This is a genomic window from Hugonella massiliensis (assembly GCA_001486445.1).
Classification (GTDB): domain Bacteria; phylum Actinomycetota; class Coriobacteriia; order Coriobacteriales; family Eggerthellaceae; genus Hugonella; species Hugonella massiliensis.
Map to the genome: position 1 here is coordinate 1 of LN908984.1, position 56,153 is coordinate 56,153.

Annotated in this window: 51 protein-coding genes and 3 rRNA genes (1 of these 54 running past the window's edge); 25 read left to right on the forward strand and 29 right to left on the reverse strand. The window is 63.4% G+C overall.

Features of this window, described 5'->3' with window-relative positions:
• Positions 1-174 precede the first annotated feature (174 nt).
• From BN3270_RS01075 to rrf, 3 genes are all read left to right on the forward strand, one after another.
• Positions 175-1,685, forward strand: a 16S ribosomal RNA gene (locus tag BN3270_RS01075).
• Between the two features lie 394 nt (positions 1,686-2,079).
• Positions 2,080-5,050 (forward strand): 23S ribosomal RNA (locus BN3270_RS01080).
• Between the two features lie 129 nt (positions 5,051-5,179).
• Positions 5,180-5,294, forward strand: a 5S ribosomal RNA gene (gene rrf / locus BN3270_RS01085).
• The 16S, 23S and 5S rRNA genes sit together here, the layout of an rRNA operon.
• An 83-nt stretch (positions 5,295-5,377) precedes the next feature.
• Here the strand turns inward: rrf and BN3270_RS01090 are convergent.
• Both BN3270_RS01090 and BN3270_RS01095 read right to left on the reverse strand, forming a co-directional pair.
• Positions 5,378-6,667 (reverse strand): amidohydrolase family protein, encoded by a 1,290-nt coding sequence (locus BN3270_RS01090; protein ID WP_058985327.1) that lies wholly within the window; start codon positions 6,665-6,667, stop codon positions 5,378-5,380.
• A 241-nt stretch (positions 6,668-6,908) separates the two neighbouring features.
• Complete coding sequence (locus BN3270_RS01095; RefSeq protein ID WP_058985329.1) at positions 6,909-7,646, reverse strand: ZIP family metal transporter; 738 nt, start codon at positions 7,644-7,646, stop codon at positions 6,909-6,911.
• A gap of 175 nt (positions 7,647-7,821) precedes the next feature.
• On the opposite strand from BN3270_RS01095, the gene BN3270_RS01100 reads away from it, so the two are divergent.
• Complete coding sequence (locus BN3270_RS01100) at positions 7,822-8,247, forward strand: Fur family transcriptional regulator (protein WP_058985331.1); 426 nt, start codon at positions 7,822-7,824, stop codon at positions 8,245-8,247.
• 86 nt (positions 8,248-8,333) lie between these two features.
• Here the strand turns inward: BN3270_RS01100 and larC are convergent, their stop codons facing one another.
• The 4 genes from larC to BN3270_RS01120 all read right to left on the reverse strand — a co-directional run bounded on the left by larC (position 8,334) and on the right by BN3270_RS01120 (position 12,605).
• Complete coding sequence (gene larC, locus BN3270_RS01105) at positions 8,334-9,572, reverse strand: nickel pincer cofactor biosynthesis protein LarC (RefSeq protein WP_058985333.1); 1,239 nt, start codon at positions 9,570-9,572, stop codon at positions 8,334-8,336.
• Positions 9,569-10,324 (reverse strand): nickel pincer cofactor biosynthesis protein LarB, encoded by a 756-nt coding sequence (gene larB, locus BN3270_RS01110; protein WP_058985335.1) that lies wholly within the window; start codon positions 10,322-10,324, stop codon positions 9,569-9,571. Before larB ends, larC begins: the two co-directional genes overlap by 4 nt.
• Complete coding sequence (gene larE, locus BN3270_RS01115; protein ID WP_058985337.1) at positions 10,314-11,066, reverse strand: ATP-dependent sacrificial sulfur transferase LarE; 753 nt, start codon at positions 11,064-11,066, stop codon at positions 10,314-10,316. Before larE ends, larB begins: the two co-directional genes overlap by 11 nt.
• Positions 11,067-11,165: 99 nt before the next feature.
• The gene (locus BN3270_RS01120; RefSeq protein WP_271711860.1) at positions 11,166-12,605 is read right to left on the reverse strand and encodes a replication-associated recombination protein A; all 1,440 of its coding nucleotides are present in this window, start codon (positions 12,603-12,605) and stop codon (positions 11,166-11,168) included.
• A gap of 223 nt (positions 12,606-12,828) precedes the next feature.
• On the opposite strand from BN3270_RS01120, the gene BN3270_RS01125 reads away from it, so the two are divergent.
• Positions 12,829-13,686 (forward strand): SDR family oxidoreductase, encoded by an 858-nt coding sequence (locus tag BN3270_RS01125; RefSeq protein ID WP_058985339.1) that lies wholly within the window; start codon positions 12,829-12,831, stop codon positions 13,684-13,686.
• 1 nt (position 13,687) lies between these two features.
• A complete protein-coding gene (locus tag BN3270_RS01130) occupies positions 13,688-15,058 on the forward strand; it encodes a dicarboxylate/amino acid:cation symporter (protein ID WP_058985341.1) in 1,371 nt (456 codons plus the stop codon).
• A gap of 146 nt (positions 15,059-15,204) precedes the next feature.
• On the opposite strand, the gene BN3270_RS01135 is transcribed toward BN3270_RS01130, so the two are convergent.
• The gene (locus tag BN3270_RS01135) at positions 15,205-16,137 is read right to left on the reverse strand and encodes a DMT family transporter (RefSeq protein ID WP_058985343.1); all 933 of its coding nucleotides are present in this window, start codon (positions 16,135-16,137) and stop codon (positions 15,205-15,207) included.
• A gap of 259 nt (positions 16,138-16,396) precedes the next feature.
• Between BN3270_RS01135 and BN3270_RS01140 the strand changes: the two genes are divergently transcribed.
• The 3 genes from BN3270_RS01140 to BN3270_RS01150 all read left to right on the forward strand — a co-directional run bounded on the left by BN3270_RS01140 (position 16,397) and on the right by BN3270_RS01150 (position 18,384).
• On the forward strand, positions 16,397-16,939 hold the full coding sequence (locus BN3270_RS01140; RefSeq protein ID WP_058985345.1) for a glutathione peroxidase: 543 nt from the start codon (positions 16,397-16,399) through the stop codon (positions 16,937-16,939).
• Between the two features lie 268 nt (positions 16,940-17,207).
• Positions 17,208-17,771 (forward strand): alkyl hydroperoxide reductase subunit C, encoded by a 564-nt coding sequence (gene ahpC, locus BN3270_RS01145; protein WP_058985347.1) that lies wholly within the window; start codon positions 17,208-17,210, stop codon positions 17,769-17,771.
• 121 nt (positions 17,772-17,892) lie between these two features.
• Complete coding sequence (locus tag BN3270_RS01150; RefSeq protein ID WP_058985349.1) at positions 17,893-18,384, forward strand: pyridoxamine 5'-phosphate oxidase family protein; 492 nt, start codon at positions 17,893-17,895, stop codon at positions 18,382-18,384.
• 27 nt (positions 18,385-18,411) lie between these two features.
• Here BN3270_RS01150 and BN3270_RS01155 read toward each other — a convergent pair whose 3' ends face one another.
• From BN3270_RS01155 to BN3270_RS01165, 3 genes are all read right to left on the reverse strand, one after another.
• Positions 18,412-19,797, reverse strand: coding sequence for an MFS transporter (locus BN3270_RS01155; protein ID WP_058985351.1), 1,386 nt, complete (start codon positions 19,795-19,797; stop codon positions 18,412-18,414).
• Between the two features lie 154 nt (positions 19,798-19,951).
• Positions 19,952-20,812: an SIR2 family NAD-dependent protein deacylase gene (locus tag BN3270_RS01160; RefSeq protein WP_058985353.1), complete on the reverse strand. Its 861-nt coding sequence runs from the start codon at positions 20,810-20,812 to the stop codon at positions 19,952-19,954.
• A 68-nt stretch (positions 20,813-20,880) separates the two neighbouring features.
• On the reverse strand, positions 20,881-21,510 hold the full coding sequence (locus BN3270_RS01165) for an NAD(P)-dependent oxidoreductase (protein ID WP_058985355.1): 630 nt from the start codon (positions 21,508-21,510) through the stop codon (positions 20,881-20,883).
• A gap of 156 nt (positions 21,511-21,666) precedes the next feature.
• Between BN3270_RS01165 and BN3270_RS01170 the strand changes: the two genes are divergently transcribed.
• Entirely contained in the window at positions 21,667-22,014 is a 348-nt protein-coding gene (locus BN3270_RS01170; RefSeq protein ID WP_058985357.1) for a winged helix-turn-helix transcriptional regulator, read from the forward strand.
• Between the two features lie 26 nt (positions 22,015-22,040).
• On the opposite strand, the gene BN3270_RS01175 is transcribed toward BN3270_RS01170, so the two are convergent.
• The 4 genes from BN3270_RS01175 to BN3270_RS01190 all read right to left on the reverse strand — a co-directional run bounded on the left by BN3270_RS01175 (position 22,041) and on the right by BN3270_RS01190 (position 24,652).
• Positions 22,041-22,877 (reverse strand): putative ABC transporter permease, encoded by an 837-nt coding sequence (locus tag BN3270_RS01175; RefSeq protein ID WP_058985359.1) that lies wholly within the window; start codon positions 22,875-22,877, stop codon positions 22,041-22,043.
• Complete coding sequence (locus tag BN3270_RS01180; RefSeq protein WP_082673252.1) at positions 22,874-23,443, reverse strand: HD domain-containing protein; 570 nt, start codon at positions 23,441-23,443, stop codon at positions 22,874-22,876. Before BN3270_RS01180 ends, BN3270_RS01175 begins: the two co-directional genes overlap by 4 nt.
• 67 nt (positions 23,444-23,510) lie before the next feature.
• Entirely contained in the window at positions 23,511-24,209 is a 699-nt protein-coding gene (locus BN3270_RS01185; protein WP_058985363.1) for an HAD family hydrolase, read from the reverse strand.
• Between the two features lie 74 nt (positions 24,210-24,283).
• Positions 24,284-24,652, reverse strand: coding sequence for a VOC family protein (locus BN3270_RS01190; protein WP_058985364.1), 369 nt, complete (start codon positions 24,650-24,652; stop codon positions 24,284-24,286).
• A gap of 191 nt (positions 24,653-24,843) precedes the next feature.
• Here BN3270_RS01190 and BN3270_RS01195 point away from each other — a divergent pair, with 191 nt between their 5' ends.
• Complete coding sequence (locus tag BN3270_RS01195) at positions 24,844-25,629, forward strand: ZIP family metal transporter (RefSeq protein WP_058985365.1); 786 nt, start codon at positions 24,844-24,846, stop codon at positions 25,627-25,629.
• A 119-nt stretch (positions 25,630-25,748) separates the two neighbouring features.
• Here the strand turns inward: BN3270_RS01195 and BN3270_RS01200 are convergent, their stop codons facing one another.
• The gene (locus BN3270_RS01200) at positions 25,749-26,675 is read right to left on the reverse strand and encodes a DUF1848 domain-containing protein (RefSeq protein WP_058985367.1); all 927 of its coding nucleotides are present in this window, start codon (positions 26,673-26,675) and stop codon (positions 25,749-25,751) included.
• 357 nt (positions 26,676-27,032) lie between these two features.
• Entirely contained in the window at positions 27,033-27,401 is a 369-nt protein-coding gene (locus tag BN3270_RS09570; RefSeq protein ID WP_058985369.1) for a SurA N-terminal domain-containing protein, read from the reverse strand.
• Between the two features lie 172 nt (positions 27,402-27,573).
• On the opposite strand from BN3270_RS09570, the gene BN3270_RS01210 reads away from it, so the two are divergent.
• Complete coding sequence (locus tag BN3270_RS01210) at positions 27,574-28,689, forward strand: CapA family protein (protein WP_058985372.1); 1,116 nt, start codon at positions 27,574-27,576, stop codon at positions 28,687-28,689.
• 97 nt (positions 28,690-28,786) lie between these two features.
• Here BN3270_RS01210 and BN3270_RS01215 read toward each other — a convergent pair whose 3' ends face one another.
• The 4 genes from BN3270_RS01215 to BN3270_RS01230 form a co-directional block, all read right to left on the reverse strand.
• Positions 28,787-29,632, reverse strand: coding sequence for an energy-coupling factor ABC transporter ATP-binding protein (locus tag BN3270_RS01215; RefSeq protein ID WP_271711861.1), 846 nt, complete (start codon positions 29,630-29,632; stop codon positions 28,787-28,789).
• A complete protein-coding gene (locus BN3270_RS01220; RefSeq protein WP_058985374.1) occupies positions 29,629-30,474 on the reverse strand; it encodes an energy-coupling factor transporter transmembrane component T in 846 nt (281 codons plus the stop codon). Before BN3270_RS01220 ends, BN3270_RS01215 begins: the two co-directional genes overlap by 4 nt.
• Positions 30,475-30,487: 13 nt before the next feature.
• Entirely contained in the window at positions 30,488-31,486 is a 999-nt protein-coding gene (cbiM, locus tag BN3270_RS01225) for a cobalt transporter CbiM (protein WP_058985376.1), read from the reverse strand.
• 138 nt (positions 31,487-31,624) lie between these two features.
• The gene (locus BN3270_RS01230) at positions 31,625-32,740 is read right to left on the reverse strand and encodes an aldo/keto reductase (protein ID WP_058985378.1); all 1,116 of its coding nucleotides are present in this window, start codon (positions 32,738-32,740) and stop codon (positions 31,625-31,627) included.
• A 165-nt stretch (positions 32,741-32,905) separates the two neighbouring features.
• On the opposite strand from BN3270_RS01230, the gene BN3270_RS01235 reads away from it, so the two are divergent.
• Positions 32,906-34,210, forward strand: a complete 1,305-nt coding sequence (locus BN3270_RS01235) for a class I SAM-dependent rRNA methyltransferase (protein ID WP_058985380.1) — start codon at positions 32,906-32,908, stop codon at positions 34,208-34,210.
• Positions 34,211-34,295: 85 nt separating this feature from the next.
• Here the strand turns inward: BN3270_RS01235 and BN3270_RS01240 are convergent, their stop codons facing one another.
• The 4 genes from BN3270_RS01240 to BN3270_RS01255 form a co-directional block, all read right to left on the reverse strand.
• Complete coding sequence (locus tag BN3270_RS01240) at positions 34,296-35,411, reverse strand: aldo/keto reductase (RefSeq protein WP_058985383.1); 1,116 nt, start codon at positions 35,409-35,411, stop codon at positions 34,296-34,298.
• 55 nt (positions 35,412-35,466) lie between these two features.
• Entirely contained in the window at positions 35,467-36,777 is a 1,311-nt protein-coding gene (locus BN3270_RS01245) for an ABC transporter substrate-binding protein (protein WP_058985385.1), read from the reverse strand.
• The gene (locus BN3270_RS01250; protein ID WP_058985389.1) at positions 36,768-38,249 is read right to left on the reverse strand and encodes a GGDEF domain-containing protein; all 1,482 of its coding nucleotides are present in this window, start codon (positions 38,247-38,249) and stop codon (positions 36,768-36,770) included. Before BN3270_RS01250 ends, BN3270_RS01245 begins: the two co-directional genes overlap by 10 nt.
• Before the next feature lie 90 nt (positions 38,250-38,339).
• Positions 38,340-39,104, reverse strand: coding sequence for an alpha/beta hydrolase family protein (locus BN3270_RS01255; protein WP_058985391.1), 765 nt, complete (start codon positions 39,102-39,104; stop codon positions 38,340-38,342).
• A gap of 157 nt (positions 39,105-39,261) precedes the next feature.
• Here BN3270_RS01255 and BN3270_RS01260 point away from each other — a divergent pair, with 157 nt between their 5' ends.
• Positions 39,262-40,173, forward strand: a complete 912-nt coding sequence (locus BN3270_RS01260) for a hypothetical protein (RefSeq protein WP_058985392.1) — start codon at positions 39,262-39,264, stop codon at positions 40,171-40,173.
• Here the strand turns inward: BN3270_RS01260 and BN3270_RS01265 are convergent.
• On the reverse strand, positions 40,163-41,311 hold the full coding sequence (locus BN3270_RS01265; protein WP_271711862.1) for a toxic anion resistance protein: 1,149 nt from the start codon (positions 41,309-41,311) through the stop codon (positions 40,163-40,165). The genes BN3270_RS01260 and BN3270_RS01265 overlap by 11 nt on opposite strands.
• Positions 41,312-41,659: 348 nt before the next feature.
• On the opposite strand from BN3270_RS01265, the gene BN3270_RS01270 reads away from it, so the two are divergent.
• Positions 41,660-42,598 (forward strand): EamA family transporter, encoded by a 939-nt coding sequence (locus BN3270_RS01270; protein ID WP_058985394.1) that lies wholly within the window; start codon positions 41,660-41,662, stop codon positions 42,596-42,598.
• 141 nt (positions 42,599-42,739) lie between these two features.
• Here BN3270_RS01270 and BN3270_RS01275 read toward each other — a convergent pair whose 3' ends face one another.
• Positions 42,740-44,227, reverse strand: a complete 1,488-nt coding sequence (locus tag BN3270_RS01275) for a DUF1846 domain-containing protein (protein ID WP_058985396.1) — start codon at positions 44,225-44,227, stop codon at positions 42,740-42,742.
• A 305-nt stretch (positions 44,228-44,532) separates the two neighbouring features.
• Between BN3270_RS01275 and BN3270_RS01280 the strand changes: the two genes are divergently transcribed.
• Together BN3270_RS01280 and BN3270_RS01285 are read left to right on the forward strand one after the other, a co-directional pair.
• A complete protein-coding gene (locus BN3270_RS01280; protein ID WP_058985398.1) occupies positions 44,533-45,111 on the forward strand; it encodes a hypothetical protein in 579 nt (192 codons plus the stop codon).
• Positions 45,112-45,307: 196 nt separating this feature from the next.
• The gene (locus tag BN3270_RS01285) at positions 45,308-46,132 is read left to right on the forward strand and encodes an exodeoxyribonuclease III (RefSeq protein WP_058985400.1); all 825 of its coding nucleotides are present in this window, start codon (positions 45,308-45,310) and stop codon (positions 46,130-46,132) included.
• A gap of 104 nt (positions 46,133-46,236) precedes the next feature.
• Here the strand turns inward: BN3270_RS01285 and BN3270_RS01290 are convergent, their stop codons facing one another.
• Both BN3270_RS01290 and BN3270_RS01295 read right to left on the reverse strand, forming a co-directional pair.
• The gene (locus BN3270_RS01290) at positions 46,237-46,530 is read right to left on the reverse strand and encodes a chorismate mutase (protein WP_058985402.1); all 294 of its coding nucleotides are present in this window, start codon (positions 46,528-46,530) and stop codon (positions 46,237-46,239) included.
• Positions 46,531-47,099: 569 nt separating this feature from the next.
• Complete coding sequence (locus BN3270_RS01295; protein ID WP_058985403.1) at positions 47,100-48,008, reverse strand: undecaprenyl-diphosphate phosphatase; 909 nt, start codon at positions 48,006-48,008, stop codon at positions 47,100-47,102.
• Between the two features lie 313 nt (positions 48,009-48,321).
• On the opposite strand from BN3270_RS01295, the gene guaA reads away from it, so the two are divergent.
• Positions 48,322-49,911: a glutamine-hydrolyzing GMP synthase gene (guaA, locus tag BN3270_RS01300; RefSeq protein WP_058985404.1), complete on the forward strand. Its 1,590-nt coding sequence runs from the start codon at positions 48,322-48,324 to the stop codon at positions 49,909-49,911.
• 505 nt (positions 49,912-50,416) lie between these two features.
• Here the strand turns inward: guaA and BN3270_RS01305 are convergent.
• Complete coding sequence (locus BN3270_RS01305; RefSeq protein ID WP_058985405.1) at positions 50,417-50,830, reverse strand: helix-turn-helix domain-containing protein; 414 nt, start codon at positions 50,828-50,830, stop codon at positions 50,417-50,419.
• A gap of 135 nt (positions 50,831-50,965) precedes the next feature.
• On the opposite strand from BN3270_RS01305, the gene BN3270_RS01310 reads away from it, so the two are divergent.
• From BN3270_RS01310 to BN3270_RS09175, 7 genes are all read left to right on the forward strand, one after another.
• Positions 50,966-51,172 (forward strand): hypothetical protein, encoded by a 207-nt coding sequence (locus BN3270_RS01310; protein WP_024963414.1) that lies wholly within the window; start codon positions 50,966-50,968, stop codon positions 51,170-51,172.
• Positions 51,159-52,232 (forward strand): site-specific integrase, encoded by a 1,074-nt coding sequence (locus BN3270_RS01315; protein ID WP_058985495.1) that lies wholly within the window; start codon positions 51,159-51,161, stop codon positions 52,230-52,232. Before BN3270_RS01310 ends, BN3270_RS01315 begins: the two co-directional genes overlap by 14 nt.
• A gap of 2 nt (positions 52,233-52,234) precedes the next feature.
• Positions 52,235-52,606: a plasmid mobilization protein gene (locus tag BN3270_RS01320; RefSeq protein ID WP_058985406.1), complete on the forward strand. Its 372-nt coding sequence runs from the start codon at positions 52,235-52,237 to the stop codon at positions 52,604-52,606.
• A gap of 84 nt (positions 52,607-52,690) precedes the next feature.
• Complete coding sequence (locus BN3270_RS09385) at positions 52,691-53,200, forward strand: hypothetical protein (protein WP_148335440.1); 510 nt, start codon at positions 52,691-52,693, stop codon at positions 53,198-53,200.
• 412 nt (positions 53,201-53,612) lie between these two features.
• Entirely contained in the window at positions 53,613-54,518 is a 906-nt protein-coding gene (locus BN3270_RS01325; RefSeq protein ID WP_039688992.1) for a putative RNA methyltransferase, read from the forward strand.
• Positions 54,519-54,749: 231 nt separating this feature from the next.
• Complete coding sequence (locus BN3270_RS01330; protein WP_058985407.1) at positions 54,750-56,123, forward strand: ISL3 family transposase; 1,374 nt, start codon at positions 54,750-54,752, stop codon at positions 56,121-56,123.
• Between the two features lie 9 nt (positions 56,124-56,132).
• Positions 56,133-56,153: the start of a cysteine-rich KTR domain-containing protein gene (locus BN3270_RS09175; protein WP_082673255.1), read on the forward strand. Its footprint extends 183 nt past the window's final position; 21 of the gene's 204 nt are visible here — the first part of the coding sequence; it begins with the start codon at positions 56,133-56,135; its stop codon lies beyond the right edge, outside the window.

Consider the following 56,153-nt stretch of genomic DNA (forward strand, 5'->3'; position numbering starts at 1 on the left):
CGGGGGCGCGGGAGGACCTTGAGAACCGGATACTGCGAACGAGAGAATTCAAGCTAGACGAACCCCGTCGTTCCGCGGCAGCCTCCAACGAGGCCGCGGGAAGACGGAAAACGAAACAGAGATCTCACAGATCCGTTGGAAGAGAGACTGTCGGCCCCCTCGGGGGCCGCGCTTTAAACGGAGAGTTTGATCCTGGCTCAGGATGAACGCTGGCGGCGTGCCTAACACATGCAAGTCGAACGATTAACCCGCCTTCGGGCGGTCATAGAGTGGCGAACGGGTGAGTAACACGTGACCAACCTGCCCCCTGCTCCGGGATAGCCCCGCGAAAGCGGGATTAACACCGGGTACTCCCGCGGGACCGCATGGCCCCGCGGGGAAAACGATTCAGCGGCAGGGGATGGGGTCGCGTCCCATTAGGTAGTAGGCGGGGCAACGGCCCACCTAGCCCGCGATGGGTAGCCGGGTTGAGAGACCGATCGGCCACATTGGGACTGAGATACGGCCCAGACTCCTACGGGAGGCAGCAGTGGGGAATTTTGCGCAATGGGGGCAACCCTGACGCAGCAACGCCGCGTGCGGGACGGAGGCCTTCGGGTCGTAAACCGCTTTCAGCAGGGAAGAACCATGACGGTACCTGCAGAAGAAGCTCCGGCTAACTACGTGCCAGCAGCCGCGGTAATACGTAGGGAGCGAGCGTTATCCGGATTCATTGGGCGTAAAGCGCGCGTAGGCGGCTCGCCAAGCGGGGTCTCAAACCCGGGGGCTCAACCTCCGGCCCGACCCCGAACCGGCGGGCTCGAGTTCGGTAGAGGAAGACGGAATTCCCGGTGTAGCGGTGAAATGCGCAGATATCGGGAAGAACACCGATGGCGAAGGCAGTCTTCTGGGCCGACACTGACGCGGAGGTGCGAAAGCTAGGGGAGCGAACAGGATTAGATACCCTGGTAGTCCTAGCCGTAAACGATGGGCACTAGGTGTGGGGGAGCCCTTCCCCCGTGCCGCAGCTAACGCATTAAGTGCCCCGCCTGGGGAGTACGGCCGCAAGGCTAAAACTCAAAGGAATTGACGGGGGCCCGCACAAGCAGCGGAGCATGTGGCTTAATTCGAAGCAACGCGAAGAACCTTACCAGGGCTCGACATCCGGGTGAAGCGGCGGAGACGCCGTGGCCGAGAGGAGCCCGGACAGGTGGTGCATGGCTGTCGTCAGCTCGTGTCGTGAGATGTTGGGTTAAGTCCCGCAACGAGCGCAACCCCTGCCCCATGTTGCCAGCATTGAGTTGGGGACTCATGGGGGACTGCCGGCGTCAAGCCGGAGGAAGGTGGGGACGACGTCAAGTCATCATGCCCCTTATGCCCTGGGCTGCACACGTGCTACACTGGCCGGCACAGCGGGATGCGAAGGAGCGATCCGGAGCGGATCCCCCAAAGCCGGTCCCAGTTCGGATCGGGGGCTGCAACCCGCCCCCGTGAAGTCGGAGTTGCTAGTAATCGCGGATCAGCACGCCGCGGTGAATACGTTCCCGGGCCTTGTACACACCGCCCGTCACACCACCCGAGTCGTCTGCACCCGAAGTCGCCGGCCGAACCCGCAAGGGGCGGAGGCGCCGAAGGTGTGGAGGGTAAGGGGGGTGAAGTCGTAACAAGGTAGCCGTACCGGAAGGTGCGGCTGGATCACCTCCTTTCTAGGGAGAAATCGGGCGCCAGCCCGAAGCGCGGTCGAGCGAGAGCTCCCGCGCCCCGGAAGGCGAATGGGTTCGCCTCACAGGGGAAAAAGTGTACGAAAGCTTGAAGCCCCTATCTCTCGTCTCGCGGCATCCGGTCCCGAGGGCCCTCCCTCGGACGGTCGGGGAAACCTCCCCCTCCGGGCACCTTGAGAGTTGCATAGCGTTTCATAGAAACTGAAAGAATCATCAGCGAGAATCCCTCAGATTCGTTTTTCAAACTAATTCGATCTTCCGGGAATCCCGCAGGTGGTTCGCATTACACGATCGCAATAACTAAGATATGGATACCCGAAATACTTTTATTTCGAACTGACGCCTCCCGCGCAGAAGCGCGGGAGGGGACGCGAAGGGAAATGAAGATACGTAGGGCGCACGGTGGATGCCTTGGCATAGGAAGGCTTCGAAGGACGCGGCAAGCTGCGATAATCTGCGGTGAGGAGCAAACATCCCTCGACCCGCAGGTCTCCGAACGGGGCAACCCGCCAGAGCGGAGCTCTGGCACCTCCCGCCGAACGCATAGGCGGGAAGGGGCGAACCGGGGGAACTGAAACATCTAAGTACCCCGAGGAAAGGAAATCAACCGAGATCGCGCGAGTAGCGGCGAGCGAAAGCGCGTTTAGCCTAAACCCATGCATGCGCACAGCCTGCAGGCGTTGCTGCATGGGGGTCGTGGGAGCGCGCATCCGGTCCCTGCAGGGGCCGGCGCCGGTTACAAAGGGACTGGGAAGCGGAACGGCATGGAAAGGCCGGCCGGAGCGGGCGAGAGCCCCGTACGCGGACCCCAGTCCCCCGGCGGACGCGCATCCCGAGTACAGCCGGGCACGTGAAACCCGGTTGGAAGCAGGGGGGACCGCCCTCCAAGGCTGAATACTCTCCTATGACCGATAGAGGACCAGTACCGTGAGGGAAAGGTGAAAAGCACCCCGAGAGGGGAGTGACACAGTACCTGAAACCGTGCGCCCGCAAGCAGTCGGAGCAGAGGATTCCTCTGTGACGGCGTGCCTTTTGTAGAATGAGCCAGCGAGTTACGGTGCGCTGCGAGGTTAAGCTTCGAAGCGAGCCGCAGTGAAAGCGAGCCTTTAAGATGGCGGTGAGTAGCGCGCCGTAGACGCGAAGCCGGGTGAGCTATCCATGGGCAGGGTGAAGCGGGGGTAAGACCCCGTGGAGGCCCGAACCCACTTCGGTTGAAAACGGAGGGGACGACCCGTGGATAGGGGTGAAAGGCCAATCAAACCCGGAGATATCTCGTTCTCCCCGAAATAGCTTTAGGGCTAGCCGCGGCCGTACGATGCCGGAGGTAGAGCACTGGACTTCCGAGGGGGCCTCACCGCCTGCCGAGGAAAACCAAACTCCGAATGCCGGCATCCCATTGGCCGCGAGTCAGAGCATGTGGGCTAAGCTGTGTGCTCGAGAGGGAAACAGCCCAGACCGCCCGCTAAGGCCCCCAAGTCCGTGCCGAGTGGCAAAGGATGTGCGTTTGCCTAGACAACCAGGATGTTGGCTTAGAAGCAGCCATGCATTTAAAGAGTGCGTAACAGCTCACTGGTCGAGTGGACATGCGCCGACAATTCACGGGGCTAAGCACGGCGCCGAAGCGGCGGACGGATCGAGAGATCCTGTGGTAGGGGAGCTTTCCCGGAGGGGCGAAGCGCGAGGGGCGACCCCGCGTGGACATCCGGGAAGTGAGAATGCTGGCATGAGTAACGAGAGAGGGGCGGGAAACCCCTCCGCCGTAAGCCTAAGGGTTCCTGGGCAACGCTAATCGCCCCAGGGTCAGTCGGGAGCTAAGCCGAGGCGGACACGCGTAGGCGATGCACAACAGGCGGACATTCCTGTACCGCCGCGGGCCGTCACCACCGACGGGGTGACGGGGAAGGGTAGCCGGGCGGGGTTCTGGACGTCCCCGTGAAAGCGCGTAGGGCGGTCGGCATGGAAACCAGCCGACCGATGAGCCCGAGACGCGAGACGAAGGATCTGATCCGAAGCCGGCGAGCCCATGCCCCCTGGAAAAACCTCTAGGGAGGCCCGCGGCGCCCGTACCAAAACCGACACAGGTAGGCGGGTAGAGCATACCGAGGCGATCGGGAGAACCATGGTTAAGGAACTCGGCATACCGACCCCGTAACTTCGGGAGAAGGGGTGCCCGCCCAGGTGAGGGAGCTAGCCCCCGGAGCCCGGGCGGGCCGCAGCGAAACGGCCCAAGCGACTGTTTAGCAAAAACACAGGACTCTGCAAAGCCGCAAGGCGACGTCTAGGGTCTGACGCCTGCCCGGTGCCGGAAGGTTACGCGGAAGCGTTAGCGAAAGCGAGGCGCCGAAGCCAAGCCCCGGTAAACGGCGGCCGTAACTATAACGGTCCTAAGGTAGCGAAATTCCTTGTCGGGTAAGTTCCGACCTGCACGAATGGCGTAACGACTTGGGCGCTGTCTCAACCATGGACCCGGTGAAATTGCATTGTTCGTGAAGATGCGAACTTCCCGCGGAAGGACGGAAAGACCCCGTGAACCTTTACTACAGCTTGGCATTGATCGTTGGCTCGGTGCGTAGAGGATAGGTGGGAGGCTATGAACCCCGGGCGCCAGCCCGGGCGGAGCCGCCCTTGGAATACCACCCTCACCGTTCCGGCGATCTAACGCGCGGCCGCGATCCGGCGCGCGGACCGTGCCAGGCGGGTAGTTTGACTGGGGCGGTCGCCTCCCAAAGAGTAACGGAGGCGTGCGCAAGGTCCGCTCAGGACGGTCGGCAACCGTCCGCAGAGCACAAGAGTACAAGCGGGCTTGACTGCGAGGCCGACGAGCCGAGCAGGTGGGAAACCAGGTTCTAGTGATCCGGCGGCCCGACGTGGAACGGCCGTCGCTCAACGGATAAAAGGTACTCCGGGGATAACAGGCTGATCTTGCCCAAGAGTCCACATCGACGGCAAGGTTTGGCACCTCGATGTCGGCTCATCGCATCCTGGGGCTGAAGTCGGTCCCAAGGGTATGGCTGTTCGCCATTCAAAGCGGTACGCGAGCTGGGTTCAGAACGTCGTGAGACAGTTCGGTCCCTATCCTCCGCGGGCGCAAGAGAACTGAGGAGATCTGCCCCTAGTACGAGAGGACCGGGGTGGACGGACCTCTGGTGCAGCGGTTGTCGGCCAACGGCACTGCCGCGTAGCTACGTCCGGAACGGATAAGCGCTGAAGGCATCTAAGCGCGAAGCCGTCTCCAAGATGAGTTCTCTTTCCGGTAATCCCCCTCGTAGCCACCGAGCTTGATCGGCCGCAGCTGCAAGCGCCGCGAGGCGCTCAGGCGAGCGGTACTAATCGGTCGAGCTCTTCATCTCAATTCGCACCCGTATCTGACGGTCCGTGAGGTTTCCGTGAGCGCCATGCAACCCCCAGGGTCGGCCCGGAGCCGCCTTGGAAAACCTAGAGAGATCCTAACCAGGACCTCGCGGGGGAGCGCCCCCCGCGAGCGCGACCATGGAGCGGGGGATCACCCGGACCCATTCCGAACCCGGCAGTTAAGCCCCGCATCGCCGAAAGTACTGCGGGGGAAGCCCGTGGGAGGATAGGGCGTCGCGCTCGCGGAGGGCGCTTTTTCTTTGTGCGGGGGCCGCCCGAGGGGGCGGCCCCCTTTTCGTATAGAGAGGTCGTGGTACGACCGATCCTTAGAGGAAGCGGTCGAGCTGTGCGTCAATCGCCGGAGTTCTTTTTACGGTAGGATGCTCGATCAGCCTGCCTCGCGTCATCACCATCTCAACGTTTCTCAGGGTTGTAAGGTTCTCCAGGGGGTTGTCGTTTACGACAATCAAATCTGCACACTTGCCTGCTTCCACAGAGCCTGCTTCTTGGTCAATACCCGCACAGGTGGCTCCCCCGAGGGTTGCCGCGTAAAGGGCGTCCTGTGGCGTGGCAGTCGTGAATTTCGTGAGGTATACGAGCTCGCGCCAGAAATCGTATTGGGTGATCCAGGGGCAGCCGACATCGTTTCCCAAGGCCAGGGGAATGCCGTTATCGAGCGCCGCCTGCGCCATATCCCTGATGCCTTCGAATACGATCTGTCCGTTGTACTGCTCTATTTCAGATGCTCCCGAAACCGTACGGTCGAAGAGGGCATAGGGGAGCGTGGGGCTCAACGTGCAGGTGAGAGAGCTTCCCGTGCTTTTAAACAGGTCAATAATCTCTTCAGTGGGTTGAGCGCCATGCTCGACGGAGTCGACGCCGTTTTGCAGTGCCACGCGCACGCCTTTGGTTGATTCTACATGAGCGGCGACGGGCAGGCCGTAAGCATGAGCCTTCTTGCAAATAGCGCGTACCATTTCGGGCCACATTTTCATCTCGCCTGGGGTGCCCTTTTCTTTGGCGTCGAGTACGCCTCCGGTAATCATGACCTTAACCAAGTCGACACGCTCGTTGATGGCCGCAGACGCTGCTTCGACGGCCTCTTCGATGGAGCGTGACTCGGTGGCAACTGAACCTGCCATATGGCCACCGGGAACGCTCACGGCCATGTTTGCGGCAAGAATACGCGGCCCGACCTGCTTCCCGATTGCAATCTCATCGCGAACCCGCGTATCGAGGTCCTTGAGCCCGCCTACGGTGCGGATGGTGGTGACCCCAGACATGAGCTGCGTTTTCGCGTAAGAAGCCACAAGGGCATGCGCTGCGGCGGCGCTTAAGGGGTTTGAGAAGAGCAGCCGTACGAGCTTCGCGTTGTCGCGTTGCTTTTGGGGGCTGCCATTGCCCCCGTTGCCGGCAAGGTACACGTGCATGTTGATGAGGCCCGGCAGCAGATATTTTCCTTTCAGATCGATGCAGGTGCAGGACGAGGGAATATCCGAGGGGTCGATGATCGCTTCAATGCGGTCATCATTGACAAGGACCGCTTTTCCTTCAAGCGGCTCCATGGCCCGGGTGCCGTCGATGATGATTCCGTGTTGGAAAGCGTAGCGTGCCATTGGGACTCGTTTCAACTCTTTACGCTCGCTCGAAGGTGAGCAAGGGCCTCTGACTATCGATAGGCTCATGGTAGCGAAGTCTCTTCGAATCTAGAAGCACGAGGAAGGCATCCTCGGTTGAAGGCCAAACCGGACAACGGCACAGATGAGCGGGCATGAATGTTTGGAAACTAATAGCTGCCCCACGTGACGGTACGTGGGGCAGCTGATGACGGTACGTGGGGCCTGAAACTTTATAGTGCTACGCGAGTTCGGAAACCATGATGCCCAAGGCAACGATGACGGCGCCGAAGAGGAAACCTGCGAGGGCGGTGCGCTTATGAGCGACATGCAGCAGATGGGGGATGAGCTCAAGCACAAGAATGTAGGCGAGCAGGCCGATGGTGAGGGAGAGCATGAAGGCGACGAGGCCTTCGTCGATGCCGGAGCCGAGGCTCGTCATGATGATGCCGCCTACGAACGTCGAAAGGGCGGCGGCGCCAAGGACGAGCGCGCGGCGGGAAGCGGGCTCATGACGGACACCGGAGGCGACGATCATGCCCATGGGAATGTTGTGGATGCCCACGCCGAAAGCGAGCAGGGCGGCGGTCGCGAGCGACTCGCTCGCGACGCCGCAGACCGACATGCCTTCGATGATGTTGTGGATGGAAAGGGCGATGGTGGTCGACACGCTCACGTGCAGGGCGCTGCCATGGGCATGTCCTTCAAGGGTTTCGGGCGGGGCGTCGGGAAGGAAGCGGTCGAGCACGACGAGCGCGATGAAGCCTATGGCGGCGGCAAAGATGCTCGCGGGGAGCCCGATCGTTTCGGCGCCTTCAGCTGCCTCGGGGAGCAGATCGCCGAAGAGCAGCACGGCGATGGCGCCTGCTGCGACGGCGAAGGACGCCTCACGGACCTGGGTTTCGTTCTTGGCAAAACTCGCGATGGCGGCACCGGCGAGCACGAACAGGCCGAGCAGGAATGTGATGATAAGACCCATGGTTCTCCTGTATGGATAGAGCAAACGATACGTACGGTGTATAACGGTTGAATATGATAGGCAGTATCAAATTCGAATTTGAGATAAATTATCAAAATGCCTGAATCGTTCACAGATTGCGCGAAATTCGGGTAGCGTGATAGAGGAAACGGGAATCCGAGCGGAAAGAGGGCCGATGAAGGCGGGTTCGGGATACAAAACGCGCCAGCGCAGTGCGGTCGTCGCGGTGCTCGAAGGCGCTGACGGCGCGCATATGACGGCCAAGCAGGTGCATGAAGAACTCGTTCGCAGGGGATCCTCGATCGGCGCCGCCACCGTGTACCGTCAGCTCGAGCGCATGGTCGACGAGGGCATGGCGCGCCGCTACAACCTGGGTCCGGGCGAAGCAGCCTGCTACGAGTACACGGCTGGCGACCCCTGTGCGCGCGAGCATTGCTTCCACTGCGTGTGCACGGTGTGCGGAAAGCTCTATCACGTGGAATGCGACTATTTGGGCGATATCGCCGAGCATCTGTCTCAGGAACACGGGTTTGCCGTGGACCCGCAACGCACCGTGTTCTACGGGGTCTGCAAGGAGTGTCAGGCCAAACGCGAAGGATGAGGCGCCGCTTTGATAGGCGACAAGCGTTGAAACGCGAATCGGGGCCGCAGCTCCACGCTGCGGCCCCGATTCGTTATCGCGCGATGCTAGAGAAAGGCCTCGATGTCGTTGAGGGTAAGGCCGTGGGCGCGGGCTATTTCGGCGGCGCGGTCGTGCTCGACTTTGACGCGGGTGACCCCGAAACCGCTCGAGCGCTTCACCGGCACGGGCCCCCAGGGGGTGTCCACGGTGCCTTCCTCGCGGGCGAGGGCGTAGCGGCCACAGGGTTTCCAGCGCACGCCGAGCGTGGAGGTGTGCCGCAGCATGAGGCGGGCGAGCCGGTCGCGGTCGCCGGGGAGGCAGAGGGCACAGAGCATCGTGCCGGGACGCGACTTCTTCATCGTGAGCGGGACGGTGAAGGCGTCGCGCGCGCCGGCTTCGAGCAGGAGCTCGAGGGCGAAGGCGATGTGCTCGGGCGTGTCGTCGTCGATGTTGCAGGAGAGCTCGACGATTTCTTCGGTGCCGCCAGGGCCGGCGCCGAAATCGGGCACCTCGTCGCCCAAAAGCGCGCGCACGCAGTTGGCCTGGGCAAATTCCTTGGCGCCCATGCCGTAGCCTATGCGCATGACGGTCATGGGGGGCTGCGGCCCGAAAGACGAGGCGAAGTGGGCGAGCAGGGCGGCTCCGGTGGGGGTGCAGAGCTCGCTTGCCACCGTGCCGGCATAGGTGGGAATGCCGCGCAGAAGGAGCGCGGTAGCCGGTGCTGGTACGGGGAGAATCCCGTGGGCGCAGCGTACCGTGCCGCTTCCTACGTTCACCGGGGAGGCCACGATGCGGTCGGCCCCGATGCGGTGGAAGAGGTAGCTGGCGGCGACGACGTCGGCCACGGCGTCGAAGGTGCCCACTTCGTGGAAGTGGATCTGGTCGACGGGGGCACCGTGCACGGTGCTTTCGGCTTGGGCTATGCGGGCGAACACGGCGGAAGCGTCGGAGGCGACCGCTTGAGGCAGGGGCAGGTCGGCAATCGCGCGCTCGATATCGGCAAGGCTGCGGTGGGCGTGGTGATGGTGGGAGGCGCCGCCGTGGGCGTGGGCCCGCGTTCGGGCAGGGTCGAGTCCGCCGTCCGCCGGAGCTTCTTCTACGCCATCTACGGTGACACGGAAATGCGTGCCCGCGATGCCGCATTTTGCGGTGCGTTCGGCGTCAAAGCGCACGTGGGGGATTCCCAGGCCGTTGAGCGCGCGCAGAGCGTCGGCGCGCTCGTCTTCTTCAAGCAGTTCGTAGAGGGCGGCGCTCGTCATGTCGCCGGCGGCTCCCATGCCGCAATCGAGGTAGAGCGTGGTCATGAGCGAGCCTCCACATGGTTGATCATACTGGCCAGGTATCCTGCGCCGAAGCCATTGTCGATGTTGACGACCGACACGCCGCTCGCGCAGGAGTTGAGCATAGAAAGCAGGGCCGAAAGGCCGCCGAACGACGCCCCGTAGCCAACGCTGGTGGGGACGGCGATGACCGGGCAGTCGGCAAGGCCGCCGATCACGCTTGCGAGGGCGCCTTCCATACCCGCGACCGCGACGATGACGGTCGCCTGCATGAGGTCGTCCATATGCGCGAGAGTACGGTGAATGCCCGCGACGCCCACATCGTAGAGACGCTCGACGGCGTTGCCCAGGGCTTCGGCGGTGAGTGCCGCCTCTTCGGCGACGGGAATGTCGCTCGTGCCGCCGGTAGCGACGACGATCGTGCCCGCGCCCGAGGGGGCGGGAAGGGCGCCCACGGTGGCCAGGCGGGCCGTTTCGTGGTAGGCGACGTCGAAACGGGCGCCGAGGGAGGCGGCTTTTTCGGCATCGAGCCGGGTGATGATGACCGGCCCCTGCCCAGCGGCGCGCATGCTGGCGACGATTCCCTCGATCTGCGCAGCCGTTTTTCCTTCGCCGAAAATCACTTCGGCGGCACCCTGACGGGCTGTGCGGTGCAGGTCGACCTTGGCGTAGCCCAGGTCGTCGAAGGGGGCCGTCTTCAACTTGAGAAGGGCGTCATCGACCGATACGACGCCTGTTCGCACGCCTTCGAGCAGGCGTCGCGCCTCACTGTTCATCGCGGGCCTCCAAGTCGAGCCAGACGTCGGAGTAGTCGGCGGAAAGGGCGTCGACGATTTCCCTACGGTGGGCCATGACCAAGGGGAACTGGGCGGCGGGCACTTGTATCTTGGCGGCTTCGCCCACGGTGCGTACGCGCAGGTCTGAAAGGCCTCTCTCGAAGAGGAAGGCTTCGGCGCGCTCGGTGCGGGCAAGGCTTTCGGCGGTGATTTCCTGTCCGGTGGGGATGCGGGTGGCCAGGCAGGCGTAAGAAGGTTTGTCCCAGGTGGGAAGGCCGAGGCCCTTCGCTCCGCGGCGGACGTCTGCCTTGCCGATGCCGCAGAGACGCAGGGGCGAAAGCACGCCCATTTCGGTCAGGGCCCTCATGCCCGGGCGGTCGGAAGCGTCGTCGGTGGCGTTGGTGCCGTCGACGATCGTTGCGAACCCGTCGGCGCGCGCGGCTTGGCCGATGGCGCCGAAGACGGCTTGCTTGCAGAAGTAGCAGCGGTCGGCCGGGTTGACGGTGACGCGGGGGTTGGCGAGCACGTCGACGTCGAGTACGGTGAGCGGGGCGTCTAGCAAGCTGGCGACGCGGCGGGCGTCTTCGAGTTCGAAGGCGGGTTGGAAGGCCGATTTCACGAAGTAGGCATGGGCGGCCTGGGCGTACGTGAGCGCGCACGCGAGCGTATACGAGGAATCGACGCCGCCCGAAAAGGCGACGGCGACACGGGGATGGTCGGCGAAGAAGTCTTTCAAATCCATAGGCGGGTGCCTTTCGGTTGCGGGAACGCTGCGGGGATGGGCCGGCGGATGGGCGGAATGCAGCGGCTGCCTTCCGATTATACGCATCCGCCCCGCAGGCTACGTGCTGCGCTTGGGCTTCACGCTCGACGCGCCCACGTCAGCATCGCTTCCCACCGTGCTCTCCCATTCGCCGGCGTGGGCCGCGCGCCATTCTTTGATCTGGCCGAGCTTGGCGGCGAAGCGGGTTTCTGCGCCTGCATCGGTGGGCTCGTAGTAGGTGCGGTCGCGCAGGGAATCGGGCAGGCAGGGCATGGCCGTGATCTTTTCGGCGGCATCGTGGGCGTAGCGGTAGTCGCGCCCGTAGCCCAGGTTGTCCATGAGGGCGGTGGGGGCGTTCCTGATTTGCAGGGGCACCGGTTCGGCCACCGAGGTCTGAGCGTCGCGCTTGGCCTTCTCGTAAGCCCGGTAGAGGGCGTTCGATTTGGGGGCGAGCGAAAGGTAGACCACCGCTTCGGTGAGGTGGACCGAGCATTCGGGCATGCCGATGAAATGGCAGGCCTGGAAGGCCGCAACGGCCAGGTCGAGCGCGTGTGGGTCGGCCAGGCCCACGTCTTCGGCAGCGAACCGCGTGACGCGGCGGGCGATGTAGAGGGGGTCCTCGCCGCCTTCGAGCATGCGGGCGAGCCAATAGACGGCGGCGTCGGGGTCGGAATTGCGCATCGATTTATGGAGGGCGGAAATGAGGTTGTAGTGCTCGTCCCCCGACTTGTCGTAGAGCAGGGATTTTTTCGACGTGCACTGGGCCACGGTGTCCGCATCGACGTGGACGACGCCGCCTTCGTCCTGGGGGCTGTCGACCACGGCCATCTCGAGAGTGGAGAGGGCGGCGCGGGCGTCGCCGTTGGCGAAGGCGGCGATGGTGTCGAGCGTGCCGGGGGCCATTTCGATGCGCATGTCGGGGAAGGCGCGCTCGTCGGCCAGGGCCCGCTCGAGCAGGCGGCGCAGGTCGTCTACCTCGAGCGCGTGCAGCACGAAGACCCGGCAACGCGAGAGGAGGGCGCCATTCACTTCGAAGGAGGGGTTTTCGGTGGTGGCGCCGATAAGCGTGATGCTGCCGCGTTCCACATAGGGGAGGAAGGCGTCCTGCTGGGCGCGGTTGAAACGGTGGATCTCGTCGACGAAGAGGATCGTGCGCGTGCCCCTGCGCCGATAGGATTCCGCCTCTTCCATGACCGCGCGGATCTCCTTGATTCCGCTCGTCACGGCCGAGAAGTTGATGAACCGCGACGCCGTCTGGCGGGCGATCACGCGGGCGAGCGTGGTTTTCCCCACGCCCGGCGGGCCCCAGAAGATCATGCTTGCGATGCGATCGCCTTCGATCATGCGGCGCAGCAGCTTGTCGGGGCCGATGAGGTGCGCCTGTCCCACCACTTCGTCGAGGGTGCGGGGGCGAATGCGGGCGGCCAGCGGCTGGCTCATGTCGGGCTCGACTTTTTCGCCGTCGTCGAGGGGAGATGAGGGCGGCACCTCTTCGAACAGGCTTCCTTGCAGGCTCACGGGCCCTCCTTTCGTACATTTGTTCTAAGTATACGATAGATCGGGGCGGCGCTTTCGCAGAAGGGAGCGCGCCTGTGCCACGCCCCGGGGGGTTGGCGCACGCTGAGGCGTGGACATGCGGGAGGGAAACCGGTTGGAAACGGGGGAGTGGGAAAATAGCCGTTTATATGCGTTAGTATCGATGGATATGTCTTGGCAGAAGAACATGAGTAAGAGAGGCGCTATGGGAACGCGTTTGAACGATATTTGGATCACGGGTGCGCTGGGCTATCTGGGCCGTGCGCTCACGCGGCGATTCGCCGACGCCGGTTATACGATCTATGCGACGGGGCGCGAGGTCGACGTATGCGACCTCGACGAGGTGACGGCCTTTATCAGCCGCAACCGGCCCTCCGTGGTGGTCAACTGCGCGGGCATCCGCCGCGACTTCGTTTCGGCTGAAAACCGTCTTGAAACGATGAAGACCAACGCCCTGGGGGCGCGCAACCTGGCCATCGCGACGGAATCCATCGACACCCTGCTCGTGCAGGTCTCGAGCGACGACGTCTTCGCCCGTCATCAGAGCGGCCCCCTCGACGAGTTTGACCGCCCCGACCCCGACACCCTCTACGGCAAGTCGAAGCTGGCCGGCGAATCCTTCGTCCGCGAGCTCAACCCGCGCCACCTGATCGTACGCTCCTCGTGGGTCTACCATGCCGACGGCGGCCAACTGGGCTCGATCATCGACTGCGCCAAGACGGGCGCCGAAACCGTGCGGCGCGCCGACCAGGTTGCCTGTCCCACCTCGGTCGACACGATGGTGCGCTTCCTGCTCGAAGCCATCCGCGAAGGCGAGTACGGCACCTTCCACGTAGTCGACAAGGGGTCGTGCAGCCGTTCGGACTTCGCCCGCGCGGTCTATCGCCTCATGGGCGCCGATCCCGCCCTCGTGCACGATGCGCCGGCCGACCCCACGACGTCGGAAAACGTCGTGCTCGACGATATGATGATCGCCCTTTCGGGGCTTGCCGAGCCGCCTTCGTGGCAAGACGACATCCGCGCGTATCTGGGCGGCCTCGGTCTGGTGAAGGCGGGTGCCTAGGATGGCGAAATCGAGCAAACCCGAACAGCTTTCCGCCGTCGATACCATCGAAGGCAAGAGGAAGCACAAGGTCGGACTCACCGGCCAGATCATGATTGCGCTCGTGCTCGGCATCGCCTGTGGCGTGATCTTCCGCTACCTGGTGCCCGCCGGCCCCGTGCGCGACGACATCATCGTCAACGGCATCTTCCAGTTCGTGGGACAGGGCTTCATCCGCTTGATGCAGATGCTCGTGGTGCCCCTCGTCTTCTGCTCGATCGCCTGCGGCGCCGCTTCGGTGGGCGATGTGAAATCGCTCGGCCGCATCGGCGGCAAGACGCTCGGCACCTATATCGTGACCACCGCACTCGCCGTCGCCATCGCCCTCACCGTGGGAAACATCGTGAACCCGGGGTTGGGCGTTGACGCGAGCGCACTTACCTCGCAGGCGTCGTCGACCAACGTGCAGACGACCGACGTGAGCGTCATGGACACGCTGCTCGGCATCATCCCCACCAACCCCTTCAAGGCACTGTCCGACGGCAACATGCTCGCGGTGATTTTCTTCTCGCTGTTCGTGGGCATCCTTATGGCCGTGATGGGGCGCAAGGTCGAACACGTGCGCCGCTTCTTCGAAGAGTTCAACGGCCTGATGATGAAGATGACCGAAGTGGTCATGCTCGTGTCGCCGATCGGCGTCTTCTGCCTGCTCGCGCGCACGTTTTCCAACCTGGGCGTTGAGATGTTCGTCCCGCTGATTAAATACATGCTGGGCGTGGTCGTCGCGCTGGCGATCCAATGCTTCGTGGTCTACACGCTGATCTTCGTGATCTTCGGGCGCATGAACCCGATCGCCTTCTTCAAGAAGTTCGCCAACGTGATGCTGTTCGCCTTTTCCACCGACTCGTCGAACGCGACGATTCCCCTGAACGTGGAAACCCTGGTGAACCGCATCGGCGTGCACCGCAAGGTGGCCTCGTTCACGATTCCCCTGGGCGCCACGATCAACATGGACGGCACCTCCATCATGCAGGGCGTGGCTGTGGTGTTCACGGCGCAGCTGTTCGGCGTGCCGTTGGGACCCACCGATTACGCGACGGTCATCCTGACCGCCACGCTCGCCTCGATCGGCACGGCCGGCGTGCCCTCGGTGGGGCTGATCACCCTTTCGATGGTGTTCAATTCGGTCGGCCTGCCCCTTGAGGGTATCGCGATCATCATGGGCATCGACCGCATTCTGGACATGCTGCGCACCGCCGTGAACATCACCGGCGACGCCATCGTGACCACGGTGGTGGCCAAATCGGAAGGCGAGTTCGACCGCGCGGTCTTCGACGACCCGAAAGCCGGCACCAAGCAAGCCGTCGGCGCGGTGGTGACGGCAGCCGAATAGGGGCGAACCGAACGTGAGAGTGCAAACGGCCCGTCGCAGCGATGCGGCGGGCCGTTTTGCGTGGGATGCAGTGCGGAAGCGGTATATCGCGCGCGATCCGCATGGGCGCCGCGACCCGCACGTGCGGCACGTGGCCGAAGCAAGCGCTATGCTTTGCGCGGCATCGAGCTGATGAGAATCGTGCCCACCATAAGCGCAAGGCCGATCCAGTCGGTTGCGGAAAACGTGGTTCCCAACCAGATGGCGCTCAGAACGGTGGCGGCGACCGGTTCGGCGGCACCGAGCATGCTCGCTTTCATGCTTCCCACAAGCGCGATGCCGCGCAGATAGAGCCAAAAGGCAAAGCACGTGCCGAGCACGATTACGCCCGCAAGGGCCGCAATGCCCGGGCCGTCGAGCGAAGGGAGGGCTATCGGCGCGCCCATTGCCCCGTTCGTCGCAGAGAAGGTGAGCCCCATTGCGCTCCAGGCCAGAAGAGAAGCTGCGCCGCCTACGCACATGCCGAGTCCGGTGACCGTGAAGCTTCCGTAGCGGGCGAACAGCGCACGCGGGTACATGTTGTAGAAAGCCGTTGCCCCCGCGTTCGCCATGCCCCAGGCGAATCCGGTGAGGGGCAGGGCGAGGACGGCCGGATTGCCGCCCGTCGAAATCAGGAAGATTGACGCCACGGCGCATGCAAGCGCGATTATTTCCCGTGGGGCAGGGCGGCGGTGCCGCATAAGGCAGACGACGACCATGATCAAAGGGATGCTGAAGCTCTGCATAACGGTTGCCGTGCCCGCGTTTGTGTAGGCAATGGTCATGAGATAGGTGAGCTGGTTGAGGAAGAGGCCGGCCCCTCCGAAGAGCGCCACCTGGCGGCGTGCAGGTGCATCGTGCCAGATGTCGGATAGGACATGCCTACGCAAGGCGATTATCACCGCAAGGAAAAGCAGGCCCGACGTCGTCATGCGCACGGCGGTGAGCCCGAGCCCGCTGAAGCCGTAGGCGCTGAAGAGGAATTGGGAAAACGATCCGGAACAGCCCCACAGCACCGCTCCCGCGAGTGCACATCCGATTCCCTGCGCTTCCTGATTCATGTCGGCCCTTTCGAGTTGGTTTCGAGAGCATCCTATCATTTGGGTTCCTCGCGTTCGATACTCAGCGCCCGGTAGATGTGCCGTTGGCATGGCTCGGACCTCCGTACGCTTGCCCGTTGCGCTCCATGCTCCGCATCCTTGGGTGGGGCGCAGGGGGGTACCGTTTGCCGATAGTTTCGTCCGAAGGCGCCGCTTACTTGTGTAGCAAAATAAAATTGTATACAATCGAATTATCGAATCCAACGTTCAGGAGGCATCCATGAGCATTTACGATCACACCGCAACCAACCTCGACGGCACCACGAAGAACCTTTCCGATTACAAGGGCGACGTCCTGCTCGTCGTGAACACGGCTACCGGCTGCGGCTTCACCCCGCAGTACGAGGATCTTGAGAAAATCTACGCCGACCACAAGGACCAGGGCTTCGAAATCCTCGATTTCCCCTGCAACCAGTTCGCCGGCCAGGCACCCGAATCCGACGAGGAGATCCATCAGTTCTGCACGCTCAAGTTCGGCACCGAGTTTCCGCAGTTCAAAAAGATCGATGTGAACGGCGACACGGCGGATCCGCTGTTCGTCGAGCTCGCGAGCGAAAAGCCCTTCAACGGTTTCGGCAAGGGGCTCAAGGCCAAGGGCCTCGAGAAATTCGCGGAAGCCAACAATAAGAAGTACGGCGACAAGACCTATATCGGCTGGAATTTCACCAAGTTCCTCATCGACCGTGACGGCAACCTGGTCGAGCGTTTCGAACCGACGGTCGACATGAAGGACGTCGAAGCCGCCATCGAAAAGCTGCTCTAGCGTCTTCGCCCCTCATCGCGTGCGTATGGCCGCTGCCCGTGTGGGCGGCGGCCGTTTTTTTGGACGGGGTTATCGGCCGCCTTGGCGCCGCTCGAGGGGAGTGCGCCCGCTTGGCGCTTTCGACGCCGCATCGGAGCGAGAACGGGGGCGTTTTGCGGGATAAGACCGCCTCTTTCCGGAAAAGAGAAATTGCTACTTGCAAAATATCATTATTAACGGTAATAATTACCAATAACAAATGCAAACCCCTTCACATAAGGAGAGAACGATGTCCCTTATCGGAAAAGAAATCAAAGACTTCACGGTGCAGGCCTATCGCGACGGCAGCTTCGAAACGGTGTCCAAGGAAGACGTGCTGGGCTCATGGAGCCTGTTCTTCTTCTACCCGGCCGACTTCACCTTCGTGTGCCCCACGGAACTTGAAGACCTGGCGAACAACTACGAGGCCTTCAAGGCGGCAGGGGCGGAAGTCTACGCGGTCAGCTGCGACAGCGAGTTCGTGCACAAGGAGTGGCACGACAGCTCCGATCGCATCTCGAAGGTAGCCTACCCGATGCTCGCCGATCCGGCGCATGTGCTCGCCAAGAACTTCAAGGTGCTCATCAAGGAGAGCGGCGTGGCCGAACGCGGCGCGTTCATCGTCGACCCCGAAGGCAAGATCCAGGTCTACGAGGTCACCGCGAGCGGCATCGGCCGCAACGCCGCCGAGCTTCTGCGCCTGCTGAAGGCGGCCCAGTTCGTCGCCGAGCACGGCGACCAGGTGTGCCCGGCTAAGTGGCAGCCGGGCGCGGATACCCTGCAGCCGGGCATCGACCTGGTGGGTCAGCTCTAACCGGGCGCCGCATCGTTTCGCCGCGGACCCCGTCGCTTCTCCTGAGGGAGGCGGCGGGGCCTTTTCGCGTGGGAGCCGTATAATGGCGCATACGACGGCGGCCCAGGAGAAAGGACGATCGATGGCGGAAATGCGAAGGGCGGACCGGCGGATCGACGATGACGCGGAGTTGCGCGGGATTCTGGAGCGTTGCCACGTGGTGCGTGTGGGCTTCGCCGATGCGGAGGGTCCGTTCATCATGCCGGTGAACTACGGGTACGTCTGGCGCGGGCTCGCCGATCCGGTGCCGCTCACCCTCTACGCGCATTCGGCTCCGAAAGGCCGAAAGGCCCGCGCCCTCGCGCGGGGAGGCTCGGCGGCCATCGAGATCGACGAGCCGCTGGGCGCGGTTTCCGGCCGCACGGCCTGCGCCTGGTCGTTCGCCTATCGCAGCGTGATGGGCGTGGGCGCCCTGCGCACGCTTTCCGACGACGAAGGGAAGCGGGCCGCTCTCAGGCTGATCATGGAACACGAGGCGGGGCCGGGCGAATGGGAGTTCCCGCACGCCGCGCTTGATCGCGTTCTCGTGTGGGCGGTCGACGTGAGCGAGGTTTCGGGAAAAGCCAACCGCTAGGCGAAGCGGCGGGCGCGGTGCGGGCCGCTAGCGTTCCGGCGACCGGTAGAAGGCCATGAGCGCGATGGAGATCGCGCAGAAGACGGCGACGCACACGAGCATCTGCTGGTAGCCGAGCATTCCCGTGCCCTGCGAGATGAACCCCACCAGGATGGCGGGTGCGAGCGAGGTGCCCACTTGGCGCACGAGCGTGATCGTGGCGATCGCACTGCTCGCTTCGGCGGCGCGCGTATTCTCCAGAATCATGTAGTTGGTGGGCGCGCCCATCGCGAAGCCCATTCCCAAGCCGATGACCAGCAGCCCGGCCACGAGCAGGGCGGGCGAGGGGCTGGCCGCCGCCACCAGGGCGACGAAGAGGTAGCCGGCGCCTTCCACGGCGAGGCCGCCTACGAGCACGGGCCGGGGCCCGAACCGGTCGATGAGCTTGCCGCCCAACGGCGGGCCGAAGAGGCTCGTGATGCCGATGGCGAGCAGGTAGTAGCCGCCCGACCCGGCCGGGTCGCCCATCGCGAATTCGGCGAATTCCGGCACGAGGACCATCGAGATGATGCAGCAGCCGATGAAGAAGGACACGGCCATCGTGACGACGATCGCGCGGTTGTGGAAGTATTCCATGTGGAAGACCGGGTCGGCGGCGCGTTTTTCCACGGCGCGGAAGAGGGGCAGCGCGACGAGGGCGACAACCAGGGGCAGCCATGCGGCAGGCTGCACGATCGTCGTCGCGAAGTTGAAGAAGTCGATGTCCTTCAGACCCAGCAGCAGCATGAGAACGAAGAGAGCGAAGAGAACCGAACCCGCCAGGTCCATAGGGGCGCTTGCGGATGCGGTGCGGTTGGGCAGGACGGCGGCGGCCGCCGCGATGAGGACGACGCAGAAGGGCACGCTCGCGTAGAACATGACGGCCCAGTTTTCGGCGCCCGCCAGCCCGATGATCGCGCTGCCCACGCCGGCGCCGAGCACGTTGGCGATGCCGGTGACGGCCGCCGCCATACCAAGGGCGGCTCCGCGCTTTTCGGGCGGGAAGGTGGTGCCGATTTCGGCGTTGGCCACGGGTATCATGCCGCCCGCACCCGCCGCCTGCAGCACGCGGCCCGCTAGCAGGAGGCCGAAGCTTCCCGCCGCCGACGAAAGCCCGCAGACGAGCGACCCGGCGCCGAAAATGCCCACGCAGACCGTGAAGACGGTCTTGCGCCCGCGCCTATCGGCCAGTTTGCCGATGATGGGGATGAGCGCCGCGTAGAACAGGGAGTAGATGTTGATCATCCAGATACCGGCCACGTCGTCGATGCCGAACCCGTTCTGGATGACGGTGCGGGCGGGCGAGACCATACCCATGTAGAGCCCGCCGATGACGAGCCCCGTAAGATAGATGGCCAGGATGGGGCCCGTTTTCGATTGCGCTTCTTTGTTCACGTGCACCTCCGATGTAAGCGGGGCACACCGTACCATGAACGGTCAAGGGTATGTGCGGGTAGAGTGAAGAACCGATGGGGCGTTCACAGGTTTCTACTGCGTGCGTGGTAGGCGGTCGGCGACGAGCGAGTCTACGAAGTCTGGCCTCGTTGGCTCACTCGCAGGCGAGGTCGCGCAGGACCGCGTCGGTGTCGGCGTTTATCACGATGCTGCGGTCTTCGATTTCGCGCGGGGCGAAGGCTTCGCCGTAGTTTAGGCAGGCGTAGGAGGCCTGCGGGTTGTCGAGCACGCGACGCCAGAAGGGGTACTTGATGATGGCGGGCGTGTTGGCGCCCACGCCCAGTTCCAGATAGAGGACCGTGCCCGTCTCGTGCGCGTCGAGGAAGCGATGGTAGCGCTTCTGGGCCGCATGCCAGCCCGCGTCTTCCACGAAGGTATCGTCGCATCGCAGGTTCATGGCCATCGGCTCGCCGCAGACGGGGCAGCGCGGCACGAGCTCTGCGGGGATGCGGCAATCCTTCTGTTCGCGTACCATGCGCTCCACCGCGCTGCGGTTGTCGTAGGCCTTCGCATGGCAGGGGACGCTGCACTGCCACAGTCCGTAATCGCCCTGGGTGTAGAAGAGGCGCTCCTTGCTGAAGCCCGCTTCTTGGAATCGATGGTCGACGTTGGTGGTGAGGACGAAAACGTCGTGTCCGCGCAGGAGGTCGCGCAGGACCGCATACGTGTCCTTGGGCGCCGGCTCGTAGCGGTTCGCCCAGATGTGGCGGCTCCAGTAGGCCCATTTCTCTTCGGGCGTGGGGAAGGGGTAGAAGCCGGCCGAGTACATGTCGCGCAAACCGTAACGCGCGATGAAGTCGCCGAAAAGCCGCTCGAAGCGCTCGCCTGAATACGTCAGTCCCGCCGCGGTGGAAAGCCCGGCGCCGGCGCCCACCACGATGGCCGAGGCATCGTTGAGGGCGGTGCGCAGGCGGGACAGATTCCGCGCGTATCCGGTTTCGTCAACTGGATTCATGCTGGTCCTTTCTGCGGGCGGCGGCCGGTCCGACGGCATCACCCGCCGGACCGGCCGCCGAAGAGGGGCTACTTTCCCAGCACGCTGATGCGCTGCTGGATATGGTTGCCGGATTCGATTTCGTCGACCATTGCAATCGCGTAATCCGCGTAGGAGACCGCCGACTCGCCGCGGTCGTTGGTGGTGAACTCCTCGCCGGCCAAGAGGTAGGAACCGGTGCGCTCGCCTTCGGGCTGGAAATCGGCGGCGGGGGAGACGAAGGTCCATTTCACGTCGTCGCGCGTGCGCAGGGCGGAAAGCTCATCGGCCTGGCTTTGCGCCATGGCCTTGTACTCGTCCGGGAAGTCGGGGGTTTGCAGAAGCTGCATGGTGTGCTCGGGGTTCACGTAGAGCGAGCCTGCGCCGCCTACGATGAGAAGGCGGGTGTCGGTGCCGGAAAGCACGTCGCACAGGTGCTGGCTGGTGGTCGTTTGCATCGGGAACTGCGCGGGGTCCCAGGTGCCGAACGCATCGACGACCGCGTCGAAGCCGGCGAGGTCGTCGGCCGTGAGGTCCATGAGGTCTTTCTGCACCGACTGTGCGGCTGCGGTCTTGTTGGCCGAGCGGACGAAGGCGGTGACGTCGAAGCCGCGGTCGAGCGCCTCCTTCACGATCAGGCGGCCGGCTTTTCCGTTTGCGGCGACAACTGCGAGTTTCATAGATGGGTCCTTTCCGTCTTGGCGCCGTGGGGCGCTTGGGTTTTCGTTGTGACTTCAATATACCGACCATGGTATCCTTAAGTAAGCAGGCACTTAAAAGTGCTTAGGTATTAGAAAACATACCATTGCAGTGAACTGCGGAAACGAGGAAACGGGATGAGTGTTTATGGCGAACGTTCGGCAGAGAGCCTTCCCAAATGTCCGGTCGAGGTCACGCTTACCATGATCGGCAACAAGTGGCAGGTGCTGATTCTGCGGGAGCTGCGGGAGGGCACTCGCCGCTCCAGCGAGCTGAAGCGGGCGATCGGCGGCATTTCCCAGAAGGTGCTCACGTCGAACCTGCGTGCGAAGGAGGGCAACGGCCTGGTGCATCGTGCGGTGTTCGCCGAGGTGCCCCCGCGCGTGGAGTACTCGCTCACCCCGGTCGGCGCGTCGCTGTCGCCCGTGCTCGACGCCATGAGCGCCTGGGGCGAGAGCTACCGGGCCTCTGTCTCCCATCGCTAGGGCGTCGGAGGCCCTGGCGGGGCGGGCTATTTCTTGCGCTTCGCCCGCGCGCGGACAAGCTCGGCGACTCTGTCCCGCATATCCGACCGGCGGGCGTCGGTGAAGCCGTGCACGCGGCGCAGGGCGCGCACCTGGGCGGCGTTCATTTCGTCGATGCGGGGCTGCACGTGCGTGCGCAGGAAAGTGTCGCGCCTGTTCTCGAGCGCCTCGCCCGCTTCTGCGGCGTTCTTTTCCAGCTTGTCCATGGCTGCGCTCACCGCCGTCTGACCGCCGGTGACCTGCGCCGCGATTTCTCCTGCCCGTTCGTTGAAATCGCGGTCGGCGTTGGCGACGATCTTCTGGAAGTCGGTGAGGGCGCTCACGGTGAGCGTGGCGTCGACGGTGATGAGCACCACGATCGCATAGGCGGCGATTTCGATCGCGATTGCGGGCACGGCTGCCTCGAGCTGCAACCAGAGGGGGTAGATCCCGTAGATGGCGAGCAGGCCTCCCGCGCCGAACACGGCGGCCGTGGGCACCGATATACGGCCGTTCACGTTCAGGGGAACGTTGGAATAGTCCCACCAGTAGGCGTGGAACCATTTTTCCAGGAAGTACGAGGTGGGGTATTCGAGCAGCATGCTGCCGAAGAAGGACACCAGGAAGACCTGCCACCAAGCCAGGGGCGTGCCGACCATGTCGGTGATCGCCTTCACGATGAGCGTGATGCCCACCACGCCCACGCCGTAGATGGGGCAGATGGGTCCGTAGAGGAAGCCGCGGCGGTCCCACTTGCCGGTGCGGATCACGGAATGGATGCTTTCGTAGACCCAGCCGGCGAAGCTGCACAGGGCGAAGAGCACCACGAACGAGCTGAGCGTCATGGGCGGGCCTTCTGCCGGGGAGCGGGCGAGGCTTGGGCCCCCACGTTGCGCAGGAAGAGCGTTTCGTAGAGGGAGCAGTATTTGTCCGCCAGGCTCACGAGCAGGGCTTCGCGGCTGGTGGGGACGCGCTGGGGCGGCAGGGGCCACATGTGGGTGCGAACGATCGCGAGGACGGCATCGTCGGCGCCGAAGATGCGCGCGGCGTTTTCGGCCGCGTAAATAGGGTGGCGCGTGGCGTGGTGCGGGGTGCCCGGGTGGGGCTTGTGCCAGTCGTAGAGGTAGAAATCGTGCAGAAGGGCGCCGGCCACCAGGTCGCGTTCGTTCACGTGCAGGCGGAAGCGCTGGGACCAGCCGAAGGCGCAGCGGGCCACGCGCACCACGTGGGCGAGCGTGGTGACGTTGCCGTGCTGGACGAAGCGGCCCATGCGCTGCACGGCCGGGTGCGCCAGGTAGGGCCGTGCGAGCTCGGCGAACCGGGCGGCTTGGATGTCGGTGAGGTCCTTCATGCGCCCTATGGTAGCGGCGCGTCGCCGAGCGCCGAAGAGGGCGCCGCAAAGACGCTCCATCTTTCCACGAACGGGGGTGGCTGCGCACACGCGCGGGGGCTATCGGGATTGGCGGCCCAGGCGCAGCCTACCCCAACAGCGCGCGCAGTTCGGCATCGGTGCGGACGACGGGGAAGCGGGCGCCCGCGGGGACGGGCGCATCGCGGCGGTTGATCCACACGGCGCCCATGCCGGCGGCTTGGGCGCCGCGCACGTCGACGTCGATCGAGTCGCCCACGAAGACGCACGCCTCGGCGGGCACGTCGAGCCTCTGGGCGCCCAAGGCGAAGATCGCGGGGTCGGGCTTCGCGAGCCCCACGTCTTCGGACACGACGATCGCGCGTGCGGGCATCCAGCGGTCGAGCCCCAGCTGACGGGCTTTGGCGCGCTGGCGCTCGCCGTTGCCGTTCGTCACGACCCCCAACCGCACGTTACGGGCGGCCAGGTCGTCGAGCAGGCCCCGCATGGGGGCCGAAAGCTCGATGGGGTTGCAGGCGCGCGCCATGTAGCGGCGTTGGATCTGCAGGGCGACGTCTTCGGTTACGGGACGGCCGAATTCGGTCAACGTGGCGATCATGCGGCGGGCGTACATCGCCTGGGTGGGGTCGCGGCCCTCGCCGTAGGCGGCGAAGATCTCGCCGCTATGGGCGCGGCTGGCTGCGTAGAGGGCGGCGTCGGTTGCGCCCTCCACGGGCCCGACGACAGCATGGACCGCGCGTGCGAAGGGCACGGCCTGGTCGTAGAGGGTGTCGTCCAAATCGAAGAGCACCGCGCGTGCTTCGACCACCGTTTGCTCCTTTCCGGGGGCGCCCGGGCTGCGGGAGGGAGCCCCGTCGCCCGGGCGGGCGCTTGCCCGCTGGCTTATTTTTCGGGAAGTATCTCGATCCACTGGCCGTCGGGGTCGGCGATGAAGTACAGGCCCATGGCCGGGTTGTCGAAGACGATGCAGTCCATCTGCTCGTGCAGCGCGCGGAAGGCGGCGAAATCGTCGACGGCGAAGGCGATGTGGGTGTCCTTGCCGCCGTTCTCGTAGGGTTCGGTGCGCCCGCGGTTCCAGGTGAGCTCGAGTTCGAAGGGGCTCGCGTCGTTTGTCATGAAGGTGTTGGTCCACGATCCGTCATCGGGGCCGAATTCCCGTACGACGTGGAAGCCGAGCGCCTTCTCGTAGAAGGCGATGGTGGCCTGCTTGTCGATCACGTGGGTGCAGTGGTGGATGAATCGTGCCTGCATGGGGGTCCTTTCGGTTGCGGTCTTTCCCCACATTGTAGCCGTGACGACGGGGACGGAGGGTGTCGGGCGGGACGACGGGGACGGAGGGTGTCGTCCCACGAAAGTGGGACGACACCCTCCGTCCCCGTCGTCCCGCCACAGTTCGGCTACACTAGCAGGACGTATTGCCGCACGCGCAGAAAGGGGCCACCGTGATCGAAGTGCTGCAAGGGCTTGCGATACCGTTCGCCGGCACCACCCTCGGCGCCGCGCTCGTGTTCGTCATGCGCGGCGCGCTCAACCGATCGGTGCAGCGCGCGCTCACCGGTTTCGCGGCGGGCGTGATGGTAGCGGCCTCGATATGGAGCTTGCTCATTCCGGCTATGGAAGACGCTTCGGCGATGGGTGCGTTCGCCTTCGTTCCCGCCGTGGCGGGTTTCTGGTTGGGCATCCTCTTTCTGCTCTTGCTCGACATGGTCATTCCCCACCTGCATCTGGGCGAAACCGACGCCAAGCCGGAGGGCCCGCGCAGCCGCCTGCAGCGCACGACCCTCATGGTGCTCGCCGTGACGCTGCACAACATCCCCGAAGGCATGGCCGTCGGCGTGGTGTACGCGGGCTGGCTCGCGGGCAGCGCGAACATCACGATCATGGGCGCGCTCGCCCTGTCCATCGGCATCGCGATCCAGAACTTCCCCGAAGGCGCGATTATCTCGCTGCCCCTGCGGGCGGCCGGCGCGAGCCGGGGGAAGGCGTTCGCAGGCGGGTTCCTTTCGGGCGTGGTGGAGCCTATCGGCGCCGTGGCGACGATCCTCGCGGCCGGGCTGGTGCTGCCGATGCTGCCGTATCTGCTCGCGTTCGCCGCGGGCGCGATGATGTACGTGGTGGTCGAAGAGCTCATCCCCGAGATGAGCGAGGGTGCCCATTCGAATGTGGGGGTGCTCATGTTCGCCGTGGGCTTCACGTTGATGATGGCCCTCGACGTGGCGCTGGGCTAACGCGCGCGGGGCAAGCGCTTCCGCGAGGTCTTCGGCGTCATGTCGAACCCCACGGTGGAAAGACCTTACGAGGCGCTGCGGGGCGGTTGCGGCCGTATCGCTCAGTGCGGACGGCCGGCTCAGAAGAGCGCGAGCTGGTCGACCTTCCACGATCGCTGGTCCACGTCGTGGACGCGGTCGCCTTCCTCGGGCCCGCCGATAAGAAAGGGCGATGCGGGGTCGTGGCGCGCGCGGTTGGCGGCAACGGCCTGCGCGTCGTGGTTGGCGTAGCAGTAGCGGCAGAGGTGGGGGCAGGTGCTGTAGGCGCCGATGTCGCAGCCCAGGTAGCAGGCGCAGGCGGCGCGCGCCGGTTTGAAGGCGGGCGGGTCGAGTTTGCGCCCGATTGCCCGCTCGTAGAGGTCGAGCGTCATGCAGCCCGCATTGACGACGCCGGTTTGGGCAAGCCGGTCGTCGGGCGGGCAGAGGCGCACTTCCATGCCGTGCGCCCCCGCGATCTCGACGATTCGTCGAGCGAGGTACAGGCGATCTTCGAGGGAGACATCCGCAGCTTCGGGGAAGTTGCGCGCGAGCTTCTGATACAGCTGGATGAAGCTGATCGTGACGGTGGTGGTCGCGCCGTCGAGCGCGGCGGCCATGGTTTCGAAGGCGCGCAGGTGGTAGTCCATCGAATAGGTCGGCGATAGCAAGATCGGATCGTAGCGCCAGGCAACCGCCGGGGTGCCCACGCGGGCAGAGAGCTCGCGAAAGACCGCGAGAAGTCGATGCTTGTCGGGTACGCCGGGTTCGATGTCGCGCCCGTAGGGCGTGATCGTCACATGCCAAAATTGGGCGAAGGGCTCGAGTAGGTCGAAATAGGGGAAGAGCGGCTCGGGATTCTTGGTGCAGAAGCCGATAACGTCGACCACATCGGGGGAGAGCCGGTAGCGGCTCACCTGCAGGCGGTTGAAGGGGTTGCGCACGCAGACGCTGCCCGCACGGAGCCGATTGGCCAGCCAGGGCGCGAAGAAGGCGGGAATATCGGTGCGCTGACCGGTGTTGATTATCATGCGCGCATCCCTTCGAATAAGGTGCACCTATCCTAGCAGCTGATTGACAATACGCATACAGCTATATCTGGTCGTAATGAATCCTCAACACTATACAGGTATAGCGAAAAGTCCCCTTCGCTGTCGGTCCCGAGCACCTTGCGCGCCCGAGTTGCGCAGCCAGCTGCTACACTGAAGGTGGGAAGGCCATCGTCGAGTAAGGGGAACCACGATGACGCAAGGACGTTCGGGGGACGAAGAGCGCAGGAGCGATTCGCAGGGGCGCGCCAATCGCGCGCCGCATCCGCGCATGCGCACGGGCAATGCGAGCGGTACGGGTGCACGCCGCCCAAGCGTACGCGCTTCTCTTATGCTCATCTATGTGTGTATAAGAGGCAGCGTGTAGCCGGTCTCGCGCTGCTGGGCTTCGGCCTCGTCTTCATGGCCGGGGGCGATGGCCGCAAGGGCCGCCCGCCGGTCGTCGTCGGTGACCGCGAGCTTTTCATGGCGGAAGACCGCATCGAGCGCCACCGACTGGCGCAGGGTCTCGCGGGCTTGGTTCTGCGCGCCCACTTCGAGCGCGTCGCGCGTCATCTGCTGGGCGGCGAGAAAATCGTCGAGAGTAGTGTGCTGGGCCGCAAGCGTATCGCGCAGCTCGTCGAGCATCGACTGGCGCAGGGCGTCGACCAGATCGGCCGCCACGTCCTCTTCCAAGCGCTTGGCGATTTCGGCGGTCGCCCTGCTCATNCGGCCTGCGCGGTCGCGCGCGCAAGCGCGCCCGTCGCGGGCGAGTCGACCGCGTACGCGTGCTGCTATACCCGTACAGCTTTCAGCGTCCGGCAGAAAAGCCCCTTCCGAGATCGCTCTTCCTTCGCGCCTTCCGCTCCTGCTGGCGGCGGCAGCCGTTATCGTCCTTCTGGTGTTCGGCATCGCCCAGTGCGCGCGGGCGGGGGCTCAGGCGGGAGATGGCGCCGGCGACACGCACGCGGCCGAGCAAACCGCCGACGATGCCGCGTCGGGCGACGGTGCCGCGGCACCCGCAGAGCGCGTCGAGCTCACGGTGACGGCCTTGGGCGACTGTACCTTGGGCACCGATGCCGATTTCGACGTGAGCACCAACTTTACGAGCGTCTACAAAAAGCAGGGTTCGGCCTATTTCTTCAAGAACGTCTTACCCTACACGGGCGCCGACCAGCTCACGGTGGGCAACTGCGAGGGCACCTTCACCACGAGCACCGACATTCAGGAAAAATCTTTCAACTTCAAGGGTCCGAAGGAATACACGCAGATCTTCACTGACGGCAGCGTCGAAGCGGTGAGCGTGGCCAACAACCATAGCCATGATTTCGGCACGCAGGGCTACACCGACACGATCGATGCGCTCGATGCGGCCGGTATCGCGAACTTCGGCTTCGACCGCACGTCCACCTACGACGTCGACGGCATCAAGGTGGGCCTGTTCGGCATTCGCGACCTGAGCGCCGATACCGATGCCCAAAGTCCGATGACAACCGCGGTGCAGAAGCTGCGCGAGGAAGGCTGCCAGCTCGTGGTGGGCAACTTCCACTGGGGTGTCGAAGGCAACCATACGCCCGAATCGAGCCAGGTGGATCTGGCCCATGCGGCCATCGACGCCGGGTGCGATCTGGTCATCGGCGGGCACCCGCATGTCCTGCAGGGCGTCGAGCGTTATAAGGACCGATACATTCTCTATTCGATGGGCAATTTCTGCTTCGGGGGCAATGCCAATCCGAAGGACAAGAACACGATGATGTTCCAGCAGACCTTCGTGTTCGAGAACGGCTCGCTCGTGACGGACGCGGACGCTCTTTCCAAAGCTTGGGTGGTGCCCTGTTCGGTGTCGAGCGTAACGAGCCGCAACAACTACCAGCCCACGCCGCTTACCGGCGACGCGGGCGAGGCGGTCGTGAAAAAGCTCAACGGCTATTCGGGCAAGCTTTCGGGCGATGCCGTGACCTTTGGCACCCAGCTGGGCGACGACGGCCGCGCGGCCGTGGAAGCGGAGGAATCCTAGCCGGTAACACGCCTTTCGTGAAGGCGGAACGGCGCCGCTACCGGCGCGAAAGGTGTGTTGCCGGGGCGTCTCGCACCGCGTCCCGCCACCCGCACGGCTATCGGTTGATGTGCACGTGGGGCATGTCGGAATATTCGTGCATGTCGCCCATGTAGACGAAGTAGTCGGCCAGGGCGTCGGCAAGCGACTGGTCGTGCGTGCTCACGATGAGGGTCTTTCCCGATTTCTTGAGCGTCTGCAGGAAACCGTAAAGCCAGTCGCGCGTCTTCACATCGAGGCCGTTGAGCGGCTCGTCGAAGCAGTAGACGTCGGGGTTCATGCTCAGGATGCAGGCGATTGCGGCCTTCTTCTTCTCGCCTCCCGAAAGGTGGTAGGGGGCGCGGGCTCGCAGGTGCTCGATGTCGAGCAGGCGGCAGGCGTCGGCGACGCGGCGCTCGACCTCCTCTTCGGGCAGGCCCATCTGGCGCGGCCCGAAGGCCACTTCCTCTTCCACGCTCGAGCAGAAGAGCTGGGCGTCGCTGTCTTGGAAGATGAAGCCCACGCGCTGATGCAGGCGTTTGGCGAAGGCTTGGTCTTTCATCGATTCGGGCGTCACGGGCGCGCCGTCGAAGAGGTAGGCGCCCTGTTGGGGGAAGACGAGCCCGTTCATCGCCTTCAAGAGGGTCGATTTGCCCGACCCGTTGTAGCCCATGAGCACGACCGAATCGCCCGCGTCGATTTCCAAATCGATGTGGCGCAGAACCGGCTCGCTTTCGTAGGCGTAGCAGAAGTCGCGGAATTCGATGAGCGCATGTGCGCTCTCGTGGCGCGGGCGATGCAGGCCGGCGGGGTGGGGTGCGGGGTCGCTATCGCCCACGTGGGGCATGTCGCGCCTGGTGAGCAGCGGATCGCCTTCGTGCACGTGCGGGCGCGCGGCGTGCTCGTGGGAATGGACGAAACTCATTGGACGGCTCCTTGCAGGAAGGCGAACAGGACGACGGCCGCGGCGAGCGCAGCGAACCAGGCGATATCGGCGGCGCGCCAGGGGCGCGCGGGCGGCGTGGGGTAGTCGCCTTCGAACCCGCGGCAGCACATGGCGTCGTAGGTGGTTTGGGCGGCCTCGTTGGTTTTCAGGAACACGACCCCGCCCACGCCGCCTATCGACGAGCGCTTGTCGGCAGAGTGGCCCACGCTGCGCAGTTTGAGGGCGGTGAGCACTTCGAGGGCGATGGTGCCCAGGCGCACGATGTTCTTCAGCGCCAGGTCGATCGTGAGGATGAACAGGTTGGGGACGTGGAAGACGCGCAGGGCGGCGGTGAGCTCGTTGTAGGGGGTGGTTTGGGCCACGGTGAGGGCGCATCCTACCGATACAAGTACCTTGGTGGCTACGAGCATGGCCGATTGCGACTGGCCGATGAAGATGGCCGGCAGCATGATGAGGAAGGTGAGCCCGGCCGCCGCGACCGACACGGAAGCGACCCGCTTGAGCGCCCGCGCTGGGAGGACGCAGGCGCGTACGAGTAGGGCGGCGAGCAGAATGAGCACGAAGAAGTAGTTGCGCGACAGCGACGCGAGCAGGATTACGCCCAGTCCCAGGACCAGCTTGGCGGGCGCCGAAGGCGAAAAGCGGCTGGCACGGCCGTCGTCGAGCCTGAACCCCGCAAGCACGCCGGTGATCGACAGCATGCTCTTCCCGATAAAGCCGTCGCGGTCGCGCGCCGGCTCGTAGCGCTGGGGCTCGAGCAGCCAGGTGGGCACCTCGTGCGCCTCGGGCGGGGTCGACACCCGTTCTTCCTCGTGTTCCACGGTCGGTGCGCCTCTAATCGAACGATACGGTCGGCTTCATTGCCGCCGCAACCAAACGGAAGATGATCACGAGCAGGGCGACGCCGATGACGGCGCTCAGCAGATAGCCGGCGATGTCGGGCAGGCTGCCGATCGAGTAGTCGGGCATGAGCGACGACCATTCCCAGCCTTCGCCCAGGCCCACGGGCATGTAACCCACCATGTCGGCCAGGTCTTCGGTGCCCCATTCGCCCCACGCGTCGCCTTCGGCCAGAAGGCCGAGCGGGGTGAGCGCCACGAGCGCGGCGACGAGCACGTAGACGGGTGCGAGGGCCTTGGCGCCCGTGGGCGTGTCGACGGAGGTTTCCACGCCGAAGGACGGCGCGGTCTTGCGCACGAAGGCAAGGATGCCCACGGTGAAGACGACTTCGGCGGCGCCGAAGACCGTCAGGTGGCCTGCGAGCATGGCCGGTACCGAAATCCACAGGGGGTAGGGGCAGTAGAGGGCCTGGCCGGCGGCGTCGGTGAAGAGCAGGGGCTGCACGCCGAACTCGATGGCGGCGCAGAGAGCGGCGGCGTTGATCGCGACGTAGGAGGCGACGCCGGCGGCGACGAGCTCGCGGCCGAGCGTCTTGTCCCCGCGTCCTACGATGAAGGAATAGACGCCGAAGCCCACCAAAGGCAGGACGAAAGCCATGTTGAAGCAGTTGGCCCCGATGGCCAGGATGCCGCCGTCGCCGAAGAAGACGGCTTGGATGATGAGCGCGATCGACACGGCGATCGTGGCGGCCCAGGGGCCGAAGAGGATGGCGATGAGCGTGCCGCAGACGGCGTGCCCGGTCGTGCCGCCGGGCAGGGGGATGTTGAACATCATGGCCAAGAAGCAGAAGGCCGCCGCGACCCCCAAGAGGGGCATCTTCTCGCGCGGAACGGTGGCGTGCACCTTTTTGATGGCATGGGCCCAAATGGGAATCATGGCGAGGCCGAAGACGCCGCAGGTTGACGGGCTCAGGTAGTTCTCGGGAATGTGCATGAGCTTCCTTCCGTTCGTGTTACGTCTTTGAAGATGGTAACACGAGTGGGGGACACCGCAGGGGAAATTGAGCAAACGCATGCAGGCGCGCGCGAACGGCGTGGGCAAGGGGCTGGCTCGACGCCGTTCGCGGCGGGGCTATTCGAAATCCTGCGCCACTTCGGCGAGCAGGTCGATGATCGGCAGGTGCTGGGGGCAGGCTTGCTCACACTGGCCGCAGGCGATGCAGGCGGACGCGCGATGGCCGCCGGGGCGCCAGCCGTAGTCTTTCTTCGAGCGTTTCAGATCGTGGTAGAGCTTGTACTCGTTGAGGATCTGGAACATTTCGGGGATGTGGATGTTGAGCGGGCAGCCCGGCGTGCAGTAGTGGCATGCGGTGCAGCCCACCTGGTCGATCTTGTCGAGTTCGGCGCGCGCCCGGTCGATCGTTTCGCGCTCGCTTGCGGAAAGCGGCGCGAAGTCGCGGAAGACTTCCAGGTTGTCCTTCATCTGGTCGGGGGTCGACATGCCGCTGAGGACCATCATCACGCCGGGAAGGGACGCGGCGAAACGCAGGGCCCACGAAGCCGGCGAGGCCGTGGGGTTGGCCTGGGCGAGCACGCGCGCGACCGGTTCGGCGGGGTGGGCGAGCATGCCGCCCTTCACGGGCTCCATCACGATGATCGGTTTACCGTGCGCCCGGGCCACCTCGTAGTTCTCGCGCGCGTGCACCACGGGGTTCTCCCAGTCGGCGTAGTTGATCTGCAACATGACGAAATCGACGTCGGGGTGGGCGGTAAGCAGGCGTTCGAGCATGTCGGGGGTGTCGTGGAAGGAAAAGCCCACGTGCCGCACGAGCCCCTCTTGCTTGAGCTCGCGCATGTATCCCCAGATGTCGTAGTCGTCGTAGAAGGCGATGTTGTTGTCCTCGATGCCGTGCAGGAGGTAGAAATCGATGTAGCCGGCGCCGCTGCGCTCGAGGCTCGTGCGAATTTCGGCTTTGGCGGCCGCTTCGTCTTTGGCCGCCCATTTGCCGGCGTGAAGCTTGCTCGCCAAGTAGAAGGAGTCGCGCGGATAGCGTTCGACGAGCGCCTTGCGCGTGGCTTCTTCGGACCCTTCGTAGACGAAGGCGGTGTCAAAGTATTTGCCGCCGGCGGCGATGAAGTCGTCGACCATGCCTTTGGTCGTTTCGACGTCGATCGCGCCGTCGGCGTCTTTGGGCAGGCGCATCATGCCGAAGCCCAGTTTGAGGCAGTCGTTCACCAGTTCGCTCATGTTCCATCCTTCTCGTTCGTTCGCGTTTTCCTTTACTTTACCGTGCGGCGGGGCAGTGCGGGGCGGGAACGCGTCAGGCTCGCGAAGAACGCAGAGCCCGCGCGCGGCAGCGCCGTCTTCCCGTGTGGTACGCTGGGGCGAGTGTCAACGTGAAGGAGAGCAGCCATGCACATGCAGCGTCCCTACCCGCGCGCGGTCATCACCAAGAAGGGGGCCCTGGCCCTGAAGAAGGGCCATGTTTGGGTATTCGAAGGCGAGGTGGAACGCATCGAGCCCGCGCCGCTCGACGGTACGCCGGCCACCAACGGCTGCATCGTCGACGTGGTCGAGGAAAACGGCACCTACCAGGGCACGGGGCTGCTTTCCGAAGAGAGCAAGATCCGCATCCGCCTGGTGTCGCGCAACGCCAACGACCGGTTCGACGACGCCTTCTGGCGACGGAAGGTCCAATGGGCGTGGGACTACCGCAAAACGGTGATGGGCCGGCGCGCTCTGCCCGGCTGCGAACCCGACACCAACTGCTGTCGGCTCATCTTTTCCGAAGCCGACGGCTTCCCCGGGCTCATCGTCGACCGCTACGAGGACGTGCTCGTCGCCCAGGTGGGCACGGTGGGCATGGACCGCCTGCGCCCCGTGCTCTACCCGATGATCCTGGAGGTTCTGCGCGCCGACGGGCAAGAGGTGCGCGGCATCTACGAGCGCAACGACGCGCCGGCCCGCCGCCATGAAGGCCTTGCCCTGCAGAAGGGCTGGTGGGACGCCGATGCGGGCGCCACCTGCGTGGACGCCCCCGACGCGCAGGAGCGCATCGTCATGCGCGAAAACGGCATCGCCTACGACGTCGACCTGCTCAACAGCCAGAAGACGGGCTTCTTCTTGGACCAGAAGTACAACCGGCGCGCCGTGCGCCAGCTCGCGGCCGGCAAGCGGGTGCTCGATTGCTTTTCCCACGTGGGGCCCTTCGGCTTGAACGCGGCGGCGGGCGATGCGGCCTTCGTGCGCTGCGTCGACGTGTCGCAGACGGCCGTCGACCTGGCGCGGCACAACGCCGAGATCAACGGGCTCGCCGACCGCATGGGCTTCACCTGCGCCGACGTGCTCGACTACCTGCCCGCGCTCGCGGGCGACAGGAAGCGCCTGGCGGCGGAGGGCGGTCCGTTCGATTTGGTGATCTTGGACCCGCCGGCCTTCACGAAAAGCCGCTCGACCGTCAAGCAGGCTCGCCGCGGCTACCTGAAGATCAACGAGCTCGCCCTGCGCCTGCTCCCGCGCGGTGGATACCTGGCCACCTGTTCGTGCTCGCATTTCATGACGACGAGCCTTCTGAAGGGCGCGATAGGGGAGGCGGCGGCTGCGGCACACGTGCAGCTGAAGCAGGTAGAGGAGCGCCAGCAGGCGCCCGACCACCCCATCCTTTGGGGCGTGCCCGAAACCCACTACCTCGATTTCCTCATTTTCCAGGTGATTTAAGGCGCGCTCGCGCGCATGCGAAGCGGCTGCGACGGCGAGCTTTTCCCGTACCGTCGCGGCCGTCTCGCTCGCGGGCCGATATGGCTTAGCGATCGAAGGTCTTGGCGCAGCGGGCGAGCAGGTCGATGATCGGCAGGCTCTGGGTGCAGGCGCGCTCGCAGGCTCCGCAGGCGATGCAACTCGTCGCCCGGGCGCCGGGCGCGGTGGCGGCGGCGTAGGCGGCCTCGGACGCTTCGATGCGGCCGGCGCCCAGGCGCAGGTTCATGGCGTCGAAGATGCCGGGGATGTCGATCTGCTGGGGGCAGCGGGACAGGCAGTACCCGCATGCGGTGCATTGGATGACCGGCGAGGCGTTGAAGGCGGCTTGGGCCTTCTGCACGGCGGCGCGTTCGGCGCCGTCGAGCGGGCGGAAGTCGCGCATGAAGGAAACGTTGTCTTCTACCTGCGCCATCGTGCTCATGCCCGAAAGAACGCAGATCACGCCGTCGAGCCCGGCTGCGAACCGAATCCCCCATGACGCGTAGCTGGCCTGCGACCCCGTTTCGTCGAAGATCCGCTTCACGCTGGCCGGGGGATCGGCGATCTTGCCGCCTTTGAGCGGCTCCATCACTACGATCGACACACCGTGGGCGCGGGCCGTTTCGTAGTTGCCGCGCGAGGCCACCTTGGGGTTCTCCCAATCGGCGTAGTTGATCTGCAGCTGCACGAATTCCACTTCGGGGTGGTCGTTGAGGATCCGGTCGAGCACGTCGGGCGTGTCGTGGAAGGAAAAGCCCACATGGCGAATCGCCCCTTCGGCCTTCTTCTCCTGCACGAAATCCCACAGGCGCATCTTCTCGTATTTGCGGTAATTGGCGCGGTTGAGCGAATGGAGCAGGTAGTAGTCCACATAAGAGGTGCCCAGCTTTTCCAGCGAGGTGTCGAGCTGCTGGCGGGCGCCGCGCTCGGTGCGGGCAAGGGGCGCGTAGAGCTTGGTGGCCAAGGTGAACCGTTCGCGTGGGTAGCGCTCCACGAGCGCCTTGCGCGTGGCGACCTCGCTGCCGGGATAGATGTGGGCCGTGTCGAAGTAGGTGAAGCCGGCCGCGAGGAAGGCGTCGACCATCCGCTCGGTTTCCTCGATATCGATGGCGGCAAGCTTGCGGGGCAGGCGCATCATGCCGAACCCGAGTTTGGGCACGTCGCTTCCGAAATATGCGCTCATGGGCGTCTCCTTGTGTGGGCGCGCGGCGCGCCGCTGCCCCGAGGGGCGCGCCGCGCTAGGCGTTCGATTCCTGAACGGCAGCGTACAGCTCTTGGGCGCTCTGGGAAAGGTCGGCGCGGCCGTATTCGTATTTGCGTAGGCTGTCCTTGAAGGCGCTGATGATGTCGGCGTCTTCCATGGCGGGCACCATGGGATCAAGCTCGTCTTTGTGGTCTTGCATCTGTTCGGTGGCTTCCTCTTCGAACCCCGAAAGCTTTCCGTTGTCGGCGAGCGTTTCCCGCGCGGTCTTGCTGGCGGGCACGCCCTTTTCGGTGCCCTGCAAAAGGGCGTAATCGGGGTCGTTGAGCAGGTAGTTCACCAAGCGGGCGGCCTCTTCGGGATGGACCGTGTGCGCGCTGATCGCGAGCATCGTGGCGGGTTTGAGGTACCAGCCGATCGTGCTGGGGCCGGTGATGCCGGGATTCGGCCCCAGCACAACGGTCTGCCCGGCATCGGCTACGGGCTGGCAGTAGCGCGTCGCATCGCTTGCCCAGATCACGACGCCGGCGGTCGTGCCGTTGGCGAACTGCTGGGAGGGCGAATCCCCGTCGAGGTCGATCACCCCTTCGGACACCATGCGGTTGCATTGGGCGATCATGCTTTCGAAACCGGCCTGGTCGATCTGGCAGACGCCGTTCTCGTCGAACGCGCGCGTGCCGGTGGTCTGCTCGTACCAGGCCAGCATGCACATCCACAGCTGCTTGTCGTTCAGGCACAGGGTGCTCACGTCGTGCGCGCGCAGGACGCGAGCGCAGGCGAATAGGTCGTCCCAGGTGCGCGGCACGGTGAGCCCGTACTGGTCGAGCAACGACTGGTTGTAGTAGAACACGGGCATGTTGTAGGCGATGGGCAGGGCGTTGAGGGTGCCGTTGCGCGTGCCGAAGGCGAGGTCGCGGTCGGTGAACTGCGACAGGTCGATCTGGTCGGAAAGGGCGTTGAGGTCGTAGTAGCCCGTGCCGTCGGGGGAGTACGTGGCGAGCCAGGCGTAGTTGACCTGCATGACGTCACGCTCTTCACGGGCTCTCATCATCGACGTGTAGCGCTGCTCGTAGCCGTCCCATACGCCGTAGGTGGGCGACACGGCGATGTCGGGGTTCTTGGCGGTGAAATCGTCCAGGCCTTTGACCGTGTAACGATGGCGCCCGTCGTTGCCCCACCAGGAATAGGAGATATCGGTCTTGTCGTCGACCGCCGCGTCCGTCTGTTGGGAATTGTCGTCGAGCAGCGCACGCGCGAGCAGGACGGCAAGGCAGACGACGAGCGCGAGAAGGATGATGGCGACGATTTGCGTGACGCGCGAGACCGCCGTGCGCGTGTTTAGAGCCATACGCCCTCCTTGAACACCGTGACCGTGCCGCGGTCGCGACCCTGGCGCTTCGCATCGTAGAGCGCGGCGTCGGCCGCTTTGTAGAGGTCGTCGAACGTCACCGAGCCCGCGGGCGCTATGGCCTCGCCGATGCTCACGGTGATGTGCATGCCCTTCCATTTCGGCCCGCTGAAATCGCGGCGCACCTGCACGATGATTCGGTCGACGAGCTCGCGCCCGAATGCGCGCATCTCGTCTTCGCCGGCCCCTTCGATGAAGGTGAACGACGAGAATTCGTCGCCGCCCACGCGCCCCGTGGCGCTCGCGTGCACGCAGCAATCCCGTATAGTGGAGCCCATTTGCTTGAGGACCTCGTCGCCGCGCACGTGCCCGAAGCGGTCGTTGATGTTCTTGAAGCGGTCTACGTCGAGGATCAGGTAGCCGAAGATGCCCTGCGCCTGTTTGGCTTCGATCATCTCGCGCACGGTCGTCTCATAGGTCACCTTGTTGAGCAGGCCGGTGAGCTGGTCGGTGCGGGCGCGGGCGCTCAAGTCTTCGACCAGGGTGTCCACGGGGCGTGAAATGCGCAGATAGACGATGCCCCCCACGAGCACGAACAGGACGATCATGAAGGCCAGGAACAGGTAGATGACATTGCGCATGCTCTCGAACTGCCCCATCACCGAATCGGTGGGGGACGCCACCACCACGCGCCAGCCGTTCTCCGCTGTGCTCGACGCCGCGAAGTAGCGATCGTTGTAGGAGCTGGTGTTCCCTTCCGTGCCCACGAGCGCGGCCACCTGCTCGTCGAGCGGTTGGCCGATGCTGTCCTCGTCGCTGGAGAACAGCACGGTGTTGTCGTCGTCGACGAGCGATACGGTCGCGTCGCCCAGGCCTTCCGGTGCGGCGAAAACTTCGGCCATCGAGCTGGAGTAAACCGACATCACGAGCAGGGCGTCATCGTTGAGGCGCTTCACGTACCACAGGCGGTGGGTGTTGCCGCGCACGTCGAACGTCCAGCCGCTCTGACGGGCGACATCGGTGATACGGCCTTCGAACTCTTCGTACATCCCGCCGTCGTTGAACAGCCCCAACGTGGTCTGCGAGATCCAGCCTAGGTGACTGCCGTCGGCGTAGACCACGCCGAAGTCGGAGAAGCTCTCGGTGCTGCCGATGTCGAAGATGCGGCCGCGCACGGCGTTTTCGGCCTGGGTTTTGCTGTAGGCGTCGAGTTCGGAGGTGACGGGGTCGTAGGCGTAGTAGCTCTTGTCGGTGAACATGAGCTGGGCGGTGTTCTGGACGGTCTTGAAATAGTTCGACGCGTTGAGCTCGATCTGCTCGGTGTCGGTGGCCATGAGGCGCGCCGTGTTCTCGCGGGTGAGCCCTTCGGAGCGAACGATGAGGAAGCTGCAGACGGCGACCATGAAAGCGAGGATGAGCAGCAAGGCAGCAGTGAGCTGCTTGGATTGGATCTTTTGCAGGTCCTCCTGCATGGGACGTCGCTTTCCTGTACTGTTTCGCCGGCTATCTACCTTACAGTGTAGTGGAATGCGGCCGTGCGCGCTCGCCCGACTTTTCCTTTCCTAGCTGCGCGGCGAGAAGAATTCCACGACCGTGTGGATGGCGAAGTCCATGTTCTTCGGCGTGCGGAAGGCGTGGTCGCAGTTCGGCACGGCGATGAACTCGATCACGTTGTCGTCGGCGAAGGCGCGCGCTTGATCGATGGGGACGAACTCGTCGTTCTCGCCGTGGAGCATGATGATGTCGTCGGCCCAGTCGAAGAATTCGGCTTTGGTGATGTCGTGGGCGGCCAAGTCGTCGATGAGACTGCGGTCGATCTTCATCTTGCGGTCGAAACCCACTTCCACTTCTTTGCCGCGGTCGAATTTTGCCCGGTCGGTGGGGGCGACGTTGTTCTCCATGAGCTGGGCCATGTGGATGCCGCAGGATCGCAAGGCGATGCGGTCGAAGGGGTTGCCGTGGGCCTGCAGGTAGGCGAGGGTGAGGTAGGCGCCGAAGCTCACCGAATAAATGTAGAGGTGGGTGGCACCCAACTCGCGCTTGGCGTAGTTCACGACGATCGAAAGGTAGGAGAAGCACTCTTCAAGTTCAAGCTTTTTGCGGGCGTCGCGGCCGTGACAGGGCCAGTCGAAGGCGAGCACCGCGTCTTTCTTGTGCTTGCCCACTTCCTTTTCCGCGAATTTCTGGATGCTCGCGATATCCTTGGTGCCGCCGAACCCGTGCGTGCAGATGACCACGCGGTCGTGGGTGCGGTCGTCGGTGCCGCAGGTGAGGTTGCAGCGAACGCTGTAGCCGTCTTCGTTGATGTCGAGTTCCCTGGTTTTCATGCGTCCCTCTTCGGCTGGGTCTGTCGAGCGTTTCGCATCCGACTATAGCCGAACGCGGCAGGGGCGGCACGGTCGGCGCCGGTTTTCGCAGGCTTGACGCAAGCGTGTATCGTAAGGGGAAAGGGGAATGCGAGCTCGATTCAACCGAGGAGGCCGTATGAAACAGGGGAATGCCGGGCATTTCTCCGTGCGCTACTTCGTGCGCAACCTGCAGGACCAGATCCGCACCGACCGGCGCGATTTCGTCATCTATTCGGTGCTGCGCGTGCTCGTGATCGTCACGCTCGTGCGCTCGGTGATCATCGGGTCGTGGGAGAGCGTGGCCCTGTGCGCCCTGTCGCTTGTGCTTTTCCTTCTGCCCGCCCTGGCCGAGACGCGGCTCAACATCGAGATTCCCACGGTCTTCGAGGCGATCATCTACTTGTTCATCTTCGCGGCGGAGATCCTCGGCGAGGTGAACCACTATTACGTCCTCATCCCCGGATGGGACACCATGCTCCATACCCTCAACGGCTTTCTGTGCGCAGCCGTGGGCTATTCCCTCGTTGACTTGTTCAACAAGCACAGCGATGGCATGCGCCTGTCGCCCAAGTACCTGGCGCTCGTGGCTTTCTGCTTTTCGATGACCGTGGGCGTGCTCTGGGAGTTCGTGGAATTCGCGATGGACAGCCTCTTCGGGGTGGACATGCAGAAGGACTTCCTGGTCACGTCGATCTCCTCGATCCTGCTCGACCCTACGGGCACGCAGACGCCCGTGCGCTTCGACGATATCGCGCAGACGGTCGTTACGGCGACAGACGGCCAGACGCTCACCATCGAGGGCGGTTACCTCGACATCGGCCTGCTCGACACGATGAAGGACCTCATCGTGAACTTTGTGGGCGCGGTGGTCTTCTGCACCTTCGGCTACCTCTACACGAGCGGGCGCCGCAACGGCACGATCGTGCGCGGTCTGCTCATCAGCCGCAAGGGGCGCACCGCTTCGGCCCACGTTGCGCGCGAAAAGGAAATCGCGCGCGTCCAGACAGAATCGCGGGCGGGCGAGGCCATGGCGGCACCTACGCGCTGATGTGCTCGATAAGGGCGGCCTTCAGCTCGCCTTCCATCGTGCGCATCTTCTGCTGGGCTTCGGCACGTTGGGCGCGGCCCTGCTTCTGCACTTCGATCGTGTCTTTGAGCGTGGCGATGAGCTCGTCGTTGACGTGCTGCAGGGTATCCACGTCGACCGCCCCGCGCTGGTTGGCCCGCTCGGCTGCCACGGCGCCCTGGTGAAGCTGGTCGGCGTTCTCGCGCAGGAGGCGATTGGTCACGTCGTCGACTTTTTGCTGCAGGTCGAGGGCCTTGCGCTGGTTCTCGAGCCCCAGGGCGATAACCATCTGGCTCTTCCAGAGGGGGATCGTGGTGCTCACCGTCGTCTGGATTTTGTCGGCGATCGTCGCGTCGGCATTCTGAAGTATTTTGATTTGCGGGCAGGCCTGCAGGGCGACGACGCTGATGCGGTCGAGGTCGTCGAGATGCTTTTCGAACCGGTCGAGCTTGCTCTTGAAGTCCTTGAGCACCTGGCCGGCCATGGGGTCGCTCGATGCGGCGGCTTCGGCTTCGAGGGCGGGCAGCTGGGTGGTGCGGAAGTCGGCGAGCGCCTGGGCGCCGGCTGCCACGTGAATTTTCAGCTGCTTGTACTGGGCGACCGACTGGTCGTAGAGCTCGTCGTAGAGGGCGATGTCGCCGATCATCTGGGCGCGGGCGCCTTCCAGCTGGCCTACAATTTCGTCGACCTGGGGGACGACCTTTTGGTATTCCCGGCGCACCTGATCGATTTTCACGGCTATGCTCCCGATGATCGGCACCTTCTTCACGCCAGAGAGGGAGCTGTCGTCGACCGTGGCCAAAAGCTCGCGCAGGAGTTCGCCGGCGTGGCCAGCGTCTTTGCTGGTCGTTTGCTGCAGCATGCGGTCGGAGAAGGCGGCCATGTCGCGTTGGGCGTCGGCTCCCCAGGTTTGCTCGATGCCCGACTGGGTGAAGTCTATCTGGCGGGCAAGACCGTCGACCTTTGCCTGGTCTTCTGCGGAAAGGGCCGCTCGGGTGGCTTCGGCGTTGCTGGCGGCGGGGGTGGGCGCATCCGGCTCGGGCGCGGGGTTCGCTGCAGCGGTCGAACCCATGAGCGATTGGAGCGTGATTTTCGGGGCGTTGCGGGGCGTATCGGGCATGAGGGCTCCTTTGTCTTCGGGTATGCCACAAGGATAGGGGACGCACGCGGTCGTGTGCGCGGGGTGGGCTCATAGTTGCCGGCATGTTGACGGGCGCGGCTCGGCTGGTTTCTGCGGTGGGGGATGGTTCTCGCATCGCGCGCTCGAGTCGGTGGACGCGCGAGAGCCCTTCTTGCTTGCGTTGACGGATGCATGCGCTTGCTTTATAGTCCCGCTTCGTTAAAAACTTCCGTGGACTTTTCCGGGCAGTCGCCATCTTTTTTCCACGGCCCCTTGCGGGGTCGTGAGGCGCGCAGCTGCCCCTCGCGCCTCCGCCGTATCGCTCGATCTGACGGAAAGGCGTATCGAATGGAAAAGGAATCTGCAGCCGTGCGGCGACTCGCCGCTCTTCAGGTGTTAGTGGGCGGGGCCTGCTACGGGGCCAACGCCACCATGTGCAAGATGGCGTTTGCGAACGGGTTTTCCTGGCAGCACGTGGTTGCGGGCCAGATGTGGTTTTCAGCCGCACTGTTCGGCCTGGTGCTGCTCGTGCAAGCGGCGCGCGGTCGCGGGTGGCAGCGTTTGGGCGTGGCTCCTACCGCTAAGCTTGTTGCGCTCGGTTTTCTCTCGTGCACCACGAGCGTGCTCTACTATTTCGCGATGGCCTTGCTCCCAGTGGAAGTGGCGATTACCCTGCTCTTCCAATACTCGTGGATCGGCTTGGTCATCCAGGTGATCGAGACCCGTCGCGCCCCGCGTCCGACCGAAATCGCCGCAGCGGCCGTCATCTTGGCGGGTACCGTGTTCGCGAGCGGCATTTGGCGCACCGGCATCGCCGGCTTCGATCCGCTGGGGCTGGTTTTCGGCTTTCTTTCGGGCGTGAGCTGCGCCTTGTTCCTGGCCCTTTCGGGGAAGGTCGTCGTGCCCTGTTCCGACGCTCAGCGCGGCTTTCTGGTCTGCCTGGGGGCAAGCGTTCTGTCGCTTGCCGTTTGCCCTACCTTTATCCCCTCGGGGGTCGTCTTCCAGGGCATGGCCCCCTATGCGCTCGTGATGGGGCTCTTCGGCATGCTTTTGCCCGTCTACCTATTCGGGCGGGGCACGCCGTACATTCCCGCCGGTATGGCCACCGTGCTCGCCTCGTCGGAGCTGCCGGCCGGTCTCTTCGTGTCGATGATCGCCCTGGGCGAGCCCTTGGGGCCGGCGGAATGGCTCGGCGTCGCGGCGATTCTGGGCGGCGTTGCTATCTCGCAGCTGGGGGAGGGCTTCTCGCCGCGTTTGCGCTTTCGCTCGGTCGACGCGCAAGGCTAGCGTGCAGCGGGCGCGCTACGGATGAGCGCCTGAGCCAGCTTATGTGCCCTCCTGGGTGCGAAACACGGCTTTCCGAATCGCCCTCTTAGCAAAGCTCCCCGCTCCTTATGAGGAACGGGGAGCTTTCATGCGTGCGGGCGCTTATTCGTGGTAGTAGCGATGCGATTCGTATTTGGGTTCGCAGCAGACGTTGATGCCCAGCGTGCGGTAGAGCTGCTCGTCGTCGGACGTGATGATCGTCGAGAAGTAGGCGTCGCAGTTCTTGAGCTCGGCCAGGTGGTCGAGGGCGCGGCCGGCCATGGGATTGGTAAGCGAAGAGGTCGAAACCGCGATGAGCATCTCGGTGGGGTGCAGATGGGGATTTTCGTGGCCCAAGAGATCGGTGCGCAGGCGCGCAATCGGGGCCATGGCTTCGTCGGAGATGATGTACATGTCGTCGGGGATGCCGGCCTGGGCCTTCATGGCGTTGAGCAGAACCGAGGATGCTGCGCAGAGCAGTTCGGACGTACGGCCCGTAATCACGCGGCCGTCGGCCAGTTCGATGGCGCCGGCGGGCTCGCCCGTTTCCTCGGCCTTGTCGAGGGCTGCTTTATGGGCAGGGTTCACGTCGACATCGACGCCGGCCTTCTTCATGAGAATCTCGAGCTTGGACACCTGGTCTTCGCCCACGCCCGTGCGGCGCACCTCTTCGGCGGTTTGGAAGTAGCGGCGCACGATTTCGTTCTTGGCGGCCGCGCGCACCGCATCGTCGTCGACGATTGCGAAGCCGGCCATGTTGACGCCCATGTCGGTGGGGCTTTGGTAGGGGCTTTCGCCTTGGATGTGCTCGAGCATGGCCTTCAGCACGGGGAAGATCTCGATGTCGCGGTTGTAGTTGACCGTGGTCTCGCCGTAAGCGGCTAGATGGAAGGGGTCAATCGCGTTCACGTCGTCGAGGTCGACCGTGGCGGCTTCGTAGGCGATGTTCACCGGATGGTCGAGCGGCAGGTTCCAGATGGGGAAGGTTTCGAACTTGGCGTAGCCGGCTTTCACCCCGCGCTTGTTTTCGTGGTAGAGCTGGGACAGGCAGGTGGCCATCTTGCCCGAACCCGGGCCGGGAGCCGTGACTACGACGAGCGGTCGCGAGGTTTCGACGTAATCGTTTTTGCCGTATCCCTCGTCGGACACGATGTGGGCGATGTCGTGCGGGTAGCCCTCGATGGGGTAGTGTAGGTAGCTCTTCACGCCCATCGCGTCGAGGCGCTGGCGGAAGAGGTCGGCGTTGGGCTGGTTGCCGTACTGGGTGATCACCACGCTGCTCACGTAGAAGCCCAGGTTGATGAAGGCGTCCATCAGGCGCAGCAGGTCCTCGTCGTAGGTGATGCCCAAATCGCCGCGCACCTTCGAGCGCTCGATGTCGTTGGCGTTGATGGCCAAGATGATTTCGACGTCGTCTTGCAGCGCGGAAAGCATGCTGAGCTTGGTGTCGGGCTTGAAGCCGGGAAGCACGCGTGAAGCATGGTAGTCGTCGAAGAGCTTGCCGCCGAATTCCAAATACAGCTTGCCGCCGAACTCGTCGATGCGCTCGCGGATGCGCTTGGTTTGCAGCTCGATGTACTTGTCGTTGTCGAAGCCTACGGTGTGTGGCATGGAATCCCCTTCCAGGGCGGTTGAAGGCGGACGGTGAAGTCGGGGCGGCCTGTAGCGGTGCCGCCGCATGAACCTATCAATAATAGCGCGTCTTCTGGCGGATTCATGCGTGGGGGACGGAGGGAAGGGAAGCTGTTTCACTGCGTGCGAGGCAGGTACCACCGCTGTGAAATGTTATGAACTATTAAATTATCATCAATTCTGATGTGACTTCGTGAAGAAATGTCAAAAGTGTGTCAAAAAGCATGCAGAGCTTGGTAAAGTCATGCCTGCAGTAAGAGGTTCTCGCAAGGATAGGAGTTCGCATGAGGCTTTTTACCACCAAACGCACGTCCGTATCCCATTGCGAAGATTCGGATGCGCTGATTCCGACGAATGCCGTGCCGCTGAACGATTCCGAGCCCGAAGGCAAGGAGCAGTGGGCGACGTGCCGTTCCTTTATCACCGTGCTGGCCGTTGTGGCCGATATCTACCTGGTCGCCATGCTCGTGGGCGTTGCGGCGATTCCCGATTTCACGAGCCTGTCCGCACTCGCGGGCGTCGTGATGGCGTTCTCGATGGGTCCAGTGCGCAAGGTCATCGCGTCAGCGACCGTGCGCGGCGGGGTGACGCGCCCGATGACGCGCGCCCGTTACATCGCGTTCTGCACGGTGCCGTCGCTCGTGATGGGCTGGCTGCCCCTGGCCGTGTGGGCTGTGGCGCCCTTGGCCGACGACCTGGGCACCTACCTGTTCGCGTTCGCGGCCGCTTCGGCGGTGAACGGCGCGCTCGAATTGAAAAACGCATGGAACACGGTCATGCAGGCCCCGCGCAACGCGATTATGCAGACCGCCGGCGCCCGTACCTATTGGTACGCGGGCGACACGTCGCGCGACGAACGGTAGGCGGAACGGCAGCTGGGCGCCCGCAGGTGGCCGGTCTGCAGCTGGGCTTCGCAGCTGACCACATTCCATCGGGATTCCGGGTTGCCGTTGCTGGCCGTGTTGCCGCGTGCGGACGACCCTGCCCGTCTTGTCTCCCACGCGGTAGAATGGGGCTCGCTTTGTTCGCCTGCCCGCAAGATGGAAGGTCATCCGCACCATGAAGTTCATATCGTGGAACATCGATTCCCTTAACGCCGCGCTCACCGGCAAAAGCGCTCGCGCCGACCTCACGCGCGCCGTGCTCGACACGATCGCCGAGGAAGATGCCGACATCATCGCCATCCAGGAGACCAAGCTGCCTGCTGCCGGCATGAACAAGAAACAGGCCGAGGCGCTGGCGGCGTACTTCCCCGCATACGATGTGGCTTGGACGAGCTCTCATGAGCCGGCGCGCAAAGGGTACGCGGGCACGATGGCCCTGTACCGCAAAGGGCTCGCCGTCACGCCGACCTATCCCGCAATCGGGGCCCCTGAGCCCATGGACGAAGAAGGGCGCCTCATCACGCTCGACCTGCCCGATTTCTACTTCAACCTGGTGTACACGCCCAATGCCGGCGACGGGCTCAAGCGCTTGGGGGAGAGGCAGCTGTGGGACGAACGCTACGCCGACTACCTGGCCGAACTTGACAAGGCCAAGCCGGTCATCGCCTGCGGTGACTACAACGTGGCTCACGAGGAAATCGACCTGGCCAATCCGGCGACCAACCATATGTCGGCCGGATTCACCGACGAAGAGCGCGCCGGCTTCACCCACCTGCTCGGGCGGGGGTTCGTCGACACGTTCCGTTACGTGCACGGCGACGAGACGGGCGCGTACTCCTGGTGGGCTCAGCGCGTGAAGACGAGCAAGATCAACAACGCCGGGTGGCGCATCGACTATTTCCTGGTGAGCGACAGCCTCAAAGACCGTGTGGTGCGTTCGGAAATGGTCGATTCGGGCCCGCGCCAGGACCACGCGCCCATTCTGCTCGAAATAAAGTAGGCGGCGCATCGGGTGCGGCAGCATCGATAATGCCGGCTTCCATCGTGCGGGGCCGGCATTATCGATGCATGTGTGGAGTGGGGCCGGCGGAGAGCCGGCGGGCGCTATCGATCGTTGTGCGGGGCGGGGACGCTGCGCATCACGGCCAGCAGCGTTTCGTAGACGGTCCGCAAGTCTTTGTCGCGCAGGGGGCCTTCGTTGACGGCGGCGAGCTTCTGGAAGATGCGCTCTTCTCGAGCTGGGTCGTAGAGGTTCATGCCAGCGCCGGGCTTCAGGGCGCGGATGGCGAGCGACTGGCGGGCGCGAGCGTTCAGTAGGTCGACGATTTGACGGTCGAGCGCATCGATTTCCTTGCGGTGCGCTTCGATCTGGGCGATGTTTGCGGGATTGTGTTCCATGGCGGGCCTCTTTCGCGTTCGTTTTGCGCCATCATAGCAAAGCGCTCCAGCATGCTAAAGCGCGAGAAGCGGGTGTGCGGGGAATGCACACGCGCGGGGCGGGGCCGACAAGCGGCTGCAGGGCCGTTGCAGGTTATCTGTTCAGGTTGCACGGCCGTGGTATACAGCCGCTCATTTTGCAAGGTCAGCGCACGGTTTTTCGAGCGCGGGCTCCGATTCGGCCCCCTCTGTGCAAAGCGCAGGGATATGTCACGCTGACGGACACATTCCCGCTCATCTTGCAGGGTTGTTGCGCGTTTCGGCTCAACATGCAGGGTTGTGTCAAAGATTGCGTGCATTCGCCCTGCAAAACGAGTTTTCGAAGGCCCGGTTTTCGTTTGTGCTGCAAAACTCGTGCATCTTGAGCATTCGGCGCGGCGGCACAAAGGGCGCTGCCGCTCTGCCGACGTGCGGCGCGCAACGTCCGGAGCGCAACGTCCGGAGCGCCCGTCGTTCCTGTTCGGCATGTAAAAAGCGGCGCGGGACGAACCGCTCGTCCCGCGCCGCCTGCGCCTAGTTATGCGCGCTCCCTAGAACAGACCCATGCCCTTGGCGCCGAAGTAGCCGAGCACGATGATGCCCACAACGATGCGGTACCAGCCGAAGGCGGTGAAGTCGTTCTTCTTGATGTAGCCCATGAGGAACTTGATTGACAGCACCGACACGACGAAGGCGCAAAGAACGCCGGCGACGAGGACGGCGATTTCGGTCTGCGACATCACTAGGCCCGCGGCGAGGAACTTGATGACTTTCACGATACCCCAGCCGAACATGATGGGGATGGCCAGGAAGAAGGTGAACTCGGTGGCGGCCACGCGTGAGCAGCCCGACAGCATGCCGCCGATGATCGTAGCGCCGCTGCGGCTCGTGCCCGGGATGATGGCCAGGCACTGGAAGGCGCCGATTTTCAGGGCCGTGGGGATGTCGATGTCGTCGACGGTCGTGGTGCGGAAGATGCTCGATTCGGCGGCATCGGGACGCGCATGCTTGCCGCGCACGGGGGTGATGGCCGCCTGGGCCTCCAAGCGGCGGTTGCGGCGTTCCATGATGATGAAGATGATGCCGTAGACAATCAGCATCGAGGCGACGACGATGCCGTTGTAGAAGTGGTCGTGCACCCAGTCGTCGAAGAGGACGCCGATGATGGCAGCCGGAATGCAGCCGATGAGCACCATGCCCCACAGGCGCCAGGTGCCCTTGCGCTGCGCGGCGGTCTTCTTGCGCGAGAAGGGGTTGAGTTTGGTGAAGTAAAGGATGATGACGGCCATGATCGCGCCAATTTGGATGACCACGAGGAACATGGCGAGGAACTGCTCGGACACGTTGAGCTTGAGGAATTCGTCGACCAGGATCATGTGGCCGGTGGACGAGATGGGCAGCCATTCGGTAATGCCCTCGACGAAGCCGAGGAAGAGCGCTTTCAGTACTTCGATGATCATGCGGTAGCGTCTTTCGTAGGTAAGGCGGATGAAACGCAGGCAGGCTCTTCCTGCCCAAGGGAAGTGAAATCGTACCATGCGCGAATGTACGTTTTCTGTCGGTGAACGGCGGCACCTGAAAACGCGCATATGCGCGCGTTTCGCCTGCGTGGGTAGGGTGGGGCGCGTAGAAGCCCTCGTTCGCGGGGCGTATTTGCGTGGAATGCGCGGGCTCGTGCAGGCGCGGGGCGCACGCGGCAGGCAAGTTCGCTAGAATGCTGTGCAGATATCCTGCTGCGGCACGTGCGTGCCGCCGTTTCCGAAGGAGCAATCTGTGGCTACCGCATCTACCGATCAGAAGGTCATCGTTCTCGATTTCGGCGCCCAGTACGGGCAGCTTATCGCCCGTCGCGTGCGCGATCTGCACGTCTATTCCGAAATCATGCCGTGCGATGCGTCCGCCGAAGAGATCATGGCCGAGCATCCGTCGGCGATCATTCTTTCGGGCGGCCCGGCGAGCGTGTACGCTGAAGATGCGCCCAAGGTCGACCCGAAGGTGTTCGAACTGGGTCTTCCCGTGCTCGGCTTCTGCTACGGCCAGCAGATCATGGCCGTCACGCTGGGGGGCACCGTGGGCCACACCGAAAAGGGCGAATACGGCCACGCCACGCTCACCCGCAAGGGCGAAAGCCGCCTGCTCGACGGCACGCCCGCGGAACAGCAGGTGTGGATGAGCCATCGCGACGCCGTGAGCGCGGTGCCCGAAGGCTTCACGGTTACCGGCACGACCGAAACCTGCCCGGTGGCCTCGATGGAATGCGCGTCGCGCAACCTGTATGCGACCCAGTTCCATCCCGAGGTGCGCCACACGCCCCATGGTCAGGACATGCTTTCCAACTTCCTGTTCAAGATCTGCAAACTCGAGCCCAATTGGACCATGGAGGGCATCATCGATTCGATGGTGGCCGACATCCGCGCCAAAGTCGGGGACGACCGTGTGATTCTGGCGCTTTCCGGCGGCGTGGATTCCAGCGTGGTGGCCGCGCTCATGAGCCGTGCGGTGGGCAAGCAGGTGACCTGCGTGTTCGTGAATCATGGGCTGCTGCGCAAGAACGAGCCCGAACAGGTGGAGGAAGTCTTCACCAAGCAGTTCGACGTCGATTTCGTGCACGTGCACGCCGAAGAGCGTTACGCAAAGCTGCTCGACGGGGTTACCGAACCCGAGCAGAAGCGCCGCATCATCGGCACGCAGTTCTGGAAGGAATTCTTCGCGGTGGCGCAGCAGCTCGACGGCGTGAAGTTCCTGGCGCAGGGGACCATCTACCCCGACATCATCGAGTCGGGCGCGCGCAAGACGGGCGGCAAGGCGAGCACGATCAAGAGCCACCACAACCTGATCCCGTTCCCCGAAGGCGTGCATTTCGACCTGATCGAGCCGCTCGACCATTTCTTCAAAGACGAGGTGCGGGCGCTGGGCACGGCGCTTGGCCTGCCCGACCATATCGTCTACCGCCAGCCGTTCCCGGGTCCCGGTCTCGCCATCCGCATCATCGGCGCGGTGACGCCCGAGAAGCTCGAGATCCTGAAGAACGCGGATGCGATCGTGCGCGAGGAGCTCGACGCCTACAACGCCAAGCTGTTCGAGGAAACGGGGGAGCGCAACAGTGAGCATTCCGTCTGGCAGTACTTCGCCGTGCTGCCCGACATCAGGAGCGTGGGCGTGATGGGCGACGAGCGCACCTATGCGCGGCCGATCATCCTGCGCGCCGTGGAGAGCAGCGACGCGATGACCGCTGACTGGGCCAAGCTGCCCTATGATGTGCTGGGGAAGATCTCCGGCCGCATCGTGGCGGAAGTGCCCGGCGTCAACCGCGTGGCCTACGACATCACGAGCAAGCCGCCTGCAACGATCGAGTGGGAGTAGTCGAAAGGCTATTTTGAAGCCTCGATTTTCCGTCCGCTGAGTACCGCAGAGTGTCGCAGCGTACGGAAGAAACGCAAAGCCCCCAGCAACTTGGGGGAATAAATTGAGCGAGATACCCCCGATTTCCACTTGAAATCGGGGGTATTTTTTATGCTTTGACCTGCTGTTTTAGGAAGCTTTACTCCTAATTGCCGTACAGGGCGGACATGGCGGCACCCCACGGACGGGGAGTAAAAGGTTTGTTGGGGGAGTAAATTGTCCCAGTCGCCTGTCCCAGTGGGGCAAAACGGACCCCAAAACTCAACTGAAACTCAACGGGGCGAAATATGGTGGCTTTTCAGCAAAACCGCAGGTCAACAATGGGGAGTAAAAAATTACTCCCCCAAGCGATTTTATCGGCTTTAACCCACTTCGAATGGTGGGTTTCGGGCATAAGAAAAGCAGGTGTTTTACTCCCAATTGCGGGGGTAAAGCCACCTGCTCGCGTTTCAGTAAATATTTACTCCTAGAACTTGGCCTTCCAGTCGGCGTATTCCTCCGATGTGATCTCTCCGGATTCCAGCTCGTTTCGCTTTGCGGCCCAGGCCTTGAGCATCTGAGTCGTCTTGGGTGCCTTCTCGGCAGACGCGTCGATAGAAAGACCAGAGCCATCCTCAGCGGGCACGATGCCGAACTCATCCTCTAGCTGCAGAAGGAGGCCCAGGAGGTCTCGGGCGTTCTCCACACCGAAGTCCTTCAGGGCAAGCGGAGAGATATCGAGAGCTTCAGCGATAGCTTCCACCTGAGGCTGCTTGGGGGTCCTGAAATCCGTCTCGTAGTGGCGGATCGCACCCTCCGAGACGCCGATCCTCTCGCCCAGCTCCCCCTGGTAGAGCCCGCGAAGCTTGCGGTAGTACCTGATTTTCTCGCCGGTAGTCATCTTCCCTCCTGAATATCTAAACCTCGTAATTCTAGCACCGTACGTAAACGTACGCAATTTCTTGACAGTACGGAAACGTACGATTATGATTCGCTCATATCAAACGTACGCATTCGTACGATGTTAGGAGGATAAATGAACCAGGAAGAAAACAGGCCCACCATGCTCAACGCAGAGCAGGTCGCGCAGAGGCTGAACATGTCGAAGGGGTTCGCCTACAAGATCATCCAGGAGATGAACGAGGAGCAGATCAAGAAGGGCCGCGCGGTGGTCAAGGGCCGCGTCCGCTCCGACCACTTCGAGGCAAGATTCTTTGCCGGTGATGAAGATGCCCGTATATAGAAGCGAGAACGGGACCTTCTATTCACAGTGCTTCTACCGAGATGGCAGGGGCGCGAAGCGCCATAAGGTCAAGAGGGGCTTCGCCACCGAGCTCGAAGCGCTCATGTGGGAGAAGGATTTCTTGGCAGTCCACAACGGGACCATGGACATGCCCTTCGCGGACTTCGTCGACGTGTACGCCACCGAGATCAAGCCTCGAATCAGGGAGCACACCTGGCTGACCAAGGAATACATGATCAAGGACAAGATCATTCCCTTCTTCGGGAAAATGAGGATGTCCGAGATCAAGCCCATCGACGTCGTCCGCTGGCAGAACCAGCTTATCGACCACAAGGACGCCAACGGGAAGCCGTACTCGGCCACCTACCTCAGAACCATCAACAACCAGCTGAACGCCATCTTCAACCATGCCGAGCGCTACTACGACCTGACGGGCAACCCGTGCAGGAAGGTAACGAAGATGGGCTCGAAGAAAGGCGGAGAGATGAACTTCTGGACGAAGCAGGAGTATCTGAGGTTCTCGGAGGCCATCATGGACAAACCTCTTTCCTTTTACGCTTTCGAGGTCCTCTACTGGACAGGTATCCGCTGTGGAGAGCTCCTCGCCCTCACCCCATCCGATTTCATCTTCGAGACCTCGGAGCTCAGCATCACGAAGTCGTATCAGCGTTTGAAGGGCATCGACACCATCACCGACCCGAAGACTCCGAACTCCGTGCGAAGGATCGCCATGCCCAAGTTCCTCGCCGAGGAGATGAAGGAGTACCTGGAAGACTTCAGAGACGACCTTGGTCCCCATGACCGCATCTTCGACGTGACGAAGTACTACCTGACGCACGAGATGGAGCGCGGATGCAAGGAGTCCGGAGTCAAGAGGATCAGGGTCCATGACCTGAGGCACAGCCATGTCTCCCTGCTCATCGAGATGGGCTTCTCCGCGTTGGCGATCGCTGATCGCGTTGGCCACGAGAGCACCGATATCACCTACCGTTACGCCCACCTCTTCCCGAACAAACAGACCGAGATCGCCAACGCTCTTGAGTGCACCAAGGAGGGCTAGCCATGCCCTGCCCTAACTCCGCGCGCAAGAGGTCGAAGACCATGGCTTTCAGGGTGAGCCCGGAGGAATACGAGCGGATCACCAATTTGGCCAAGTTGAGCGGGATGGACAAGCAAGATTTCATCATGGCCAAACTGATGGATCACGAGATAGTCGTAAGACCCTCTACGAGGGTCTACAAGGCCTTGAAAGACGCAATGGCGGAAATATACCAGCAACTGCTCAGAATCCGCGCAGGAGGCGAGCTGGACGCCTCAATGGAGGAAACTATCGGACTGCTGGCGAAGTTCTTTGACGGCCTTGCGCCAGCTGCAGACACCACCAGCAATATCGACCGAGAATACGAAAGTGTTTGGGATCTTGAGAGATACTAGGGTGTCCGTTGGTAGGGACAAGGTGCCATCGTACTCATCGTAAAATTCTTCTGGCATTGATACACAACGACAGGGGTTTGGCATATGAATTTCAATGCGTGCGTAAGGCCCGAAACCATCAGCAGCCCAACTAGCTTGGCGCATCCTTTTGGACGCGCCAAGCTAGTTATCCCCAATCAAAAGAACGATTATGGGAAGAATGAATCCGCCACGCTCGAAGACCTGTATGGGATGGAATTTGTAGCGGCCTACGTCCTTTGTAACGCTTACGCAAACGGTGAAGCGAAACCTCAGGCCGTTTTATTTCGATTTGAGAACTGCGATGTTCTGCTTAAAGTTAATCGGTGTTCAGGTTGTTTAGAGATGCAATTGGAAGCTCTTGATCTTCGAGCAATCCGTTATTCAGTCCCACTCAATCAAGATTGCTATTACTGGCAACTCGACTATAGTTCCTTGCATTTAACTGGGAATACCCTGATTTCTTTCAAGCTCAAACTGGACTCATCAAGCAACGATGCACAACGAGCTGAGTTTAACCTTGGAAATGGGAGGATAATCTTTTCACCTGCTGAAGGTTATCAATCTTCTTATTGAGTATCTCGGCATTCTTTCTTCTGCCAATGCCCTGGCGGGCAGATCCACCCCCCTTTCGGCTGGTTCGGGGGCACAGGCATGCCCTGACGGGCAGATCCACCGCCCTTTCGGCTGGTTCGGGGTCGCAGGCATGCCCTGGCGGGCAGATCAGCGCCTTTTCGGCAGGTTCGGGGGCGCAGGCATGCCCTGACAGACGGCTGCATTGCCCATATGCGTTTTGCGCGCGAGGACCCTGTTGCTCCTGTCAAAAGCGTGGCGAAATGAAGTGGCCCAAAAGAGGGCAGCAGAATACCGAAATCCCAGCTTGAAATAGCTCAGCTATTTGTCACTGTGCGGTTCTGCCTGCTGTGATTAGCCATGCACTGCTGGGGAAGACTCATCTGCTAGAATTGCTTGGACGAAAGGAGACGCAATGGTACTCGACAGATACGCGCGATTTGCTGACAGCGCCGACGTGCTCTCTTGCCCCCTTTGCCACAGCGCCCTGAAGCTGCAGGAAGGGAGCCTCGTATGTCCGAAGAGGCACTGCTTCGATATCGCAAAGCAGGGGTACGTAAACCTTCTAGGGCCCTCCAGGCAGTCAGCCCACTACAGCAAAGAATCCTTTGAGAGCCGCATGGCAATCCTGGAGGCAGGGTATTACGACCACGTGAAAGAAGCCGTCCTCACCGCGGTAGGAAGGGCCCTTTCCCCAAGCGAGGGTCCTGCAGCTGTGAACGCGACGCCATTCCGCGTGCTCGACGCGGGATGCGGAGAAGGCTTCTATGCACGTGCAATCCGAGAAAACCTCTGTGTCGACGTGGTGGCGTTTGACCTCTCAAAAGACGCCATGCTGATGGCGGCCCGCCACGATTCCAGAAAGGCGGTCAAATGGCTGGTTGGCGACCTGACGAACATCCCCGTGCTGAAAGGCTCCATCAACTGCGTGGTGGACGTATTCGCTCCCTCGAACTACGACGAATTCAAGCGCGTTCTCACCCCAACCAGAAACGCCTCCGCGCCAGGAGTGCTGGTCAAAGTGGTTCCAGGCAGCAATCATCTTACGGAGCTGCGCCACCTTGCTGAAGGATCTTTGCGCAGCAAGGAATACTCAAACCAGCTGGTGACCGATTGCTTTGAGAAGCACTTCAAGATGACCGACCGCATCAAGGTGACGCGCACCTTCGAGATGTCCGAAAGGGACGTCCGCGTGTTCGCCGAGATGACGCCGCTGCTGTTCGGCATCGACGCGGAGTCCCTAAATCTATCGCGTGTGAAAAGCATCACCATCGAGGCTGAATTGCTGGTGGGCACCCCTCGCTCCCAAGGCCCTTCATGAGCTCAGCCAGCTCATCATCCTCTTAATTGCAGGGCTGAAGGACAGCCCTTGTCAACCGCCCCAGAAGAAATCTGGCTCTTCGGTGGTTTCTGTGGGAGAGATTCCGGCATAGGCCCAGCTCAGCGGGCGAAAACAACGATCTGGAACTGAAACGGCCCCGGGAGGGGCCGTTTCCGCGTCATCCGCCTATGATTGCTAAGCCAAATTCAGACAACCGAAGAGGTGTGACGCATGAAGAGTCTACTACTTCTCGCCCTCGGTCTGGCCCGCACGGTCGTCCTGGGCGCGCGCATCGAGGCCGAGCGCATCGTCGTGAGCGTCCGGCCCTACAAGCGCGAGCAGCGCCGCTGCCCCGTATGCGGCAGGGCCTGCGACTTCTACGACATGGCGAACCGCGGGGCCCCCAGGCTGTGGAGGGCGATGGACCTGGCGCGCTCGGCCTGCTACCTGGAGTACGCGCCCTGCAGGGTGCGCTGCCCGGAGCACGGCGTGCGCACCGAGGCCGTCCCCTGGGCGCGGCACGGGGCGCGCTTCACGCGCGACTTCGAGGACTGGGTGGCGTGGCTGGCGGTCCGCTGCACCGCCTCGGCGGTCTCCGAGCTCGCCCGCGTCGAGTGGCACAGCGTGGGCGGCGTGTGCAGGCGCGTCTACGCCGAGCTGGAGGCCGCGCGCGGCGCCTCGAGGTTCGACGGCGTGCGCCGCATCGGCATCGACGAGACGTCGTACAAGAAGGGCCACAAGTACGTCACGGTGGTCGTCGACCACGACCGCGGCTGCCTCATCTGGGCGCACGAGGGCACCGGCAAGGACGTGCTCAACCTGTTCCTCGACGAGCTCACGCGCGAGCAGAGGCGCGCCATAGAGGTGGTGACCGCCGACGGCGCGAGGTGGATAAGGCAGCTGGTCAAGCGCCGCTGCCCCAACGCGAGGTGGGTCATGGGCCCCTTCCACGTGGTCCAGTGGATGAACGACGCGCTCGACGCCGTGCGCTGCGAGGAGTGGAACGCCGCCAGGGCCGCCGCCAGGGCCGCCAGGCCCAGGCCCGAGGGCAAGCGCGGCAGGCCTGCCAAAGGCGAGCTGCCGCCCGAGGAGGTCAGGGCGCTCGAGGAGGAGGCGGCCTCCATCAAGGGCAGCCGCTACGCGCTCGTGAAGAACCCCGAGGACCTCACCGACGGCCAGAGGGCGAGGCTCGAGGCGCTCAAGAAGAGGGCCGGCTCGCGGCTGGTCAGGGCCTGGGAGCTCAAGGAGGACCTGCGGGCCGTCTTCCGGGCAGCCGACGGCTCCGAGGCCGCCGAGCTGCTCGACGACTGGATGCACAGGGCCGCCTACTGCAAGATCGCCAAGGTCGGCGCCGTGGAGAAGAAGGTGCGCCGCCGGCGCGACGACATCATCGCCGCAGTCGAGCTCGGCATCAGCAACGGGCGCGTAGAGGCCATCAACAACAAGATCAAGGTGACGGTGAGGATGGGCTACGGCTTCCGCAACACCGACAACCTCGTGGCCCTGCTCATGCTCAGGTGCGGCGACTGCCAGCCCCAGCTCCCGGGTCGCCCGGTGAAGGCGAGGAAGAAGGGCGTGAAGGGAGCGAAGAGCGTTGCTGCCTAGGCTAGCCCCTTGTCACACAAACTACCGAAG

Coding starts and splice junctions, on each gene's coding strand:
- BN3270_RS01090 (WP_058985327.1), bottom strand. CDS start 6,667: ATGGCACGCTACGCTTTCCAACACGGAATCATCATCGACGGCACCCGG.
- BN3270_RS01095 (WP_058985329.1), bottom strand. CDS start 7,646: ATGGGTCTTATCATCACATTCCTGCTCGGCCTGTTCGTGCTCGCCGGT.
- BN3270_RS01100 (WP_058985331.1), top strand. CDS start 7,822: ATGAAGGCGGGTTCGGGATACAAAACGCGCCAGCGCAGTGCGGTCGTC.
- larC (WP_058985333.1), bottom strand. CDS start 9,572: ATGACCACGCTCTACCTCGATTGCGGCATGGGAGCCGCCGGCGACATG.
- larB (WP_058985335.1), bottom strand. CDS start 10,324: ATGAACAGTGAGGCGCGACGCCTGCTCGAAGGCGTGCGAACAGGCGTC.
- larE (WP_058985337.1), bottom strand. CDS start 11,066: ATGGATTTGAAAGACTTCTTCGCCGACCATCCCCGTGTCGCCGTCGCC.
- BN3270_RS01125 (WP_058985339.1), top strand. CDS start 12,829: ATGGGAACGCGTTTGAACGATATTTGGATCACGGGTGCGCTGGGCTAT.
- BN3270_RS01130 (WP_058985341.1), top strand. CDS start 13,688: ATGGCGAAATCGAGCAAACCCGAACAGCTTTCCGCCGTCGATACCATC.
- BN3270_RS01135 (WP_058985343.1), bottom strand. CDS start 16,137: ATGAATCAGGAAGCGCAGGGAATCGGATGTGCACTCGCGGGAGCGGTG.
- BN3270_RS01140 (WP_058985345.1), top strand. CDS start 16,397: ATGAGCATTTACGATCACACCGCAACCAACCTCGACGGCACCACGAAG.
- ahpC (WP_058985347.1), top strand. CDS start 17,208: ATGTCCCTTATCGGAAAAGAAATCAAAGACTTCACGGTGCAGGCCTAT.
- BN3270_RS01150 (WP_058985349.1), top strand. CDS start 17,893: ATGGCGGAAATGCGAAGGGCGGACCGGCGGATCGACGATGACGCGGAG.
- BN3270_RS01160 (WP_058985353.1), bottom strand. CDS start 20,812: ATGAATCCAGTTGACGAAACCGGATACGCGCGGAATCTGTCCCGCCTG.
- BN3270_RS01165 (WP_058985355.1), bottom strand. CDS start 21,510: ATGAAACTCGCAGTTGTCGCCGCAAACGGAAAAGCCGGCCGCCTGATC.
- BN3270_RS01170 (WP_058985357.1), top strand. CDS start 21,667: ATGAGTGTTTATGGCGAACGTTCGGCAGAGAGCCTTCCCAAATGTCCG.
- BN3270_RS01175 (WP_058985359.1), bottom strand. CDS start 22,877: ATGACGCTCAGCTCGTTCGTGGTGCTCTTCGCCCTGTGCAGCTTCGCC.
- BN3270_RS01180 (WP_082673252.1), bottom strand. CDS start 23,443: ATGGAGCGTCTTTGCGGCGCCCTCTTCGGCGCTCGGCGACGCGCCGCT.
- BN3270_RS01190 (WP_058985364.1), bottom strand. CDS start 24,652: ATGCAGGCACGATTCATCCACCACTGCACCCACGTGATCGACAAGCAG.
- BN3270_RS01200 (WP_058985367.1), bottom strand. CDS start 26,675: ATGATAATCAACACCGGTCAGCGCACCGATATTCCCGCCTTCTTCGCG.
- BN3270_RS09570 (WP_058985369.1), bottom strand. CDS start 27,401: ATGAGCAGGGCGACCGCCGAAATCGCCAAGCGCTTGGAAGAGGACGTG.
- BN3270_RS01215 (WP_271711861.1), bottom strand. CDS start 29,632: ATGAGTTTCGTCCATTCCCACGAGCACGCCGCGCGCCCGCACGTGCAC.
- cbiM (WP_058985376.1), bottom strand. CDS start 31,486: ATGCACATTCCCGAGAACTACCTGAGCCCGTCAACCTGCGGCGTCTTC.
- BN3270_RS01230 (WP_058985378.1), bottom strand. CDS start 32,740: ATGAGCGAACTGGTGAACGACTGCCTCAAACTGGGCTTCGGCATGATG.
- BN3270_RS01235 (WP_058985380.1), top strand. CDS start 32,906: ATGCACATGCAGCGTCCCTACCCGCGCGCGGTCATCACCAAGAAGGGG.
- BN3270_RS01240 (WP_058985383.1), bottom strand. CDS start 35,411: ATGAGCGCATATTTCGGAAGCGACGTGCCCAAACTCGGGTTCGGCATG.
- BN3270_RS01245 (WP_058985385.1), bottom strand. CDS start 36,777: ATGGCTCTAAACACGCGCACGGCGGTCTCGCGCGTCACGCAAATCGTC.
- BN3270_RS01250 (WP_058985389.1), bottom strand. CDS start 38,249: ATGCAGGAGGACCTGCAAAAGATCCAATCCAAGCAGCTCACTGCTGCC.
- BN3270_RS01255 (WP_058985391.1), bottom strand. CDS start 39,104: ATGAAAACCAGGGAACTCGACATCAACGAAGACGGCTACAGCGTTCGC.
- BN3270_RS01260 (WP_058985392.1), top strand. CDS start 39,262: ATGAAACAGGGGAATGCCGGGCATTTCTCCGTGCGCTACTTCGTGCGC.
- BN3270_RS01265 (WP_271711862.1), bottom strand. CDS start 41,311: ATGCCCGATACGCCCCGCAACGCCCCGAAAATCACGCTCCAATCGCTC.
- BN3270_RS01270 (WP_058985394.1), top strand. CDS start 41,660: ATGGAAAAGGAATCTGCAGCCGTGCGGCGACTCGCCGCTCTTCAGGTG.
- BN3270_RS01275 (WP_058985396.1), bottom strand. CDS start 44,227: ATGCCACACACCGTAGGCTTCGACAACGACAAGTACATCGAGCTGCAA.
- BN3270_RS01280 (WP_058985398.1), top strand. CDS start 44,533: ATGAGGCTTTTTACCACCAAACGCACGTCCGTATCCCATTGCGAAGAT.
- BN3270_RS01285 (WP_058985400.1), top strand. CDS start 45,308: ATGAAGTTCATATCGTGGAACATCGATTCCCTTAACGCCGCGCTCACC.
- BN3270_RS01290 (WP_058985402.1), bottom strand. CDS start 46,530: ATGGAACACAATCCCGCAAACATCGCCCAGATCGAAGCGCACCGCAAG.
- BN3270_RS01295 (WP_058985403.1), bottom strand. CDS start 48,008: ATGATCATCGAAGTACTGAAAGCGCTCTTCCTCGGCTTCGTCGAGGGC.
- BN3270_RS01305 (WP_058985405.1), bottom strand. CDS start 50,830: ATGACTACCGGCGAGAAAATCAGGTACTACCGCAAGCTTCGCGGGCTC.
- BN3270_RS01310 (WP_024963414.1), top strand. CDS start 50,966: ATGAACCAGGAAGAAAACAGGCCCACCATGCTCAACGCAGAGCAGGTC.
- BN3270_RS01315 (WP_058985495.1), top strand. CDS start 51,159: ATGCCCGTATATAGAAGCGAGAACGGGACCTTCTATTCACAGTGCTTC.
- BN3270_RS01320 (WP_058985406.1), top strand. CDS start 52,235: ATGCCCTGCCCTAACTCCGCGCGCAAGAGGTCGAAGACCATGGCTTTC.
- BN3270_RS09385 (WP_148335440.1), top strand. CDS start 52,691: ATGAATTTCAATGCGTGCGTAAGGCCCGAAACCATCAGCAGCCCAACT.
- BN3270_RS01325 (WP_039688992.1), top strand. CDS start 53,613: ATGGTACTCGACAGATACGCGCGATTTGCTGACAGCGCCGACGTGCTC.
- BN3270_RS01330 (WP_058985407.1), top strand. CDS start 54,750: ATGAAGAGTCTACTACTTCTCGCCCTCGGTCTGGCCCGCACGGTCGTC.